We start from the raw sequence: 57,671 nt of genomic DNA, 5'->3' as shown, positions 1-57,671 counted from the left end.
CATTGAATTCGGCGGCGAAATTGCGCACCAGAAAACTGCGGCGCGCCTGCTGCACGATGGTCGGGAAATGGCTGAGCTCGCCCGCCGCATGTCCCTGCATGTGATCCACCGTCGGCGTGACTTCGCCGACGATGTCGCGCCATAGTTCGTCCAGCACCGGTTCGCCTTCGCCGTCGTGCAGGACGGCGGCGCACTGGTCCATGAATTCATAGCCGGTGCTGCCATCGAGCGCCCAGCCGGGCGGCAACATCTCGTCGCCGGCCAGGATTTTTTCCGCGATCAGATAGGGTTCGTGGTCGGGTCGCAGGCTGCGCAGACGCGCCCGCAGGCGCTGGCAGTAGGTGGCCGGGTCGGTCAGGCCGTCAATGTGGTCCAGGCGCAGGCCGTCGATGAGGCCCTCCCCATACAGGCGGAAGATTTCGGCGTGCATGGCCTCGAACACATCCTCGCGTTCGACCCGCATGCCGACCAGTTCGCTGACTTCGAAGAAGCGGCGCCAGTTGATCTCGTCAGCCGCATTGCGCCAGTAGGCCAGGCGGTAATGCTGGCGTTCCAGCAGTTCGTGCATGGTGCTGCGGCCATGCGGCTGCACGGCGGAGAAGGCGGCCAGGGCGGCGTCGATGTCGGCCAGCGCATCGGGGTCGGCGGCCAGGCTGCGCATCAGATGGCAGGCCTCCGCTGTCTGGCGGTACTGCTCGGGGTGACCGGGTTCGACCGCCTGGAAGGCGCTGATGAGCTCCGCCAGACGTGGGCTGCCGGCGGTCTCCAGCACCACCGCGTGATCCTGCATGGCCAGGGGGAAGACGTTGTCGTGGTGCGCCACGTAGAGCTCGCCCCGTTCGGTATCCAAGCGTAGCACCAGTTCGCCGGCTTCCAGTGCCTCGGCATAGGGCTGGCCGAGGAAAGGCAGCAGGACCTTGCCGGCCAGGGCCGGGTCGGCACTGTCCCACTCGATGTCGAACCAGTCGGCGTGGTGGCTGTGACGGCCCCAGCGCAGCACATCCTGCCACCAGGCATTGTGTTGGCCCACGGCCATGTGATTGGGGACGATGTCGACGATGACGCCCATGCCCTTGGCATGCAGGCGCTGGCACAGCTGGCGCAGGCCTTTCTCGCCGCCCAGTTCGGGGTTGATGCGGGTGGCGTCCACCACGTCGTATCCATGGGTGGAGCCGGGACGGGCGACCAGGATGGGTGACAGGTAGTAATGGCTGACGCCCAGGCGATGGTAGTAATCCACCACCTCGGCAGCATGTTCGAAACGGAAATCGCGATGCAGCTGCAGACGGGCGGTGGCGCGCGGGATGTCACTACGCTCACGGCGGTCACTGCGCTCACCATACGGATGGGGTGCGGTCGGGGCGGGCATCAGGTCTCCTTGGGGCCGCAGCCGCGCACGCGGCGCAGGCGTTCCAGCCTGGCCCGGGCGGCATAGGCGGCAAACAGCTGTGGCGTATCGGCCGGCAGGCGGCGGCGCCAGTTGGGGTGGGGGTCGGTCAGGCCGGGCAGATTGGGTTGCTGGCTCAGGCCGAGGATGTCTTCCACCGGCACGACGGCCAGCGGTGAGGGCGTGGCGGCCACCATGTCCAGTGCGGCGTCGACGGCGATGGCGCAGTCTTCCAGGGTGGCGGGATGGTGTTCTTCCGACACCTCCTCGACGAGGGCCTGTGCCACCTCTGGCAAGGGGCCGCTGGCCCGTCCCTGCTCGACCAGGCTGTGCCACAGCTGGCGGCGGTCCTGGCTGCGCTGTTCCTGCGCGGCGGCCACGCCTTCATCCAGATGGCCGAGGCGGTCGCGCCAGGCGATGTCGGCACCGGACCACCATCCGGCCACGGTGGGCAGGTCGTGCGTGGTCGTCACGGCAATGGCCTGATCCGACCAGTCGGCCGGCGGCAGGAAACCGGTTTTGTCACGCTGGAACCAGAGCACGCGGATGCCCGCCACCCCCGCCGTATCCAGTGCCTGGTCGAAGCCGGGCGGCACGGTGCCGAGGTCTTCGCCGATGACCACGGCGCGGTGGCGCCAGGATTCCAGCGCGATCAGGCGCAGCAGGTCCTGCTGCGGATAGCTGACGTAGGCGCCGGCATCGGCGTCCAGTCCTTGTGGCACCAGCCAGAGGCGGTTCAAGCCAAGCACGTGGTCGATGCGCACGCCGCCGCCCTGGGCGAAGCAGGCGCGCAGCATCGCCAGGTAACCCTGGTAGCCGGTGCGGCGCAGGGCCAGCGGCGAGAACGCGCCCAGCCCCCAGTTCTGGCCTTGCGGGGCCAGGCGGTCCGGCGGCGCGCCCACGGTCAGGCCGGCGGCGATCTCGGCCTGATGGCTCCAGGCCTGGCTGCCGCCATTGTCGGCACCGACGGCGAGGTCGGCGATCAGGCCGATGGGCATGCCGGCATCGCGGGCGGCCTGCTGGGCCTGGCCCAGTTGATGCGCCGCCTGCCATTGCAGGAACAGGTGGAAATCGATCTCGCCGGCATGCTGCTCGGCGAAGGCGCGCATCTCGGGGGTCTCCGGATGCAAGCCGGCCTGGCCCCATTGGCGCCAGTCGCAACCGCCGACCACGCCTTGCGCGGCCAGGTGGTGGCTATAGGCCTCATACAGTGCATGCGCATGCAGGGCCGCGCCCCCGGCACTCTGGAAAGCCTTGAAGGCGGCCTGGTGGTGCGCATGCTGTCCCTGCCCCGCCTGTTCGGTACGGAACAAGGCGTACAGGCGGCGCAGCAGCGTCAGGCGATGCGCACCGGCGCGCTGCCAGTCGATCAGGCTGGCCTGCTGCAGGCGCTCATGGGCGGCGATCATCTCCGATCCCCCCTCGGCCAGCACCTGGGCCTGGGCCTCTTCGCCGAGAATGCCGGCAGGGTCGATCAGGAAGGGGTTGAGGAACAGCCGGCTGGAAGGCGAATAGGGGCTGCTGCGACCGGGGTCGGCGGCAAACATGGCGTGCAGTGGCGACATCGCCAGCGCTGCCGCGCCATACTCGGCTGCCATCGGTGCCAGCGCCTTGAGCGCGCCGAAATGCCCGATGCCGCCGTCGCCGTAGATGGTGCGGGCCGGGTTCAGGCTGTCGCTGCGCAGTCCATAGACCTGGGCCGCCAGTGCCCAGCCGCGCTCGCTGCCACGGTCGGCCAGGGCATCGGCAATGGTGTAGCAGCGCGCGGGGGCGATGGCCAGCGTGAGGATATGGCCGGCCACCAGCAGGCGGTGATAACCGGGCACATCGATGGGCGGCAAGGTCGGCGGGCGGTTCAGGTCGGAGGAAATCAGCAGCATCAGGCGCGCGCCGTTTTCCAGCTCCACGCGGCAGGACAGGCCATGCAGGCGCGAATGCATGGGCAGCGCCACCGGCTGGTGCAGCACCCCTGTCAGCAGCGGTGGCAGATAGCCCACCGCCTGCTCGCGGTCCAGCTCGGCCAGGCTGTCGCGACAGTCGCCCGGGCTGGCACAGGGCAAGCCCAGTGCGGCCAGGATGGCGCGCAGCGCGTCTTCCTGCACCACCTGCGGCTGGTCGTAGGCATCGGTCCATTGCACGGCGATGCCGGCCTTGCGTGCCAGGCGATAGAGATCGCTTTCGTGGGTGGCCGGGGCCGTGGCCGGGCGGGGCACGGGGGCTGACATTCGGGATGGCGCGGCTTCGCGCATGAGAGTGCTGCTCATGTCGGTCTCCCGATAGGCTGGGTCGACATCGTGTCCGCGGCCGGTTCACGCAGGGCCAGGATGGCGTGCGGCGGGAATGTGCCCTCGGCCAGGGTTTCCAGCACGGCACCACTGTCGAAGAGCACATCGGCGCCAGCCGGATGGGCCAGTTGTTCCAGCGACTCCTGCAGCGGCTGCTCATCCAGGTTGACCGTGATGTTGAGCACGCTGCCGTTGGACAGACGCCAGCGCGCCTGCACCGCCTTGGGCCCGATGGCACGGGCCTCCAGCGCGCGCGCGCCGCGCAGGTAGGGCGCGATATGCAGCTTGCGGATGTGCAGCAGCTCGGCCACGCGACGCAGGCAGGCCGCCGAACCCGGTGCCGGACCCGGCTCGGGGATGGATGAGACGAAGGTGGCGAAGCTGTTGGGATCGGGAATCTGCTCCAGCAACTGCGGATCGGCGAATTGCGGGAAGCGGGAAAACTCGCGTCGCCGCCCTTCCCGCACGGCCGTGGCCAGGGCCTCGTCCTGATGGCTGGTGAAGTACAGGAAAGGCTGCACGGCGCAGAATTCCTCGCCCATGAACAGCATCGGCACTTGCGGCGCCAGCAGGATCAGGGCCTGTGCGGCATGCAAGGCCAGCGGATGGGCCAGCACGGTGAGCCGTTCACCGAAGGCGCGGTTGCCGATCTGGTCGTGGTTCTGCAGGAAGTTGACGAAAGCCGTGGGCGGGAGCTCGGCGCTGGGTTCGCCGCGGGGCTCACCGGAGTACGGAGAGACCTCGCCCTGGTAGACGAAGCCCTGCTGCAGGCAGCGTGCCAGCTTCTCGGCCGGCTGTTCGGTGTAGGCGCTGTAGTAGCCGCCGTCTTCACCGGTCAACAACACATGCAGGACATGGTGTGCGTCGTCATTCCATTGGGCATCGTAGACATGGCTGGTGCGTGTGCGCACCTCCCCCTGGTCGGGATCGGCGACCTGTTCGCCCTGGCCACCATAGCCCAGCAGATGGGCGGCATTGCCGTCGTGTTCCAGCACCAGGTGGACATGACGTTCGGTACCGATCTCCTGGCGGATGCGATGGCCCAGGCTGACCAGCCAGTCCGGCTCGCAGATGGCGTGCACGGCATCCAGGCGCAGGCCGTCGAAGCGGTATTCCTGCAGCCAGTAGAGGGCATTGAGGGTGAAGAAATCGGCCACTTCCGGGCGGCGGAAATCGATGGTCGCCCCCCACAGGGTGTTGCTGTCATGCCGGAAGAACTCCGGGGCATAGCTGTTGAGATAGTTGCCGGCCGGGCCGAAGTGGTTGTACACCACATCGAGGAACACCATCATCCCCAGACCATGCGCGGTATCGATGAGCGCCTTGAGTTGTTCGGGCGTGCCATAGCTGGCGTCAGGGGCGAAGGGCAGCACGCCGTCATACCCCCAGTTGTGGGCGCCGGGGAATTCGGCCACCGGCATCAGTTCGATGGCGGTGATGCCCAGCTCGGCCAGTTCCGCCAGGCGCTGCTGGATGCCGGCAAAGCCACCCATGGCGCCGGGATGGAGCTCGTAGAGCACCGTTTCTTCCCAGGGCCGGCCTTGCCAGTGCGGGTATTGCCACGGGTAGGCATGGGCATCCACCACCACGCTGGGATCGAAGACGTCCCCGGCCTGGCCGCGCGAGGCCGGATCGGGGACGGTGACTTCGCCCTCCACCTTTGAGTGCAGGACGTAGCGATAGAGGGTGCCGGGTTCGCAGGCGGTGTCCAGCAGGTACCAGCCCGGCGCCGCGGAATCGGGTGACATCGGCAGGCGGCCGCCTCCGGTGATCTCCACCGCAGCCGCATCGGCGCCAGGTGCCCAGATGCGAAAACGCACCTGGCCAGGCGCCGTGACCTGGGCGCCAAAAGGCAGCGGCAGCGAAAAGCGGGCCGTCATGCGCGCTCTCCCCATTCGTTGCGGGCAATCCATTCATTGGCCGCCAGCGGGTAGATGGCCGAGGACAGGTGCAGCGGCCGGTTGGCGAACACCTGCAGGCTGTGGGCCTGTACCTGCACCGTGGCGCTGCCCTGCACCCTGGCCGCTGCGCCCTCGCCTTCCGGCATGCCGGTGGGCTGGGCGCTGTCCAGCAGAAGGCAGTATTCGCCTTCGGTGCGGGGGAAGTGGAACTCGATGGGCTCATGGCCGGCATTGACGAAGATCATCAGCACATCCGAGATGGCTTCGGGAATGTCGCCGGGCGCATCGGTATTGGCGGCGTCCTGGATGCGCGAACTCAGCTGCTTGTGCGCTTCCTGGCGCTTGCCGGCCAGTTGCAGGGTGATGGCGCGGGCCACCGGATTGTTCCAGTCTTCGCTGGAGACCGGGCGCGCCGCCTCGTCGAACCAGGCCACATCCGGCAGGCCATCGGCCACCATCTGCGCGCCATGCAGGAAATAGCTGGCGCGCAGGACCTCGAAGTCACGGCGGATGGCGGTGACGCGGCCCACGAAGGCGGTCAGCGCGGCGCCTTCGGGCGAGCGGGCCTGCTCCCAGTTGATCCAGGAGATCTCATTGTCCTGGCAGTAGGCATTGTTGTTGCCGCCCTGGCTGCGGTTGAATTCGTCACCGGCCAGCAGCATCGGCGTGCCTTGCGCCAGCAGGGTCGAGGCCAGCATGGAGCGTTGCACATTGGCGCGGGTGGCCTGGATGGCGGCATCGTCGGTCTCGCCTTCGGCACCCCAGTTGTAGCTGGCGTTGTCGTTGTGGCCGTCGTTGTTGTTCTCGCCATTGGCCTCGTTGTGCTTGCCGTTGTAGCTGACCAGGTCACGCAGGGTGAAGCCGTCGTGCGAGGCGATGAAGTTGATGCTGGCCCAGGGCTTGCGGCGATGGTGTTCGAACAGCTCGGCCGAACCCAGCATGCGCTGGGCGAAGCCGCCGCGCATGGCCTCGTCGCCCTTCCAGAACTTGCGCATGTCATCGCGGAACTTGTCGTTCCATTCGCCGAAACGGGCCGGATGGTTACCCAGCTGGTAGCCGCCGGGGCCGATGTCCCAGGGTTCGGAAATGAGCTTCAGGCGCGACAGCACCGGGTCCTGCAGCAGCGCATCGAAGAAGCCCGAACCGGGGTCGAAGCCATGCGGCTCGCGCCCCAGGGTGGAACCGAGGTCGAAGCGGAACCCATCGATATGGAAGGACTGCGCCCAGTAGCGCAGCGAATCCAGCACCATCTGCAACACGCGAGGGTGTGACAGGTTCAGCGTGTTGCCACAGCCGGTGTCATTGATGTGATAGCGCTCCTGACCGGGCATCAGGCGGAAGTAGCTGGCATTGTCCAGGCCGCGGAAGGACAGCGTGGGACCCAGTTCGCTGCCGCAGCTGGTGTGGTTGTAGACGACGTCGAGGATGACCTCGATGCCGGCGCTGTGCAGGCGTCGCACGGCCATGCGCAGTTCGTTGGGGTCGCCCATGGACATGTAGGACGGCTCGGGCGCGAAATACGAGAGCGTGCTGTAGCCCCAGTAGTTGCTCAGGCCCCGTTCGACCAGGAAGCTGTCCTGCAGGAAGGCATGCACCGGCATCAGTTCCAGTGTGGTCACGCCCAGCCGCAGCAGGTGGTCGATGAAGGCCGGATCGGACAGCGCGGCGAAGGTGCCGCGTTCGTGCGGCAGCAGGTCTTCGCGCATCTTGGAGATGCCCTTGACGTGAGCCTCGTAAATCACGGTCTTGTTCCACGGCACCTGCGGCAGGCGGTCATGTTCCCAGACGAAGGCGTCTTCGGTGACCATGGCCTTGGGCATGGCGGCGGCGCTGTCGCGACGGTCGAAGGACAGGTCGGCGCGGGCCGAATGCAGGCGGTAGCCGTAGAGCGCATCGGTCCAGCGCACCTGGCCCACCAGGCGCTTGGCATAGGGGTCCAGCAGCAGCTTGTTGGGATTGAAGCGATGGCCCTTGTTGGGTTCGTAGGGACCATGGGCGCGGAAGCCGTAGACCAGCCCCGGGGCGGCACCAGGCAGGTAACCGTGCCACACCTCGTCGGTGCACTCGGGCAGCTGGATGCGCTTGAGTTCGCGCTTGCCGGAGGGGTCGAACAGGCAGAGATCCATGCGGGTGGCGTTGGCCGAGAACACCGCAAAATTGACCCCCAGGCCATCGGAGCTGGCGCCCAGGGGGTAAGGCAGGCCTGGCATCAGGCGATCAGGAAAGGCGACACTCATTTCAGGACTCTCTACGCAGGATCAGGGTGGACAGCGGCGGCAGGTTCAGTTCGATGGAGTTGGGGTGGCCATGCCAGCCCATGTCCTGCACCTCGACCCGGCCCATGTTGCCGCTGTTGCTGCCGCCATAGACGGCGGCATCGGTATTGAGCACTTCGCGCCACACACCGGGCTGGCCCGGTGCGATGGGTGGCACGCCAATGCGGTAGTGGGTGCGCGGCACCGGGGTCAGGTTAACCACGATGAGCACCGGCGGTCCCTCGTCGGCGTAGCGGAAGTAGGCCAGCACGCTGTTGACGCTGTCGTCGCCGACTGCCCAGGAGAAGCCGTCGGCGCGGCAATCGCGCTGGTGCAGTGCCGGTTCGCTGCAATAGAGATGGTTCAGGTCGCTGACCAGCTGGCGCAGCTGGCGGTGGCCGGCCGGGTGGCCGCCATGTTCGTCCAGCAGGTGCCAGTACGGCGATTTGTCGTGGTCGAACTCGTCGGGCTGGCCGAATTCACTGCCCATGAAGAGCAGCTTCTTGCCCGGGTGCGTCCACATGAAGCCATAGTAGGCGCGCACGTTGGCGAAGCGGCGCCATTCGTCGCCCGGCATCTTGTTGAGCAAGGCGCGCTTGCCATGCACCACCTCGTCATGCGAGATCGGCAGGATGAAGTTTTCCGAGAAGCCGTAGAGCAGACCGAAGGTCATGTCGTGGTGGTGATAGCGGCGGAACAGCGGGTCATGCTGCATGTAGCGCAGGGTGTCGTTCATCCAGCCCATGTTCCACTTGTAGTGGAAACCCAGGCCATGATGATCGGCCTCGTCCTTGACTTCGGCGGTCACGCCGGGCCAGGAGGTGGATTCCTCGGCAATCATCAGCGCGCCCGGGCAGCGCTGGGTCACGACGGTGTTGAGCTCGCGCAGGAAGGCCACGGCTTCCAGGTTTTCGCGGCCGCCATGGATGTTGGGCACCCATTCGCCGGACTTGCGGCTGTAGTCGCGGTAGAGCATGGAGGCCACGGCGTCCACGCGCAGGCCGTCGACGTGGAAGTGTTCCAGCCACTCCAGGGCGCTGGCGATCAGGAAGCCGCGCACCTCATTGCGGCCGAGGTTGAAGATCAGGGTATTCCAGTCCTGGTGGAAGCCTTCGCGGGGGTCGGCGTGTTCATACAGCGCGGTGCCGTCGAACTGTGCCAGGCCATGCTGGTCGCTGGGGAAATGCGCCGGCACCCAGTCCAGCAGCACGCCGATGCCGGCCTGGTGGCAACGGTCGACGAAGGCGGCGAAGCGCTCCGGTTTGCCGAAGCGGGCACTGGGCGCGAACATGCTGATCGGCTGGTAGCCCCAGGAGCCACCGAAGGGGTGTTCCATCACCGGCATCAGTTCGATATGGGTGAAGCCCATGCCGACCACGTAGGGGATCAGCTCATCGGCCAGTTCATCCCAGGTGAGGTTGCGATGCGCCTGTTCCGGCACGCGGCGCCAGGAAGCGGGATGCACCTCGTAGATGGACATGGGCGCCGAGCGTGACTGGCGCTGGGCACGCTCGGCCATCCACTGCTGGTCCTGCCAGACATAGGGACGGGCATCGGCCACCACCGAGGCGGTGGCCGGCGGCGGCTCGGTCGCGCGCGCCACCGGATCGGCCTTGAGCGGCAACAGCACGCCATCACGGCCGAGGATTTCGTATTTGTAGACGTCGCCAGGGCCGATACGGGGGATGAACAGCTCCCACACGCCCGGCTCATGGCGCAGGCGCATCACGTGGCGGCGCCCGTCCCACTGGTTGAAGTCGCCCACCACCGAGACGCGCTCGGCATTGGGTGCCCAGACGGCGAAGCGGGTGCCGGGCACGCCATCGATTTCCATCGGACGCGCCCCCAGGCAATCGGCCAGTTGACGATGACGACCTTCCTGCAGCAAGTGCAAGTCCAGCTCGCCCAGCAACAGGCCGAAGGCGTACGGATCTTCGGTGCTCTGCACGCTGCGGTTGCCGTCGGGGATATGCCAGTCCACGTCCAACACATAGGGGACCTGGTGGCGACGCTGCTCCAGGCCGGTGACGACACCGCTGAAGAAGCCGCTGGGCGAACCGTTGAGCGGATATTGCTGCAGCTCGCCCAACAGGGCGCCGCTATGCCGGCAGCGCACGCGGACCGCTTCGGCACCGGGGTGGAAGCAACGAATGGCGCTGACGCCACTGGCCTCGCGCGCATAGCGGGGGCCGAGCAGGCAGAAAGGCTGGTTCAGGCGCCCTGCCAGCAGGGCTTCCAGCAGGCCCTGCTCTTCAAAGGACAGGGACAGCGCGGTTTTTTCGAGGGGAGGAAGGGACTGCTCCGGGCTTGCGCCGGGGGCATGATGGGGGGGCGCCGAGCTGGCGTCGGAAGACGAATCCGCGGAGTCCAGGGATTCCCTATACGCCATGACAGACATGCCGGACATGCACACTCCTGTTGTTGTTATCTGGGTTGATCGAAATATCGATAGTCAGCATCCGGCGCACCGCGTGGCGGCACGCCGGCAAACACCTTCCCTGCCGCGTCCCTGATGGATGCAGGGACGCGGTCGGGCTTGAAAGAAAATTGTCAAAAGACGGCCGCAGCTGCCACGGCTGCAGCGACGCAATCAGGCCGCCGCCACGGCCGAAGGTCCGGCAACCACACCCGCCAGAGCCGCTGCAATGGCCGCCGCCGGACTGACCATGCCAGCCACCCGCTCATGGGCAACTGCGCCGTGGGCGACCTGCGCTGCCGGCCGCTCCACCGGCAAGGGACGCGGGGCAAACAGTGGGCGCACGGCCATGTCCGCCACGTGGGCATAGGCGTCGATGTAGGCACGGGTGGGGCCGGCCCAGTCGCAGTCGATGCTCATGGCATTGCGCTGGATGGACTGCCAGCGCTCGTTGTCGCTGTAGAGCGCAAAGGCGCGGGCGACGGCGTGCTGCATGTCTTCCACACGCTCGCCTTCGAACAGCACGCCGGTGGCGCGTTGCGGATCGAGATCGGCGTCGCATACGGTGTCGACCAGACCGCCGACACGGGAGCCGATGGGAATGGCGCCATAGCGCATGGCATACAGCGGGGTCAAACCAAAGGGCTCGAAACGGGTCGGGTGCAACAGCATGTCGCTGCCGGCATGCAGCGCATGGGCGCGCCGCTCGTCATAGCCGATATGTACGGCGATGCGGCCAGGATACTGGCGGGTGAGGGCCAGGAAGGCGTCTTCATAGTCATGGTCGCCGCAGCCCAGCACCACCACCTGCAGGCGCGGATGGCGCTCCAGGATGCCCGGCAATGCCTCGATGACGACGTCGGCCATCTTCTGGTGCGAGATGCGGCTGCCCAGGCCCATCACCGGGGCGAAGGGATCGACCGGCAGGCCGAACAGCTTTTGCAGGTCGCGCTTGCAGGCAGACTTGCCCTTCATGTTGCCGACGCTGAAATTGCGGGCGATCAGCGGATCGTTGGCGGGGTTCCACAGCTCGGCGTCAATGGCATTGGGGATGGCGCGCAGGTCCAGCTTGCGGAAGGACAGGATGCCGTCCATGCCGCAGCCGAAGCGCGGGGTCATGATCTCTTCGGCATAGTTGCGGCTGACGGTGGAGACGCAATCGGAGAAGCGGATGCCGGCTTTGAGGAAGGACAGCTTGCCCCAGTATTCCACGCCATCGCCGGTCAGCAGGTGCTGGGGAATACCGATCTGCTCGGCCGAGCCCAGCGCGAAATTGCCCTGGAAGGCCAGGTTGTGGATGGTCAGCATGGTGCCGATGTGATCCAGCCCGCGCAGCTTCAGGAGGCAGGGAATCAGCCCGGCGTGCCAGTCATTGGCGTGCACCACGTGCGGTGCCGGCAGGCTGGTCTCACCGGCGCAGATGGCCACGGCCGCATGTGAGAGGTCGGCGAAGCACAGCGCGTTGTCGCCGAACTCCACGCCATCGGCATCGACATAGGGGTTGGCGCCGCGCTGGCGGAAACGCGCGGTATCGAGCAGCAGTGCCGGCACGTCGGTGCCGGGGATGGTGCCGCGCAGGAGCCGGCCGGCGCCGCCGGGCAGTCCATGCTTGAGACCGATCTGTACCGTCTCGCCGAGATTGCGCACCGCCTCCGGATAGGCGGGCATGAGGATGCTGGCGTCGATGCCGACTTTGCGCAGCGCTACCGCCAAAGCGGTGATGACGTCGGCCAGGCCACCGGTCTTGACGAGCGGTACGGCCTCCGAGCTGACTAACAGAACTCGAGCTTGCAAGATGGACCCCTAATGTGTGAAAGCACCTGAGATGGAAAGCACCCTTGGCTCGTCGCATCGCATTGCATCTGCGCCTCGGCCGGGCTTGATCCGGTGGCCGGGCGAAGACATGTCCTTGTTGTTATGTTGGCCTGGACAAACTTTTGAGCGCCGATGATTACGTTATACGGATCAGGATCAGCCCTCACTATCGGACAGCGGCGTGAGATCGCGTAGGATGAATCCTACTGTTGCAGCGCGGCGAAAAAACCGGAGCGGCACGCTGAGCAGAAATCCGTATAGGTGACGAGACCTGCTACCGCACTGCACGAAAACACAAAAGCCGGCCGGGTCACGCAGCGCGGGCCGCAGTACGACGAATTGACGACGAATTGACGATGAAGAGGGCGCAGTTCCAGCGGTTCAGGTGGCGGTGCTGGCGTGGATACCGTGGCTGCCGTGGCGAGTATCGCCGCTGCGCGCGGTGATGAACCCCTACTTTAGCCAAAGGAGCCTGAAAGCCGCCAATTGAACCTCGCTATATGGGGACCAGCCCGATTGCGGCCCTGTATCCCTCATCCGTGGGAAGGGCCGCCCAAGCTCTGCCGTGCAGTCGACCGCTCGCCTGGCGGAATCAGGCCTCGACCCGGAAACCGATCTTCAGACCGACCTGGAAATGGCCGATGCTGCCATTTTCAACATGGCCACGGCATTGGGTGACCTCGAACCAGTCGACGTTCTTGACGGTCTTGACGACGTCGGCCAGGGCATTGCGGATGGCCTCGTCGCTGCTGTTGGGCGAACTGCCCACGACTTCGATGATCTTGTAGGTGTTGGAATTGTCGTGCTTGCGCTCGTTCATTGGGACTCCTTGCATGAGGTATGAGGGGATGGACGATTCAGCAAGGCTAGCCGCTCATGCCGGCAACCGGCATCGGCCAATGCCACCAGTTGGCGTAGGAATCGATGCGCAGGGATAGCGGGACTCGGGTACCAATCGGCAAGCTCGCGCATCGAAGGCCCGAAACTCACCTTGCATTGCTGCGCAGCAAATTCGAAGCGAATGGCAGGTGCTTATCCTTGCCTCACCCCAACATTTCGCGACTTCCTACAAAAATTTAGGTCCTCGAACACCTGTTGCAGCGCAGCTAAAACGGCTAATATGCATTCATCTGGCTTGCCAAAACGTTCACATATCGGCCGCGATGTTTCCTCGCCGCCCCCTGCGAACAGGATTTGGCAGCCCTGCCCGTCGGCCCTGCCGGCCGCGGGTCTGCACAAGATTTTCATCCCTTGGAGAACATCATGTCGCAACTCAACCCTGGCATTCCAGGCAGCCCGCAGCAAGGGGCTCCCGTCAAAGCGATCAGCGCACCGCCGGAAGACCTGCAACACGTCAACGACGATGCCGCCGCCGCCCGCCACCTGACCGCCCTCCGCATTCGCGGGCAACTGGCGGAACTGGACAGCGAACGGCCACAAGCCTGAACTTCCCGGCGTCGTCGGTAAGACGCTGCGGCCAGTGCTCACGGGTATCTGCCCGGCGAGCACTGGCCGATTTTTTTTAGAGCGTGTCGACTGCGGTGCCTTCGCTCTCAGGCACAGGCGCCCTGCTCTCATGGTCATGCCGTGTTCCTCCTGAAGCCATCAACGCAATCCTAGTCTGCGGGCCAGTCGGCTCAGGTTGGCCCGGTCCAGCCCCAGCTCGCGTGCGGCAGCCGCCAGGTTGCCCTGGTGTCGCTCCAGGCTGGCACCGACCAGCTCGCGCTCGTAGTGCTCCACCGCATCGCGCAGTGGCAACGAGCGCAGCTCCGGCGTGGCGCCGGTCGGATTGACTCCCGCGACAGCATTCCCAATTGCCGCGCTTGCATCGGATGCGAGCGCCAGCGGCGTGCGCAGGTCCAGCGCCTCGGCGTCCAGCGTGAGGATGGACGGACGCTGCGGCTGTGCTGCGAGGGCACGCAAGGCGCTGCGGCCGACCAGATGTTCCAGCTCCCGGATGTTGCCCGGCCATGGGTATTGCTGCAGGGCGCGCTGGGCGTCGGCGGACAGCCGCAGGCTGGTCAGACCCAGTCTTGCGCGGTTCTGCTCCAGGAAATACCCGGCCAGCAGCAGCACGTCGCGACCCCGCTCACGTAGCGGCGGCACCCGGATGGGAAAGACCGACAGCCGGTGATAGAAGTCGGCCCGGAAGTGACCGCGCTTGACCTCTTCGGCCAGGTCGCGATTGGTGGCGGCGATCAGGCGTACATCGACCCGATGTTCACGGTCCGATCCCACCCGCTGCAATTGCCCGCTCTGCAGTACCCGCAGCAGTTTGGCCTGCACCGCCAGCGGCAACTCGCCGACTTCATCCAGGAACAGCGTACCGCCATCGGCCATCTCGAACTTGCCGCGACGGTCAGCCACCGCGCCCGAGAAGGCGCCACGGACGTGGCCGAACAGTTCGCTCTCGACCAGGGTGTCGGGCAAGGCGGCGCAGTTCAGGCTGATCATGGGCTTGTGGGCGCGGGGCGAGGCGGCATGCAGGGCGTGCGCCACCAGCTCCTTGCCGGTGCCGGTTTCGCCGCTGACCAACACCGTCATGTCGCTGGGTGCGGCCATGCGTATTTCTTCCATCAGCTGGCGCTGGGCCGGGCTCTGGCCGATCAGTTCACGCTTGCCCCGGCTTTCCTCCAGCCCGAGACGATAGGCTTCGGCGCGCTGGCGCGCCTGTTCTCCGGCTTGCGAGAGGTCACTGATGCGCTCGGCCACGTTGACGGTGGCGGCCGCCAGCGCGGCAAAGGCATGCAGCGAGGCCATGTCGACCCCGTCGAAGCGGCCCGGCCCCAGCGCATCCAGCGTGACCAGGCCCCAGGGACGGCCGTTGACGGTCAGCGCACACCCCATGCAATCGTGCACTTCCAGCTGGCCGGAATGGGCGTCGTTGAGCCCGTCGACCAGACCATCATAGGGGTCGGGCAAGCTGGAATCGGCCGGGAAGCGCGTGGGTGCCACATTGGCCAGCAGCACGCCGAAGCGCGGGTGATCCGCCACCCGGAAGCGCCGCCCGAGGGTGTCGCCAGAAAGACCGTCGATGGCCAGCGGCACCAGCACCTCGCCCTCCAGCCGCAGCAGCGCGGCCGCGTCGCAGGGAAAGAGCGTGCGCAAGGTCTGCAGCAGGCGCCGGTAGCGCTCCCGATCATCGATCTCACGGGAGAGGTCGGCCACCAGCGGCAACAGCGCATCCAGCAAAGCCTTTGAAGTCATATTGACTACCAATAAAGTGAATTAAAGTCATTATGACACAGGTAAAAATCACACGGATATTTCCTAAGTCATTGATTTTATTAGGACAGGATGGTGGCACGGCTTTTGTAATACATCAGGGCAGACCGGTACTCCGGCACCCCCACTCCACCACTGAAAGGCCCAGCATGCTGACCGAAGCCCAACTCGCCATCGTCAAGTCCACCGTCCCCCTGCTCGAATCGGGCGGCGAGGCCCTGACCACGCACTTTTACCAGATGCTCATGCGTGACTATCCGCAAGTGCGTCCCCTGTTCAATCGTACCCACCAGGCCAGCGGCGACCAGCCACGGGCGCTGGCCAACGGCGTGCTGATGTATGCCCGCCACATCGACCGCCTGGAAGAACTGGGCCCCCTGGCAGCACAGATCATCAACAAGCACGTCGCGGTGCAGGTCATGCCCGAGCACTACCCGATGGTGGGCGATTGCCTGCTGCGCGCCATCCGCGAAGTGCTGGGTGCGGATATCGCCACCGATGCCGTCATCGACGCCTGGGGCGCGGCCTATGGGCAGCTGGCCGATATCCTGATCGGCGCCGAGCGCCAGCAGTACGACAGCAAGGCCGAAGCGCCCGGTGGCTGGCGCGGTGGCCGTCATTTCGTGGTCAGCCGCAAGGTGGCCGAGAGCGAGGAAATCACGTCCTTCTACTTCGTGCCGCAGGATGGCGGCAGCCTGCTGGACTTCGAACCGGGCCAGTACATCGGCCTGCGCATGACGGTCGACGGCGAGGAGCAGCGTCGCCAGTATTCGCTGTCGGCGCCGCTGCGCCAGAACGGACAGCCGGCGCAGTACCGCATCAGCGTCAAGCGCGAAGCCAACGGCAAGGTCTCGCGCCATCTGCATGACCAGATCCATGTGGGGTCGGTGGTGGAACTTTTCCCGCCCTCCGGCGAGTTCACCTTGACCGCCAGCACCAGGCCGCTGGTGCTCATCAGCGGCGGCGTCGGCATCACGCCGATGATGAGCATGCTGGTCGCGGCCCTGCCCAGCGGCCGTCCGGTGCACTTCATCCATGCCGCCCGTCATGCGGGAGTGCACGCCTTCCGTAGCGCGCTGGAAGAACTGGCCGCCCGCCATCCCCAGCTGCAGGTGCGCTTCTGCTACGAGAACCAGCGTGCCGGCGATGTGGCGCCGCATGCGCACGGCTTTATCGATGCCGCGCTGTTGCAGCAGTGGCTGCCGGCCGATCGTGATGTGGACGCCTACTTCGTCGGCCCCAAGCCCTTCATGAAGGCCATCAGGCAGGCGCTGGAGGAACTGGGCGTACCGGCGGCGCAGGCGCGTTACGAATTCTTCGGACCCGCAGCCGCCCTGCAGTAATGCCCTCTAGTCCTGCCCCCGCACCTGGCCGACCTGCCCCGGTGCGGGCTCTTCCATCATCCATGAGCAAAACGATATGAACCTGGACAAATACCGCCGCGAACACGCCGACATCATCGGCCACGTACAACAACTCAAGGCCCTGTGCACGCAGGGCATCGCCGAAGAGGCCGCCTCCATCGCCCGCGAAGTGATCGCGATGAGCTCGGTCATCAAGCTGCACCTGTCGGTGGAAGACCGCTACCTCTACCCTGCCATGCAGCAGGCGTCGCCCGCACTGGCCGCCAAGGCCAGGCATTATCAGGAGGAGATGCAGGACATCTCGGCGCAATACGCGCATTTTTCGCGCCAATGGAATGACGCCCAGCGCATCGCGGAACAACCCGAATTGTTCCGTGCCGACGCCAATCGGGTGTTGAAGCTGCTGTTCGACCGCATTGGCCGGGAGAACCGGGACTTCTATCCCATGGTGGAAGCGGCGTAACGTGCGGCGGGCAGCGTTGGAGGCCGGCGTCGCCCAGCGGCCATCCTCGCTGCCTCGCAACAAAATTCGCCGCTCTCGCACCCACATTCAGGCAGCATCGCCCTGATCACGGCTGATTATCAAGACAGGATTGATTTCCGACAATTTTTCGCGACGCAGCAAATGCTAAGCTGGAGGCCCCTCCTCCTCCGAAAGAATTCATGTCCGAGAAACTCAGCGCCGAGCGCCACACCCCCGATGAGCTGACCCAGGAACTGGAAGCCCTGGACCTGGAGATCGTGCGCTTCGCCGTGATCTGCCAGGTGCGGCTGTTCGATCCGGGCGTGCTCAACCAGGTGATGGACAACAACGAGCAGATCTGCGGACAGTCCCATCCAACCGCCTTCCAGAGCCTGCGTGGCCTGCTCTACCTGCACTTTGACATGCACCGGCAGCTGGCCCAGACCTATGGCACGGCCGACGCCGAAGAGATCATCCATCGCGTGCGCGAGCACCTGCGTCCGCGCATCGGCGAGCAACTGGGTTCGCTGTTCAATACCCGCGGCGCTGCGGGTTGAAAGCAGCGCCGGTCAGGCCACCAGGCGTTCCCCGAGGCTGGCGCCGGTGGCGAAATCGCTGAGGTTGTCGATGGTGGTCTGCATGATCTGACCGATGGCTTCCTCCGTGAAGAAGGCCTGGTGACCGGTCACGATCACGTTGGGAAAGGACACCAGGCGCTGGATCACGTCGTCGGTGATGATGGTGGAGGACAGGTCCTGGAAGAACAGGCTGGCCTCCTGCTCATAGACATCGATGGCCAGGCCGCGCAGCTGGCCGCTCTTGAGGGCGGCGATGGCGGCCTCGGTATCCACCAGCGCGCCGCGGCTGGTATTGACCAGGATGCAGCCGGGCTTGGTGGCCGCCAGGGTCTGCGCATTGACCAGATAGCGCGTGGCCTCGGTGAGCGGGCAATGCAGCGAGATCACGTCACTGGCCGCAAACAAGGCCTCGCGCTCCACGTAACGGCCGCCCAGTGCCTTGAAATCCGGGTTGCGATGCACGTCGCTGCCCAGCACGGTGCAGCCGAAGCCAGCCATGATGCGGGCAAACAGCGCACCGATCTTGCCGGTGCCGATCACGCCCACGGTCTTGCCGTGCAGGTCGAAGCCCATCAATCCATCCAGTTCGAAATTGCCCTCGCGCGTGCGCATGCTGGCGCGGGCGATCTTGCGGTTGACCGCCAGCAGCAGACCCACCGCGAACTCGGCCACTGAATAAGGTGAATAATCCGCCACCCGCGCCACCGTGATGCCCAGCCTGCGCGCGGCCTGGATATCGATATGGTTGAAGCCGGTGGAGCGGGTGGTGACAAAGCGTATGCCCTGGGCCGCCAGACGCTCCAGCACGGGTGCGCCGAGATCGTCGTTGACGAAGGCTGCCACCGCCTCGCAGCCGCTGCACAGTTGGGCGGTGCCGCTGTCCAGCCGGTCCTGCAGGAACACCAGCTCGTGGCCCGCGCCGGACTGGGCGTTGGCACGCAGGAGCAGGGTCTGGTCGTAGCGACGGGCGCTGTAGACGGCGGTTTTCATGGAGACCTTTCGAGACGGATGGAGATCGGAAACGGTGGGTGGGCTGTATGGCTGCAGGGCCGCAGAGCCGCACAAACGTGATGCGGCATTGCACCATATTTACGGCCAGCTTGCCTTGACGCAGTGCAGGACAACGCCGGAGAGCCCCTTTTTTGGCCGGATTGGCTTCCCAAGCTTTCATCCAGCTATCGAAAAAACCGATATTTGCTTCCATCCCGGGTCAGGGTGGTCCATGGTCGGGAATTCGGGCATAGAATCGGCGGCGCAATAGCTGTCCCCACAAAAAAGATCCTGACACAACCTGCCGCATGGCGGGACGAGACAGGCGCAAGACCGGAAGCAACACGGTCCGCCCAACAGATAACGAGGCACATATCATGACGACATCCACTTCTTCGCCGTCGAAGTTTTCCACGGTGCTGCGGGTTACCAGCGGCAACTTCATGGAAATGTTCGATTTCTTCCTGTTCGGTTTCTACGCGACGCACATCTCCAAGGCCTTCTTCCCGGGCGACAACGAGTTCGCGTCCCTGATGCTGACCTTCATGACCTTTGGCGCCGGTTTCCTGATGCGTCCGCTGGGTGCCATCATCCTGGGCGCCTACGTGGACCGCGTCGGTCGTCGCCAGGGCCTGATCGTGACCCTGGCCCTGATGGCGCTGGGCACCATGCTGATCGCCTTTGTCCCCTCCTACGCCACCATCGGCGCGCTGGCGCCCGTGCTGGTGCTGATCGGTCGCCTGCTGCAAGGCTTCTCGGCCGGCGTGGAACTGGGCGGTGTGTCGGTCTACCTGGCTGAAATGGCCACGCCCGGCCGCAAGGGCTTTTACGTGAGCTGGCAGTCTGCCAGCCAGCAGGTGGCCATCATCGTGGCGGCCGCCATCGGCTACGCACTCTCGACCACCCTGACCCCGGCCCAGGTCGGTGACTGGGGCTGGCGTATTCCCTTCTTCATCGGCTGCCTGATCGTGCCGGTGTTGTTCGTGATCCGCCGCTCGCTGCAGGAAACCGAAGAATTCATGCGCCGCAAGCATCGTCCGAGCACCGGCCAGATCTTCCGCTCCATGATCGAGAACTGGAAGCTGGTCATCGCCGGCATGATGCTGGTGTCGATGACAACCGTGTCGTTCTACCTGATCACGGTCTACACCCCGACCTTCGGCAAGAATGTCCTGAAGCTGTCCACCGAAGCCAGCCTGATCGTCACCTTGTGCGTGGGCGTGTCCAACTTCATCTGGCTGCCCATCATGGGCGCGCTGTCGGACCGCATCGGCCGTCGCCCCATCCTGGTGGCCTTCACGGTACTGACCATCCTGACCGCCTACCCGGCCGTGAACTGGCTGGTGCATGACGCCACCTTCAGCAAGATGCTGATCGTGGAACTGTGGCTGTCCTTCCTCTACGCCAGCTACAACGGCGCGATGGTGGTGGCACTGACCGAAGTGATGCCGGCCGACGTGCGTACCGCCGGTTTCTCGCTGGCCTACAGCCTGGCCACAGCAGTGTTCGGCGGCTTCACCCCGGCCATCGCCACCGGCCTGATCCAGGCCACCGGCGACAAGGCGGCGCCTGGCATCTGGATGAGCGCAGCCGCAGTGTGTGGCTTGATCGCCACCCTGATCCTCTACCGCAACAAGACGGCGCAGCAGGTGGCTGCGGCCTGACAAGCGTTTTTGCAATAGCTATTGGAATGATGGGCCGCTGAAGCTGAGCGGCCCTTTTTTATGCGTGCAAGCAACGGCGCGCCATAGGTCAGCGCAGGCTGGACAGGGGCAGAAACAGGGTGAGCGGAGCATCCCGCAGATCGATGAACCCGTGATGACGGTAAAAAGCGGCTGCCTGCGGGTCCTTCGCCTCGACCACCATGACCGCGCCCGGAATCTCGGCTGCCACTGCCCGGCGCATGGCATTGACCAGCAGCGCGCCACCGAGGCCGCGCCCCTTGAACTCCCGGTCCACGGCAAGGCGGCCCATGCGGATGGCAGGGATGGCGCCATAGCGCGGCAGCTTGCGTCGTAGATCATCCGGCAGTCCGGTCAGCGGCACGCTGGCACTGGCCAGAGTGTAATAGGCGGCGATGCGCTGGCTGTCATCGAGGGCGACAAAGCAGGCTGCCACGCGACGACGGATGTCCTGCGAGACCTGCTCCCGCAGGTAGCGGTTTAGTGCAGGTACGCCGCAGTCGAAGCGACCACGATCATGAATCCCGGTCTCCAGCGCCGTCACCAGGAACGGCGGGCGCGTCATTCTTCAGTGCGCAGAAGCTTGTCATGACGCGCCATGGCGCGCTTGAGAGCGGGCGATGGCGATGGAGGCGCCAGCAAGGCCTCCGCGAAACGCTGCTGGTCCTGAAGTGAAAGGCGGATCACATCGGCCTGCTCGATGGTCTTCTGCGCAGCCTCCTGCACGGCGCTTACGACGAAATCGGTCAGCGTACGACCTTCGATCTCGGCGGCACGCTTGAGCAATTGCTGCAATTCAGGACTGATCCGGGCTTCGAGCCGGGCGGTTGAGACGGCGGGCATGATGTTTTCCTCCGGAAGGCATTGTACGGCAAATTGCCGGATCGATGGCAACCCGGCCAGTTGATGATGTGTGGATACAGCGGCCGTCTCTTCAGCACTCACTACCCAGGGGCAAATGAAGCGGCCTGGCAGGCTGGCATCAGGCCGTGCGAATCTCTTCCAGCAGGTCCGGATGGCGGTCCAGCAGCCGGAACAGCTTGACGAGTGCCAGCGGCGGCTTGGTCTTGCCGTTTTCGTAGCGGGAAAAGGCATTGACGCCGCCCCCGAAGAGTTCAGCAGCCTGACGCTGATCGAGGTCGAGCTTGCGGCGCACGCGGGCGATGTAGTCCGGATCGACGTAGGCCGCATTGATGCGGCGCTGGAACTGCCCGATCAGGGCGCTGTAGCGATCCCCCTGCTCGCGATTGAGCAGTATCTCGCCACAAGCCGGACAGAAATTCCCCGTCACCGCTTCAATGACCGTGCTTTCACCCTTGTAGACATAGCTCAGGTTGCGGGTGTCGCGCACCAGTTCAGCGCCACCACAGGAGGGGCATTTCATTTCATAGCTCCTTGAAGGAAACGACAAGCACCTCATCGACCACCGTCAACTTGACGTAGGCCCATACCCAATCGGCAATTAAACCAAAAAGGTTAATCGATCATCACGCCCCGACAAACCGCTGCCCCTTGAATCGAAGGAAATACAAAAATTTCTTCAAGTCTTATATAAGAGTTGAAGCATTTCCGCCCGCTTAGGAGTAAACTACCGCTGTTTTTTGCCGCGGCCCTCTGGCAGCAGTACGCCGGGAACGCCGCCCCGGGAGACGAATTTCCGCGCAGCAAGCCGACAAGGAGATGGCACCAGTCCAGGCCGACAGAGCAAGGACGGTCCATCCGGCGCTGCGAGGATCGCACCAAAGCACATCAACACACCAACGCAAGGACATCATCGTGACTACTGGCAACCCGACCATCATCTATACGCTGACCGACGAGGCACCCTATCTGGCGACCCACTCGCTCTTGCCCATCGTCAAGAAGTTCACCGCTCCGGCTGGCATCGACGTCGTCGAAAGCGATATTTCGGTGGCTGCGCGTATCCTGGCTGAATTCCCGGAGTACCTCACCGATGAGCAGAAAGTCCCCGACAACCTGGCCGCACTGGGCGCACTGACCCAGAGCCCGGACGCCAACATCATCAAGCTGCCCAACATCAGCGCCTCCATCCTGCAGCTGCAAGCGGCCATCCGCGAACTGCAGGCACGCGGCTACAAGCTGCCCGACTATCCGGAAAACCCCTCCACCGACGAAGAAAAGGCCCTGCAGAAGCGCTACGCCAAGGTCACCGGCAGCGCCGTGAACCCGGTCCTGCGCGAAGGCAACTCCGATCGCCGCGCACCCAACGCCGTCAAGAACTACGCCCGCAAGCACCCGCACTCGATGGCGAAGTGGTCGATGGCCTCGCGCACCCACGTGGCGCACATGCATGGCGGCGACTTCTACGCCGGTGAAAAGAGCCTGACCCTGGACAAGGCTGTCGACGTCAAGATGGATCTGGTCACCAAGTCCGGTGAAACCATCGTCCTGAAGTCCAAGGTCTCGCTGCAGGCCGGTGAAATCATCGACAGCATGTTCATGAGCAAGAAGGCCCTGTGCGCCTACTACGAAGAACAGATGCAGGATGCCTTCGATACCGACCTGCTGCTGTCGGTGCACGTCAAGGCCACCATGATGAAGGTCTCGCACCCCATCGTCTTCGGCCACGCCGTGCGTACCTACTACAAGGACACTTTCGCCAAGCACGCCGCCCTGTTCGCCGAGATCGGCGTGAACCCGAACAACGGCATGTCGGGTGTCTATGAAAAGATCAACACCCTGCCCGAAGCCAAGAAGGCTGAAGTGCTGGCCGACCTGAAGGCCGATGAAGCCAAGCGCCCGCGCCTGGCCATGGTGGACTCCGCCAAGGGCATCACCAACCTGCACGCCCCCAACGACGTGATCGTCGACGCCTCCATGCCGGCCATGATCCGCGCGGGCGGCAAGATGTGGAACGCCGCCGGCAAGACCGAAGACACCAAGGCCCTGCTGCCGGAATCGACCTTCGCCCGCATCTATCAGGAAATCATCAACTTCTGCAAGACCAACGGCGCCTTCGACCCGACCACCATGGGTACCGTGCCCAACGTCGGCCTGATGGCCCAGAAGGCCGAGGAATACGGTTCGCACGACAAGACCTTCGAAATCGCGCAAGCCGGTGTGGCCCGCATCGTCACCCTGGACGGCCAGGTCCTGCTGGAGCAGAACGTGGAAGAAGGCGACATCTGGCGCATGTGCCAGGTCAAGGACGCAGCGGTCCGCGACTGGGTCAAGCTGGCCGTGACCCGCGCCCGCCTGTCCGGCATGCCGGCCGTGTTCTGGCTGGACCCGTACCGTCCGCACGAAGCCGAACTGATCAAGAAGGTCAACACCTACCTGAAGGATCACGACCTGACCGGTGCCAACATCCAGATCATGTCGCAAGTGCGCGCCATGCGTTACACCCTGGAACGCGTCATCCGTGGCCAGGACACCATCTCGGTGACCGGCAACATCCTGCGCGACTACCTGACCGACCTGTTCCCGATCATGGAACTGGGTACCTCGGCCAAGATGCTGTCGATCGTTCCGCTGATGGCCGGCGGCGGCATGTTCGAAACCGGCGCTGGCGGCTCGGCGCCCAAGCACGTGCAACAGCTGGTCGGTGAAAACCACCTGCGCTGGGATTCGCTGGGTGAATTCCTGGCCCTGGCCGTGTCCATCGAAGACGTGGGCATCAAGACCGGCAACAACCGCGCCAAGATCCTGGCCAAGACCCTGGATGCCGCTACCGGCAAGCTGCTGGACAACAACAAGTCGCCCTCGCCCAAGACCGGTGAACTGGACAACCGCGGCAGCCACTTCTACCTGGCCCTGTACTGGGCCCAGGAACTGGCCGCGCAGAAGGACGACGCCGATCTGGCCAAGCAGTTCGCACCGCTGGCCAAGGCACTGACCGACAACGAGCAGAAGATCGTGGAAGAGCTCAATGCGGTGCAGGGCAAGGAAGTGGACATCGGTGGCTACTACCTGCCGGACCGCGAAAAGACCTTCGCCGTGATGCGTCCGAGCGCCACGCTGAACCAGGCGTTGGAATCGCTGTAAGGCGCCTTCATCTGCCGGAGGGTAGCTGGAGCACCCTCCCGCAGTGAAAACGGAAAGGCCGCGAATGCAAGTTCGCGGCCTTTTTGCTTTTTGCGGGCTGAGCCTGCATGGCAGGAGCATGCGGGAAAGCTACTGGTGAACCAACTACCGTTCGGACTGAGTAGCCGCACATCAGTGCGGCGTATCGAAGGCGCGCATGCCGGTGAGTCTTCGATACGCGGCAGAGCCGCTACTCAGTCCGAACGGCCATCTTGAATAGCGGCAAACCAACCGACTACCGTTCAGACTGAGTAGCCGCACATCAGTGCGGCGTATCGAAGGCGCGCATGCCAGTGAGTCTTCGATACGCGGCAGAGCCGCTACTCAGTCCGAACGGCTGCCGGGGCATCGCCAGGGGCGAGGTGCGGCGCCGGCTTAATCTCCCCCGAGCAGGAAATTGCGCCGCACATCCAGCTCCGCGCCCTCACCAGCCGTCTCATCCTTCAAGGCCACGCCCGACAGGCTGCGCTGGTGCGCCTGGGCCATCAGGTAGTGCAGCTTGTAGGCCGCTTCCGGATAGGGCAAGCCTTCCGGACGTACGTTGGAAATGCAGTTGCGGCTGGCATCGGTCAGTCCGCGTGCCGGCATCCAGGTCAGGTACAGGCCCATGCTATCGGGTGAGCTCAGGCCCGGGCGCTCGCCGATCAGGATCACCACCAGCTTCACGCCCAGCAATTCCCCGATCTCGTCAGCCACCGCCACCCGGCCCTGTTGCACGATCACCGGCGGCGCCATGGTCCAGCCTTCCGGTGCGATGCGTCGCATCACCTCGCCCAGGAAAGGCGCGGCATTGCGCACGATGGCGCGGGCCGAGAGGCCGTCGGCGATGACGAAGCCGACGTCGTAGCTGCGCGGCGCCTGGCTGCCGAAACGCGCCAGCAACTGCTGGCGCGATGCCTCCGAGAGCTTGCGTCCGAAGTCAGGGCGCTGCAGATAGACCAGGCGGTCCGTTGCTGCGCTCTGGACCTGCAGTACCTCTTCGGCAGCGCAGATACCCTGCGCCTGCAACTGTGCCGTCAAGGCAGCCACATCCAGCGGCAGATGCACGGCATCCCGCGCCTGCGCATGCGCCAGCTGGAAGGCCAGTTGCGGCACGGTCGGCAGGCTGACGCCGCTGCGCCCCAGGGCGATGCGTGCAGCGGTGAAACGGCGTAGCGCTTCCCACGGATTGGCCGTGACCGATTCCGCACCGGGGCTGACGTTTTCTGCACCTGAAGGAGAAATGGGCTGGTCGTCCATGCTCATTGCAGCCGCAGCAAGGTATCGCGAAAGCCCGGCGCCATGTCGGCATGCAGGCGGAAGGCAGCTTCGTCGCTGCCCTGGTTGAAGATCTGCATCCGGTGCAGCCAGGCCTCGAACTCGGGCGCGGGGCGCGAACCCAGCACCCGGCGCGCATACAGCGCATCGTGGAAGGACGTGGTCTGGTAGTTCAGCATGATGTCGTCCGAGCCGGGGATGCCCATCACGAAGGTACAGCCGGCCACGCCCAGCAGGGTCAGTAGCACGTCCATGTCGTTCTGGTCGGCCTCGGCGTGGTTGGTGTAGCAGACGTCGCAGCCCATGGGCAGGCCCAGCAGCTTGGCGCAGAAGTGGTCTTCCAGGCCAGCGCGGATGATCTGCTTGCCGTCGTAGAGATATTCGGGACCGATGAAGCCGACCACGGTGTTCACCAGCAGCGGCTTGAACGCCCGCGCCACCGCATAGGCGCGGGCCTCGCAGGTCTGCTGGTCGATGCCGTGATGGGCATTGGCGGAGAGCGCACTGCCCTGCCCGGTCTCGAAATACATGACGTTGTCGCCCACGGTACCGCGCTTGAGCGACAGAGCGGCTTCGCGCGCCTCGCCCAGCAGGGAGAGATCGATGCCGAAGCTGCGGTTGGCGGCCTCGGTGCCGGCAATCGACTGGAATACCAGGTCCACCGGCGCACCGCGCTCAATGGCGGCAATCGTGTTGGTGACGTGGGTCAATACGCAGGATTGGGTGGGGATGTCATAGCGCGCAATGACGTCGGCCATCATGCCGACCAGCTTGACCACCTGCGGCACGTTGTCGGTGGCGGGGTTGATGCCGATGACGGCGTCGCCGTTACCGTACATCAGGCCATCGAGCATGCTGGCGGCGATGCCGCTGGCGTCGTCGGTCGGGTGATTGGGCTGCAGGCGGGTCGAGAGCCGGCCCGGCAGGCCGATGGTATTGCGAAAGGCCGTCACCACGCGGCACTTCTTGGCCACCAGGATCAGGTCCTGGTTGCGCATGATCTTGCTGACGGCCGCAGCCATCTCCGGGGTGATGCCGGGCGCCACCGCTGCCAGCACGGCGCTGTCGGTGTCGTCGGCCAGCAGCCAGTTGCGCAGGTCGCCCACGGTGAGATGGGCGATGGGTGCGAAGGCGGCGCGGTCGTGGCTGTCGAGGATGAGACGGGTGATCTCGTCCTCTTCATAGGGGATGAGAAGCTCTTCCTGGAAGAGCTTCAGCGGAAGATCGGCCAGCGCCATCTGTGCAATCGCCCGCTCTTCGGCGCTGCCCGCCGCCACCCCGGCCAGCAGGTCGCCCGAGCGCGCCGGGCTGGCCTTGGCCATCAGGTCCTTGAGATCGCGAAACACGTAGCTGGCGCTACCTGCGCTGTGCCGGAAACGGTGTTCGGCCATGATGCTGCTCCTCCTTGTTCGCCTGAGCCGGTGCTGCCGTGGGTGGCGGCACCGGCCCGGTCTGGCACCCTGCCGCTCAGCTGGTGAGCAGTTGCGGTGCGGTCTTGCCGTATTTGATGCTGGTTTCGGCCGGCACCCAGTTGCCGGTCGATTCCTGCCGGCCCTGCAGCAGGAAGCGCGGCTTGTCGGTGCTGATCTGGTCGGCCGCCAGCTTGGACAGCTCGCCGATCTTGCCGTTCTTCATGCGGTTGACGATGAGCCCGAAACGGGTCTCCGGGAAGTCCCGCAGCATATCGTAGTCGCCATCGCTATCGCCTGCCACGAACAGCGGGCCATAGCCCTTCTGCGCCACCAGCACCTGCTTGATGGCGACCGTCTTGCCCGGCCCCCAGGTCAGCGGCCAGTCCTTGAGGTAGGCATTGCGGAAGGCCTGGCCGTTGCGCTCCAGACGCAGGCCGATGACGTTGTCACGCGTGACGTGGTAGCCGTACTTGGGATGGGTCGCGAACACCGCCACCACATCCTCCAGCGAGGCGGTGCAGACGTAGACGTCGATGCCGTTGCGGCGCAGGCTGTCCATCAGGGTGGCGATCTCGGTGCACAGGCGGATGCCGTGGAAGTGCGACACGCTCACCACGCCCGCCTTGCCCGGACGGTCGGCCGGGCTGGTGTACTTGACCTTGGTCAGCGCGGCGCCCAGTGCCGCATCGTTGGAGGCCTCGGCCAGGGCGCTCACCTCGGCCACGCTCATGTTGGCGAAGAAATAGATCACCCACGGATAGCCCACGTTCACACCATGGGTGTCGTTGACCGCTTCGTAGAGGTAATACAGCTTGGCGCGAAAGTCCTGGAACTCGGTGGTGGCCGTCACTTCCTCCAGCGACTTGCTGCCCGCCATGCCCTTGTAGTTGGCATGCAGGAAGGCATAGTCGGCGTCCAGGTCGGCGCAGATGGAGTCGAGGTCGACGATCTGGCCGGCGGCGTTCTTGAAGTCCTTGCTGAACGGACCCGGTGGCACGTTCTGGCGCGTGATGGCGGCGAACTCGGCCGGGCTCAGCTTGAAGGACAGCGTATTGATCTGGTACATCAGCAGCGCTTCCTCGCAGTCATTCATGATGCTGGTGTTGTCCCAGTCAAAGACCGCGTAGGGGCGCTTGCCGGACTGGTAGCCCGGCGCCAGCTTGCCGTGTTCGGCGATCATCTGCGCCACCATGTCGTGATTGCGCATGGCCCACTTGGCGCGGTCCAGCGCCACCTCGGCGCGGCTGGCTGCATGGGCCGGGCTGGCCAGAGTCGCCAGCGTGCCGCCGGCGGCAGCGGCCAGCAGGCCACCCAGGAAACCACGGCGCTGCAGCGCGGGCGGGTGGGAGTCGGTCGTCGGTGTGTGCTTGTTGTTCATGATGGCCTTGAGGAAATAAAAGTTTTATATCGTTTGGAAAATCATGCCGCTCAGGATTTCGCCATCGCCGCCGCACCCTCCGCCCGGTGTCGCGCCGTGGCCAGGAACCAGGCATAGCCCAGGGCCAGCAGGCCGACGAAGATGCCGAAGATCAGCGGGTTGTAATAGATCATGGTGGCCATGCACACCAGCGCGCCGAACAGCGCGAAGGCCGGGAAGTACGGGTACAGCGGTGCCCGGAACGGGCGCTCCAGGCCGGCCTCGTCGCGGCGCAGGCGGAACAGCGAGAGCATCGACAGGATGTACATCAGGATCGCGCCGAACACCGACATGGTGACGATGTTGGCGGTGAGGGTCTGGCCGCCGATCTTGATGAGTTCATCGCTGTAGATGGCGGCAATGCCCACCACGCCGCCGGCCAGGATGGCCCGGTGCGGGGTCTTGAAACGGGGATGGACGCGGGCGAAATAGGCCGGCAGGTAACCCTCCCGGGCCAGGGCGAAGATCTGCCGCGAATAACCCAGGATGATGCCGTGGAAGGACGCCACCAGCCCGAACAGGCCCAGCCACACCAGCATGTGCAGCCAGTTGCTGTTCTCGCCCACGATCAGCTTCATCGCCTGCGGCAACGGGTCGTTGATGTTGGCCAGCTTGGTCCAGTCACCCACGCCACCGGCGAAGAGCATCACGCCGATGGCCAGCACCACCAGCGTCAGGATGCCGGTGATGTAGGCGATGGGGATGGAGCGACGCGGGTCCTTGGCTTCTTCGGCGGCCATGGCCACGCCCTCGATGGCCAGGAAGAACCAGATCGCGAACGGGATCGCCGCAAACATGCCTGGCACCGCCGCCAGGCTGAAGCCATCGCTGCCCGACCAGCCGCCCTTGGTGAAGTTGGCCATCGAGAAGCCCGGCGCCACCACGCCCATGAAGACCAGCAGTTCGAAGATCGCCAGCAGCGTCACGCACAGCTCGAAGGTGGCGGCGATCTGCACCCCCACGATATTGAGCGTCATGAAGACCAGATAGGCGCCCAACGCGGCCAGCTTGGGATCGAGCGCAGGAAACTGCACGTTCAGATAGGCCCCGATGGCCAGCGCAATGGCCGGCGGCGCGAAGACGAACTCGATCAGCGTGGCCGCCCCGGCCAGGTAACCGCCCACCGGCCCGAAGGCGCGCTTGCTGTAGGCAAACGGGCCGCCGGCATGGGGGATGGAGGTGGTCAGTTCGGTAAAGCTGAAGATGAAGGTGGCGTACATGGCCGCGATGAACAGCGCCGTTACCGTAAAGCCCAGCGTGCCGGCGCTGGCCCAGCCGTAGCTCCAGCCGAAATACTCACCGGAGATCACCAGCCCGACCGCAATGGCCCAGAGCTGCAGGGTGGACAGGACGGGCTTGAGCGTATGCCCCTGCCCTGAAGAGCTTGCATTCATCGGATTCTCCTGTTGGCGCGAGAGGTGGGCCGCACTGTGGCGGCCGTCAGGGTGGCAAAAGAGCCATCTTTGCGGGCATGCGGCTTGCTTGATTTTGATCAAGACGCTGCCCTAGCGACGCAATATAGCAACGGCCAAATCGGCGGCGTTATCGAAATTCGGCAAAACTGCGTCGCCTGCGGGCGGCTATCGATGCCACTCATCTATGGAGTCGTCCCATGTCCTCTCTTGCACTGTCCCAGCCTGACACAGTGGCAACGCACAGCCGGCGGGCATTGCGCACCGCCGTTGCGCGTGACGTGGACGAACATGCCCATAACCTCACCGACTGGGAGCAGCGCTACGACCAGTTGGCCTGCGGCAGCTTCGAGGGTGTGCTGCAGGAATGGCAGAGCGAAGGTCTGCAGATCTTTCGCGAGGCCGGCAGCCGTGCCGTGCGCCAGTCCTGCCAGGTATGGCCGGATGCCTACTGGTTCGGCATCGAGGTGCGCACCATGGGCATGCGCATCAATGGCCGCCTGGTGCCACAGGACGTGGTGATGACCCGACCCGGCGCCTGCGAATTCGAACTGGTCACGCCGGATCAACATGACATCTTCGGTGTCGTGGTCCAGCGCGACGCCCTGCAGGCCAGCGCCGGCCGGCTCGGCTGCCAGCCCGACTGGCGCCGGCTGGGTCAGGCCGAAATGCTGAAGGTGGACGCCGGCGGCCTGGACGATTGCCGCCACCAGATCGGCGCCCTGCTCGCGCTGGCCGGCCAGGCCAGCGGCCAGGCAGCCCATGCCGCCCTGCAACTGCGCCAGGAAGCGGTACTGGTCTCGCTGCTGGCACTGCTGGACGAAGGGGATATCGAAGCCGAGGCCGGCGCCAGCCTGCTGCGCCGCCGTCGCATCGTCAACGATGCCCGCGATCTGGCCCTGGCCCATCAGGAAAGCCCGGTCACCGTGCCCATGCTGTGCGAGGCATTGCATGTGAGCCGGCGTACGCTGCAATACTGTTTCGAGGATGTGCTGGGCGTGAGCCCGATGAGCTACCTGCGCCTGCTGCGCCTGAACGGCGTGCGCCGCGCGCTGGCCCAGGGCGATGGCCGACAGCCCATCGGCGACATTGCGGCGGCCTGGGGTTTCAGCAATTTCAGCCAGTTCTCGTGCGACTACAAGAAACTGTTCGGCCAGTCGCCCTCGGCCATGCTGCAGGCCCGTACCTCGCACTGAGCGGGCCGGGCATTTGCCGGCTATAGTGGCAGGCCGACGCACGCACAGGCTCGCCACCTTTGAGACCATGGCCCGACCACCCTCTTCCCTGATGTCCCTCGCCTGCGCCCTGGCGTTGCTGCTGACCTCCCTCCTGGGCCACTGTGCCGCTGCCTCCGCTGCATCCACTGCCAGCGGCGACGCGATGCGCCAGCCTTTGCTGCTGGAAGGCCCCGCTCGCCTGCCCTACACCTTCGGCCTGCATGCCAATGCCGATCTGGGCCGGTTGCCAAGTCACGTGCGGCAGGCCGTGGTGATCCTGCACGGCGTCAAGCGCAACGCCGACGATTACTTCGCCATCGGTCAGCACCTGCTGACGATGGCCGGTCTGGCAGCGTCCGACAACTTGCTGCTGGCCCCCAACTTCATGGCCCACAAGGATCGTGGCGTGCTGCCGGGCATGCCGGTATGGGGCGGCGGCGCCTGGATGCAGGGCAAACCGTCGGCGCGGGGCGTGACGGGGATCACCAGTTTCCAGGTGCTGGACGACCTGCTGCGCTGGCTGGGTGACCCGCGGCGCTTTCCGGACCTGCGCGAGATCGTGCTGATCGGCCATTCGGCCGGAGCGCAGCTGCTGCAGCGCTACGCGGTGTTGAATGCGGTCACGGAAGAGCTGCAACAGGCGGGCATCCATGTGCGCTATGTCATCTCCAGCCCCTCCTCCTACCTCTACCTGAGCCCGGAACGCCCGCTCGGCGACGGCTTTGCCATCCCGACCATGCAGATGCAGGCCTGTCCGCGCTACGACGACTACCGCTACGGGCTGCAGCATGCGCCCGCCTACCTGCCGCCACCGCAGCTGGACGGACGCCAGCTATTTGCCCGCTATGCCGCCCGGGACGTGCGCTACATGGTGGGTGCTCGCGACACCGATCCGCAGCACCGCTACCTCGACCATGCCTGCGGCGCAGCGATGCAAGGCCAGACCCGGGTGGCGCGACAACTGGCCTACGTGGGCAGCGAACACGACCTGTCGCAGCGCTGGCAGATTCCGGTCGATCATCCGCAACGGCAGATCCCCGGCGCCGCCCATGGTGCGGCGCGGCTGTTCGGGGCGCCGGAGGCGGTGCAGTGGATCTTCCCCACACCGTCTGGCGCGGCACGACGTGAAAGCGCTGGCAGTCGTCTGCCATAGACGGCACAATGCCGGCTGCCTCCATTTGATGACGAGATCCCGCCATGACGGCCAGCCCCGACGAAATTTTCTCCCTGGAAAAATTCGAGTACCTGTGCTACTCGCGGCAGCATGAGCCAGCCGCCCGCGAACTGGTGCGCCTGCTGCTGCTGATCGATCGCCAGTACGGGCAACTGGCCGACAAGTTTTCGCTGCAGGTATCGGCCGCCGTCACCGCCACCGAGCTGGAGCAGCACATGCTGACCCGCGTCACCAGCGCCATCTCGGCACTGTTCTCGGACCCCGCCTTTCACATCAGCCCGGACGGTTTCGGCCAGCTGATCAATTTCCAGCGCTGGCTGGCGGCGCTGTTCGGCGCCAGCCATTTCATCAATGCCGACCACATCCTGGCCTCGCTCAAGCTGGGCGGTCCGCAGGCCGAGGTGTTCGAAATCAAGCCGCTGGACCTGGTGAAATTCTGCATCCTCTATTCGCCCGAATCGGAACTGCCGCTGGACGTGGAAATGCTGTGGGCGCAGAACAAGCCGCTGGCGGCCGCCCTGTTCCTGGCCTTGATGTCGCCGCGCTTTCTCGGCACGCCGGCAGCGCACTCCAAGCGCGAGGCCTTGCTGGGCTGGCTGCCGGACCGGCTGCAGCAGCTGGACTCGCTGGACGGGCTGCCGGTGGCGGTGCTGCATGACGTCTACATGCACTGCAGCTATGCCGACCTGCCGCAGCGCCATCGCATCAAGGGCGCCATCAACCAGTTGATCGTCAAGAAGTTGCGCGCCGAGGGTCTGGCCGACCTGGATCACGATGGCGCTGGCCGGGTCGACGGCAAGCCGGTCATGCTGGTGCTGCTGGAATGGTTTTCCGGTGGTCACTCCATCTATCGCACCCACTCCAAGACGCTGGAGGCGGCGCGACGCCACTTCCACGTCGTGGCCATGGGCTACGAGGCCAATACCGACGATCTGGGGCGGGCGGTCTTCGATGAATTCGTCATCCTGGAGCAACCGTCGGACCTGATGGGCTGCATGCGCCAGATCGCCGCGCAGGCCCGCACCCGACAGCCACAGGTGTTCTACATGCCCAGCGTGGGCATGTTCCCGATCACCATGTTTGCCGCCAACCTGCGCGTGGCACCGCTGCAGGTGGCGGCGCTCGGCCACCCGGCCACCACGCATTCGCCGCGCATCGACTACATCAGCGTGGAAGACGACTTCGTCGGCGACCCGGCCTGCTTCAGCGAAAAGCTGCTGCGCCTGCCGGCCGACGGCCAGCCCTATCGGCCCTCGGCCATTCCCTTCGCGGTACCGCGCCTGGAGCGACGCGACCTGCCCCACGTCAACATCGCCATCGCCGCCACCACGATGAAGCTCAATCCGCGCTTCCTGATGGCCTGCCAGAAGATCGTGGAACTGGCGGCCCGTCCGCCCGGTGGCGGCGCCGGCAAGCAGGTGCATCTGCACTTCCTGGTCGGTCAGGCGCAGGGGCTGCTGTATCCGCAACTGCAGCGCCTGGTGCTGCGCTACGTGCCGGGCGCCCAGGTCTACCCGCACCAGCCTTACCAGCAATACCTGTCCATCTTCAACCAGTGCGACATGTTCCTGTCGCCCCTGCCCTTCGGCAATACCAACGGCATCATCGACGCCTTCACGGTCGGCCTGCCGGGGGTCTGCAAGACCGGGCCGGAAGTCTTCGAGCACATCGACGAGGGCCTGTTCCGCCGGGTCGGTCTACCCGACTGGACCATTGCCACCACTCTGGATGACTACATCCTGGCGGCGGTGCGCATGGCGACCGATTACCCGGCGCGCCAGGCGCTGTATGCGCATCTGGCCGATCCCCAGGCCTTGCAACGCCTGTTCGAAGGGCGGCCGGAATCGCTGGGAGATGCACTGGTGGAGCTGGTGGCACAGCGTTGCGACCGGATCAACGCGCAAGAAAAATGACACAGCCGGGGGCAGTGTCTGCCGCCCCCGGCTGTGTCATGGCATGGCAAGACAGCGCCACGCAACTTCCCTGCACTCCCCTCAACTCCCCTTGCGGTCCTTGAAGGCCGGCACGAACATCTCGTTCCACACCGCCGGCTTGGTCTTGATGGTGCCGGCTTTGCTCATGAAGAGCACGTATTGCATGATGTCCACCGGCGTGGTCGAGAACTCGGTACCGGGGTCGGCCAGCATCTGTTCCACTTCTTCCTGCGGCAGCTTGAGCTTGGAGACGCGCAGGAAGGTTTCAGCCGCGCCCTTGCGGTTCTTGACGATATAGGCGTTCGCTTCTTCCTGCGCCGCCATGAAGGCTTGCGTCAGCTTGGGGTTCTTGTCGGTGAAGGACTTCAGGGCGAAGACCACGTCGATGGTGATGTGGCCCAGCACGTCGGTGGAGTTCAGCACGCGGGTGATGCCGGGCGCCTTGGCTTCCTGGTAGGAGAACGGCGGCGAGGTGAAGTGGGCGGTGATCTCGGTCTTGCCGGAGACCAGAGAGGCCATCGCCTCCGGGTGTGACAGGCTCACTGTCAGCGGGTCCAGCTTGGCGTAGTTCTCGGCACCGAAGGTCTTGGCCGCGGCCATCTGCAACAGCACGGCCGACAGCGAGGTCTTGATGCCGGGGATGGCGATCTTGTCCTTGGGCGTGAAGTCCTTGAGCGACTTGACGTTGGGGTTGTTGGTGTTGAGCCAGAGCGGCGAGGTCGACAGTGCGCCCAGGCCCACCACTTCCGAACGCGGGATGCCGTGGGCCTTGGACCACAGGGTCACGAAGCCCGGGGCGCCGGTGCCGGCAATGTCCAGGTTACCGGCCAGCATGGCGTCGTTGATGACATTGCCGCCGTCCAGCAGCACCCACTTGGTCTTCACATCGCCCAGGCCCATGGCCTTGGCATGCTTTTCCAGCAGGCCCTGGTCGCGGATCACCATCAGCGGCAGGTACAGCAGGCCGTAGCCGTGGGAAATGCGCACTTCCGGCGCTTCGGCGCGGGCGGCACCGGCGGCGGTGGACAGTGCCAGAGTGGCGGCGATCATCATGCTGCTAAAGGTACGACGTTTCATGTGTTGTCTCCTGTGGGTTCTCAGTTTATCGGTCTTGTCGTGGTCAGTCGTGTTGCGCTCGGTCTCAGTGCTGCATGCCCCAGCGGCGAATGGTGCGCTTCTCGATCTGGGCGAAGATCAGGTTCTCCACCACCAGGCCGATGATGATCACGAAGAACAGGCCGGAGAACACATTGGCGGTTTCCAGCTGGTTGCGGTTTTCGAAGATGTACCAGCCCAGGCCGCCGGCGCCGGAAGAAACACCGAACACCAGCTCGGCTGCGATCAGCGTGCGCCAGGCAAAGGCCCAGCCCACTTTCAGGCCCGTGAGGATGCTGGGAAAGGCAGCCGGGATCAGGATGGACTTCACCAGCGAGAAGCGGCGCAGGCCATAGTTCTGGCCCACCATGCGCAGGGTGTTGGACACCGCGCGGAAACCGCCATGGGTATTCAGGGCCACCGCCCACAACACCGAGTGCACCAGCACGAAGATGATGCTGCCGGTGCCCAGGCCGAACCAGATCAGCGCCAGCGGCAAGAGCGCGATGGCCGGCAGCGGGTTGAACATGGAGGTCAGGGTTTCCAGCAGGTCGTTGCCGATGCGCGAGCTGATGGCCACCGTGGTCAACAGACCGGCCAGCAGGATGCCCAGGCCGTAGCCCACCAGCAGGGTCTGCATGGATACCGCGGCACGCTCCAGCAGCACGCCGCTGCCGATGCCGGCGAGGAAGGCCTGCACCGTCTCGCTGAAGCTGGGGAACAGCAACGCATTGTCCAGCCAGCGGCCATAGACTTCCCAGATCATCGCCAGCACCAGCAGGATCACGGTCTTGCGCAGCCAGCCCATGCGATACAGCGATTCGAAGGCCGACAGCGGGCGCTGCACCTCGGCGGTGGCATTGGGGTTGGGTTCCACCACGATCTCGGGGCGGACGTAGGGCAGATTGGTTTGCATGATTGTTGTCTCCTGGCGCGGCTCAGTGATGCGCGAACAGCATGTCGTTGATGCGGGTTTCCAGCTCGGCCTGGGCGGCGGTTCCCAGCTGGCTGGGGTCGATGCTATTGAGTTCGGCGCGGACCTGGCCCGGGTGCGGGGTCAGCAGGAGGATGCGGGTACCGACGCGGATGGCTTCCTCGATGGAGTGGGTCACGAAGAGCACCGTGAACTGGGTGTCGTCCCACAGGCGCAGCAGCTCGTCCTGCATCTTGCGGCGGGTCAGCGCGTCCAGCGCGGCGAAGGGTTCGTCCATCAGCAGCACATCGGGCTCCATGGCCATGCCGCGGGCAATCGAGACGCGCTGCTTCATGCCCCCGGAGAGCATGTGCGGATAGCTGTCGATGAACTTGGCCAGGCCCACCTTGCTGATGTAGTACTCGGCGCGCTCGGCGGCGGCGCGGCCCTGCAGGCGACCACTGGCGTGCAACGCGAATTCGACGTTCTGGCGCACCGTCTTCCAGGGCAGCAGCTGGTCGAATTCCTGGAACACCATCATGCGGTCCGGCCCCGGCTCATGCACCTCGCGACCCTTGAGGCGGATCGCGCCGGAGGTCGGTTGCAGGTAGCCGCCGATAGCCTTCAACAGGGTGGACTTGCCGCAACCGGAGGGACCCAGCAGGATGTAGCGATCGCCCGGATGGACGTTGAAGCTCACGCTCTGGGTGGCCGTCACCAGCGAATCGGTGGTCTTGTATTGCAGGGTGACGCGGTCGATCTCCAGCAGCGGACGCGATGGATCGATGGCAGATGCGCCATGGGCATTGTCGCTCATGCAAGTCTCCAAATGATTTATAGGATTTATGTTGGAACGGATGCTAGGCCGCGAAGCTGTAACGAATCTGACTAAAAGCTGACGGCTGTTTTTCCCTATGCGTTCGGGCATACAATGGCGCCCTGCAACACGCCCAAGCAGCGCCCACAGCTGCGGCAACGCCATCACACTGGAGATCCCCATGCGCATCCTGCTGGTCGAAGACACCGCCGACGTGGCCGAGGCCATCGTCTCCCACCTCACCCGCATCGGCCATACCGTGGAATGGGAGAGCCAGGGCCTGGCCGCCAGCCGCCGCCTGGGCGAGGCCTTCGACCTCTTGATCCTGGACGTGATGCTGCCGCAACTGGACGGCTTCGCCCTGCTGGAACAATTGCGCACGCGTGGCCAGCACACCCCGGTGCTGATGCTGACCGCCTGCGGCGAGATCGAGGAACGGGTGCGCGCCCTGGACCTGGGCGCGGATGACTACCTGGTCAAGCCCTTCGATTTCCGCGAACTGGAAGCCCGCATCCGCGTCCTGCTGCGCCGTAGCGGCGGCGAATCCACCAACCTGCTGCACTGCGCCAACCTGTGCATCGACCGCAAGAGCCGCAGCGCCACGCTGGACGGCCAGCCCATCGACCTGACCCGGCGCGAGGTGACCCTGCTGGAAATCATCGCCGCCCGTCCGGGCCGCATCTTCAACAAAGATGAGTTGATGGACCGGCTCTTCACCGTCGATGACACCCCCAACGCCAACACGGTGGAGCAATACGTGGCGCGTCTGCGCAAGAAGCTGGCCGGTGCCGCCTTCGAGATCCGCACCCTGCGCGGCCTGGGCTACCAGCTGGTGCTGCAGGCCCCGGCCGAGGCACTACCCTGATGCAGGGCCGCACTCAGGATGTGGTGGCCGGGCGCTCGCTCTATACCCGGCTGGTGGTGCGGGTGGGCGCGGTGCTGCTGGCCAGCGCCGCGGTGCTGTTGATCGCGATCTGGATTTCCACCCAGCTGGCCGCCAAGGAAGCCTATGACCGCATCCTCGCCGGCAGCGCCCTGCAGATCGCCGAAAACACCTGGTACGACCATGGCGAGGTCAGTGTCGATGTGCCGCTGGCGGCGCTGTCGATGCTGGGTACCGGCGACCACGCCATCTATGCCGTCTTCGATCCGCGTGGCCGGGTGATTGCCGGCGATGCCGAATTCCGCCCCGAGATTCCCTGGACCGAGCTGGAACAGGGCCCGCTGCTGCGCGATGGCCAATACCTGGGCACGCCGGTGCGCATGGCCATCATCGGCCGCCGCATGCCGGTCGACAGCCCGCATCCCTGGGCCGTCATCGTGCTGGCGCAGACCAACAATGCCCGCATGTCCTTCGCCCACAGCCTGGGCAGCAAGGCGCTGGTGGTGATCGTGGTGATGAGTGTGTTCACGCTGGTGGCCGCCATGTTCACGCTGTACCAGGCACTGGCGCCGTTGAAGCGCATCGAGGCGGCCATCCGCGAACGCGACCTGAATGACCTCTCGCCCCTGGCCCTGACAGTGCCGGCAGAAACCCATGCGCTGGTCTCCGCCATCAATGCCTTCATGCAGCGCCTGGCGGTACACCGCGCCACCATGCGCCGCGTGATCGGCGACGCCGCGCACCAGTTGCGCACGCCTGTGACGGCACTGGTGGCGCAGATGGAACTGCTGGCCAGCGAGAGCAACGAAGAAAAACGCCAGCGCCACCTGGGCCTGCTGCGTGAACGCACGCGCAGCCTGGGCGCGCTGGTGAACCAGCTGATCAACCATGCCATGGTGCAGCATCGCAACGACAGCCGCCTGCAGGAGCCCATCGACCTGGCCGCGCTGGTGCGCTCACAGATGACCGAGGTGCTCTCCAACCGGGCGCGCACACCGCACGACCTGGCGCTGGATGTGCCGCCCCTGCCCTGCCTGATCCTGGGTGACGCCATCGCGTTGGGCGAGGCCGTCAAGAACATCCTCGACAATGCCCTGCAATACGGCGCGCCGGGCCTGCTGCATGTGCGGGTGGATAGCGATGGTCAATACCACCAGTTGCGCTTCATCGACGACGGGCCGGGCATTCCGGCCGGCGATTGGGAGCGCCTGCGCAAGCCCTTTGCGCCGCGTGCGGGGGATCGCATGGGTGCCAGCCTGGGCCTGTCCATCGTCGAGGAAGTGATGCGCGCGCACGGCGGCGAGATGCAGTTCGCCTATCTGCCGGACGGCCATTTTGCGGTCCTGCTGCAGTTCCCCGCCTGGCAAGCGCCGGCCTAGGGCCTGGCTATTTCCATTCGATGATGGCGTTGCGGCGGTCCAGCCAGTGCACCTTCACGCCCGCCGGCGCCACCTTGCGCCCGGCGCAGGCACTGGCGGCCAGCGCGAACGGCGCATCGTAGTAACGGCCACTGGCCGAGGAACGCAGCGGTGTCTGGGCGGCGTGACTGGCGATCCAGTCGGCCGCATTGGTGCGCAGGAAGATCATGCAGGCGCCACCGCTGGTAGGCGCCACCTGGCAGGTGCAGCTGTTGCCGGAGGTGGTGATGGGCTCGGCCGGCGCGGCATTGCCGTTGAAGGTGTCCGGCACCGGCACGGGGACCGGAACCGGCACGCCCTGCTGGCGGCTGCCGTAGTGGCCACCGAGGTCACGCGTGGTGACCTGGGCCAGGGCGGGCAGGGCCGCTGCGCACAGCAGGCAGGCCAGGATGCGTGGAAATGTCATGATCAAGGCTCTCCCTGGATGGATATCGCAATGGATCAGCCCCGGGCGCGCAGGCGCCACAGGGTGGTGGTTTCCTTGCTGCGGGCGGCGAACAGCGGATCGTCGCGGTCGATGGCCTTGCCGTGGCGCGGCTTGATGTCGTGCCGTGCGATCACCTCCAGGCCCGCCTGCGCTATGGCTTCAGCCAGCATGCCCGGTGCGCGCAGGCCGAGATGCTCGGCGAAATCGGAGAGGATCAGCCAGCCCTCGCCCTGGGCAGTCAGGTGCGCCGCCAGTCCATTGAGGAAACCCAGCAGCATGCGGCTGTCGGGATCATAGACGGCATGTTCGATGGCGGAGCTGGGTCGCGCCGGCAGCCACGGCGGATTGCACACCACCAGTGGCGCCCGTCCGGGCGGGAACAGGTCGGTCTGCTGTAGCTCCACCTGCTGGCGCAGGCCCAGGCCACGCAGGTTCTCATCGGCACAGGCCAGGGCGCGCGGGTCCATGTCGGTAGCGACGATCTTGTGCACGCCCCGCTTTGCCAGCACCGCCGAGAGCACACCGCTACCCACGCCGATGTCGAAGGCCAGTTCGGTGGATGGCAGTGGCGCCTGCGCCACCAGGTCCACATACTCGCCCCGCACCGGCGAAAACACGCCGTAGTAGGGATGGATGCGCCCACCCAGTGCGGCAATCTCGACACCCTTCTTGCGCCACTCATGAGCACCGATCAGACCCTGCAGTTCGCGCAGCGAGACGGCGAAGGATTCGCTGGCCAGCGCCGCATCGTAGGCCTCGCTGCAGGCCGCCTGCACCTCCGGTGCACGCCGCAGCGGCACCACGAAGCCGGGCTCCACGGGAATGAGCAGCATGCCGAGGATACGCGCGCGTTGCGCCTGCATCTGGCGATGCTGGTGGAAGGCCTGGGCCGGGCCCTCGCCGCTGGCCGGCTTGCTGCGGCTCTTGGCCAGTGCGCGCTCGCGTGCCTTGTCCACGCGCCGGCCCAGCGCCTGCAGCAGTTGCCGTGCATTCTGGAAGTCGCCGCGCCAGAGCAGGCCGGTCCCTTCGCAGGCCAGCCTGTAGGCGGTATCGGCAGCGATCTGGTCGTCCGCCTCCTGGACCCGCCGGGGCGGCGGATTACCGGCTTCGGAGTGCCAGCGCAACTGATGTTGGAGAGCGCCGGACTGCCAGGTGAGCTGCGGCGGGAAATCGTCTTGTGAAGTCATGAATCAGGATAGGCAATGGCGGCGCCGGACGCGCCGCGCGCAAAAACAGCCGCCAGTGTAGCAAAGCATGACGCCGTGGCCTCGCCGGGACCGGAACTTCCCTCCGCCACCGACAACCAAACAGGACAACTTGACGTCGGGCAAACCCCGGCGGCTTTTTTCGCCGGCCCCGCTGCAATGCGCCTATGATGGAGCCGGTCAATCACCGAAGGAGAATCCATGAGCGAGCAAATGCAAACCCCGGGTTTCGATCACCAGCGCCTGCTGGACATGGTCGGCCAGTTCGAGGCGGAGCTGCAGAAACTGCCCGCCGGCAGCACCGAAGCCGACCAGCTGCGCGAAGACATCGCCCGCCTGCGGCAACATCTGAGCGCCCCGCAACCCCATGCCGGCCAGGTCGGCGACACCTGGCAATCCCTGCGTCGCGCCGCCGACAGCCTGGAAAACCAGGTCCTCAAGGACAGCCCCTACATCACCGAGATGGGCCGCATCATCGGACTGCTCTGAGGCCTGCTCCACCGGCGGCCGCCAGTAAAAAAAACCGCCAGTCGTGATGCATGCAATGCACACGACTGGCGGTTTTCTTTTCAGCGCCGTGGATCCGGGATCCGGAATCCGGGATCCGGCTCAATGGGCTGGCAGCGGAATCCACTCGGTCTCACCCGGGATATCCGGGAACACCTGCTTGTCGCGGCCATTCCAGGCCAGCTTGGCGGCTTCGATCTTGTCCCGCGAGGTGGCGACGAAATTCCACCAGACGAAGCGCGGGCCATCCAGCGGCGCGCCACCCAGGATCATGAAGACCGCCTCGCCGACCGCCTTGAGGGCGACCGTGGCACCCGGTTGCAGAATGGCCAGGGTACCGGCCGGCATGCTTTCGCCATCCAGCGTCACATCGCCACGGACCACATAGACGGCGCGCTCCTGCACCTCGGCGCCGATCTCCAGCTCGGCACCCTCGGTGGTGCTGCCCGCCACGTACAGGGTCGGGCTGGCGGTCTTTACCGGCGAGCTCACGCCGAAGGCCGAACCGGCCAGCACGTGCAGGCTGGCACCCCCTACCTGGGTCTGCGGCATGTCTTCCGATGCGTAGTGATGGAAGCTCGGTGCGTCCTCTTCCTGGTCGGCCGGCAGGGCCACCCACATCTGCAGACCGTGCACCGGCACCTTCTGCTCGCGGATGTCGTCGGGAATGCGCTCGGAGTGGACGATGCCGCGACCGGAAGCCATCCAGTTGACCGCGCCCGGGGTGATGCGCTGGACCACGCCCAGGCTGTCGCGGTGCATCATCGCACCGGAGAACAGGTAGGTGACGGTGGCCAGCCCGATATGCGGGTGGGGACGGACATCGCCTTCGGTGGTGCCGGCGTCGAATTCCACCGGACCCATGTGATCGAAGAAGACGAAGGGGCCGACGGTACGGGCGGCAGCAGCGGGCAGCAGACGGCGCACGGGGAAACCGATGTCGCGGGTCAGGCCCTGGATCTTGTGAAGGATGTTGCTCATGGTGCTCTCCTGTTGTGGTGCGGGCGTCCCGGACGCCCGTTTTTTCATTCAGATGACTGGCGATGAAGTGCAGTCTGTTTCAGCGCAGATGTGCTCAAAAACGGCCGGCGCGGAAATCATCGATGGCGGCTTCGACCTGCTCGCGGGTATTCATCACGAACGGCCCCCATTGGGCGATCGGCTCGTTCAGAGGCTTGCCGGCGATCAGCAGGAAGCGGCTCCCCTGCTCGGCCCGCACCGTCACCCCGGCGGCGCCCACCGGATTGGTCAGCACGGCCATGCGACCGGCGTCGGCCGCACGGGTCTCGGCGCCCTCGTCGCCCACGGCCAGCTTGCCCTGGTAGACGTAGAGGAAAGCATTGTGGGTGGCCGGGATCGGCAGTTCCAGGCTCACGCCGGCTTCCAGGTCCAGATCCAGGTACAGCGGCTCGGTGGTCTCGCGGCGGATGGCGCCATCGGTACCGAAGGCAGTACCGGCCAGCACGCGCACCTTCACCCCCGGTTGCGGGAAGGTCTCGGGAATACCGGCCGAGGGGATGTCCTGGTAGCCAGGATCGGTCATCTTGTCCTTGCCCGCCAGGTTGACCCACAGCTGAAAACCGCTCATGAGGCCGTTTTCCTGCTCCGGCAACTCGGAATGCACCAGGCCGCGACCGGCAGTCATCCATTGCATGCCACCCGGTTCCAGCAGCCCTTCGTTACCGGCATTGTCGCGGTGGCGCATGCGGCCAGCCAGCATATAGGTCACGGTCTCGAAGCCGCGATGCGGATGGTCGGGGAAACCGGCCAGGTAGTCGCTGGGTTCGTCGGAGTGGAAGGCATCCAGCATCAGGAACGGGTCCAGGCGGCGTTGCAGGTCATGGGTCAGCACGCGGGTGAGGCTGACGCCGGCGCCATCCTGGGTGGGGATGCCGTTGACCAGGCGTTCGATCTGGCGGGTGTAGGGGGTAGTCATGGTCGATCTCCTTGAATCTGAATCAGCCCGCACCTCTTGGGCGTGGGCCGGGACTGCATTGATGGGGCGGTGACAGGTGAGGAGCAGCGGATCAATGAATCAGTGTGCTTCTTCCGGCTGGGCCTGGGTATCGATGGAGGACACCAGCAGCAAGGCGCCGATCAGGGCCACGTTCTTCAGGAAGTGAATCATCTGACCCTGGGCAGCGGCACCTTCCATGGTCCAGAAATGGTGGGCCGACAGGGTGGCGCCGACGGTGAAGAGTGCAATCACCAGCGACACCGGACGCACGCCGCGACCACTCATGAGCAGCAGACCGCCGCCGACTTCGACCAGGATGGTGACCAGCACGGCCAGGGTCGGGACCGGCAGGCCCAGGCTGGTGAAGTAGCCGACGGTACCGGCGAAACCGACGATCTTGAAGATCCCGGAGATGACGAACAGCGACGCCAGCAGGACGCGGCCGATACGGAAGGTGGTGTAGTTGGTAATCATGGTAAGCCTCTCTGATATTGGGTATGGGTGAACTACGGTTGTTTGAGTTGTGATGCCGTGTTGCCTTGCTGCATTTTTCTACATGACTTCAATGTGTTCGTCTTGCTACTGCCGACTACGCCCGGCTTTGTGCTGTTCGCTCTCGGCGTTTCGCTGCAGCCAGTGACGACAGAATAGGCAAGTTCGCTTCTCGAAAAAACTGATTATCTTTTTATAATCATCATCAATTTTTTAGATATAGTTGGCGTTTTGCTCTCTTTTGCTCTGCTTTCTGGGGAATGCCATGAACATCGAACGCCTCTCGCTGGACCAGTTACGGGTATTTGTCCAGGTTGCCGACAGTGGCAGTTTCCTGGCAGCCGCGCGCAAGCTGGCGCGGGCGCAATCGGCGGTGAGCTATGCCATCGCCACGCTGGAAGATCAGCTGGGGGTGCTGCTGTTCGACCGCAGCGGCTATCGGCCGCAGCTGACCCGGCCGGGAATGGCGCTGCTGGCCGACGCGCGCCAGGTGCTGGACCATGTGGATTCGTTGCAGGTGCGGGCCAATTCCTATGCCCGTGGGCAGGAGCTGGAAATGTCGCTGGCGGTGGACGTGTTCTTCCCCACCGACTGCCTGGTGGACCTGCTGCGACGCTTTCGCGATACGTTCCCGGCCGTGACGGTGAGGCTGGAGGTGGAAGCGCTGGGAGCGGTGGCCGAGCGGGTCATCGATGGCCGCTCCATGCTGGGCATCCTGGGGACGCTGCCGACCACGCCGCCCAACCTGCTGCGCATTACCTTGCCCAGCGTGCAGCTGGTGGCGGTGGTGGCGCCTGGCCATCCGCTGGCCCAGGTCAAGGGACGGGTGACGGAAAAGATGCTGCAGCAGCAGACCCAGCTGGTGCTGAGCGACCGCAGCGAGCTCACCGCGCGGCAGGACTTCTCGGTGCACTCGCGCCTGACCTGGCGCATGAGCGACCTGGGGACCAAGCACGCCTTGCTGCGTGCCGGCATGGGCTGGGGCAACATGCCCCTGCATGTGGTCAAGGATGACCTGGCAGCGGGACGGCTGATCAGCATCAGCACCGTCCACCACTCGCCCCAGGGCGAGGAGCTGCCGATCCAGTGCGTCTACAAGCCCGACCACCCGGCCGGGCCGGCGCTGTCATGGTGGCTGGATTCGCTGGCCGGGCTGAAGTCGCTGGAGCCGCTGGCCGAGGTGCAGCCAGTGCCATAGGGTCTTTTCAGCGCTGTGGCGACGACTATTTGGCGAAGCGCTTGCACTGCGCTGGGTTGATGCCAAACTGCTTGCGAAACGCCGCCGCGAAGTGGCTCAGGTTGGAATAGCCCAGGTCCACCGCCACCGTGGTCACCGACTGCCCCTCCTTCTCGATGCGGCGTCGTGCTTCCAGCATCCGCTCCTGCAGATACAGGCCATAGACGCTATTGCCGAAGAGGCTACGAAAGCCGCGCTTGAGCTTGAGCAGACCCAGCTCGCTCTGTTGCGCCAGGCTGGCCAATGCCGGCGCGCAGGACAGGTCGGCCAGCAGGATATCGCGAGCGCGCAGCAGCTTGCGCCGGTCCGCGTGTGACAGGCCGGCGGCACCCGGCGGGCTCTGCTCGCAACCCTCCATCAGCAGCGCCATCAGGCTCATGCCCTGTCCTTGCATCCACAGATGTCCGTGCCGCATCGGCGCCTCCGGCAGGAAGCCCTGCGCATGCAGCGCCTGCGTGATCAGATAGCGGGCGCTGCCAGAAAGCTGGTGGCAGGAACGCAGGAAGTTTTGCTGCGCAGCGACCCGCTCATTGAGCTCCCCACCCTCGGCATTGAGCGCCACGAACACCGTCGGCTCGACAAAGAAACTGACCCCGGAAAATACACCGCTGTGGCGGAAGCTGCCGCGACAGCCACGCGGGTAGAGCAGAAATGACGCGCCGTCGCCGACGCTCTGCTCGCCCCAGCGCGACAGGCCTTCGATCTCGAAGTCACCACGCCCCTGCATGGAATACGAAAACTGCACCCAGTCCTGGTCGTAGAGCATGCTCAGTTCCAGCGGACGGTGAAAACACCCGCGCCACAGCGCCATTTCGATACCCGCACCGATGGCCAGGGTGCGGCTCTGGTAATGATCGTCCGGCCCCAGGCCGAGTGCAGCCGGATCGCCACGCAGTTCGGAGGCGAGTTTGAGGTCTTGCGGCGGTTGAGAGAGGAAAGTCTTCTTCATGACAAGAGAAGCTGAACCGCAACGGGTAGTCTCGATACCGATACGGGCAGCATTTTAAATGGGAATCATTATTATCCGGAGGAAGAAAAGCCAGAGACCCTCCCTTCCTCCCATGCGAAACAATCAGACCAACTTGACCGGGGTGCCGGAAACCATGCTCTGGACCCTGCACAACCGTGCCAGCGAGGCGCTGCGCAAAGATGCCTGGATCAGCGACGAGCACGCCATCGCCCTGTACGGCGCCATCGACTATGAGTACCGCCGCTCCTTCGGCGCGCCCGACAGTTCGCATGCGGTGCGTTCGCTGGCGTTCGACCAGGCCGTGCGGGACTGGATGGCGGCCTATCCCGGTGGTCCGGTGATCGAACTGGGCTGCGGGCTGGAAACGCAGTTCCAGCGCATCGACGATGGTCGCGTGCAGTGGTATTGCGTGGACCTGCCGCAGGCGCTGGCGGTGCGGGAACGCTTCCTGGCGCCCTCGGCGCGCTGCCGCCACATCGCCTGCAGCGCGCTGGATTTCTCGTGGATGGACCAGATCGCAGGCACCGGGCCATGCTTCGTGAGCATGCAGGGCCTGCTGATGTACTTCGAACCCGATCAGGTAGCCGCCCTGCTGCAGACCCTCCTGGCGCGCTTCCCAGGCTCCACCCTGATGTTCGACGTGATTCCGCGCTGGTTTTCCCGCAAGACGCTGCGCGGTCTCCACAAGACACCCTACTATCGCCTGCCGCCCATGCCATGGGGCATCGACCGGCACCAGATCGCGCCGCAACTGGAGCGCTGGAACCTGCCGCTGGCCAGCCTGACACTACTGCCCTACCGCCGCCTGCGTGGCTTTCCCTTCGCGCTGATGCCCTGGCTCTCGCACCTGCCCTGGCTGGGCCATCGCCTGCCCGGTTTCGTGCTGCTGCAGGGGCGGCCGACGGCGTCCTGAAGGTTTCCCCCGGGTACCCAACCTTCACTTTTCACTCACTGGAAAACATCAATGAAGACCCGCAAGACGGTCCTGGCCGCGGCATGCGCGGCCCTGGCTGGTTCGGCCATGGCGCAGGCCAACCCGACCACTCCCGCCACAGCACTGCACCCTGTCACCGTCACCGCCAACAAGGTGGAAGAAACCTTGCTCGCCGTTCCCCAGAGCGTCACCGTCGTCACCGGTGACGACCTGCAGGAGCGTGGCATCCGCAACGTCGCCGACCTGGTGCGCGAGGTACCCAACCTGTCCTCGCGCTTCGTGTATTCGAACGACCTCAATTTCCGCGGCATCAATTCCTCCACCTTCACCAATGCCAACCCGATGGTGATGATCATCGACGGCATCCCGCAGAGCAACCGCATCGCCTATGACGCCTTGCTGGACAATGTCGAACGGGTCGAGATACTGCGCGGACCGCAAGGCAGCCTGTATGGCAAGGATGCCATCGGCGGCGTCATCAACGTCGTCTCCAAGACCCCCACCAATACCTGGACCGGCCAGGGCGGGATCGAAGCCGGCAGCCTGGGCAGCCGGGAACTGGGCCTGTCGGCCAGTGGCCCGCTCATCAAGGATGCGCTGTTCCTGACCCTGGGGGTGAAAGCGGCCCAGACCGATGGCTGGATCAGCAACCGCTACCCCGGCATGGACGCCCACGCCAATCGCGCCGACGAACAGCGCCTGCGCCTGGGCCTGCTCTACCGTCTGTCGGCTGCGACCCAGCTGCGACTGAACCTGAGTGGCGACGACCAGAACAACCGTGGCGCCGATGGCGGGCTGGTGCCGTTCGGCAGCGACTACCGCTCGCTCACCCGCGACGCCGCCCGCCAGGCCAGCTTCGACCAGCCGACCTACACCCGCACCCGCACCAACGCCCAGAGCCTGGCACTGCAGCACCAGTTCGATACGCTCAGGCTGGATGCCGTGCTGACCCGCAAGTCCATCGCCATGGACGGCGACTACGATGTCGATTGGGGGAGTGGCAATCCCCTCTACGACGGCCTGAACCAGTTCCTGCATCTCGGCATCGACAGCACCACCCAGGAACTGCGGCTGTCAGCCGGCAATCCGGGGCAGTTGCGCTGGCTGGGCGGTCTCTACTTCGAACAGGAAAAATCGCGCAATACGCGCTATGGCATGCAATACCCGGGCGCCCTCATGGGCATGCCCGGCGTGAACCTAGACATGGATGCCCCTTCGGCCACCCGTAGCGGCACCCAGGCCGCATTCGGGCAGATCATGGCGCCCCTCACGCCAGACCTGGAACTGACGCTGGGCGGGCGCTACCAGCACATCCGCAAGCACTTCGACGTGGCCATGACCATGCAGCCGGTCGGCACCCACGGCGCGCCACCGGCCATCGCCATCCATGACGCCAGCCATACCTGGACTGCCTTCCTGCCCAAGGCCGCGCTGTCCTACCGCCTCAATGCGCAGTGGACCAGCTTCGCCTCGGTCGCCCGGGGCTACCTGCCCGGGGGCTACAACTACTGGCCCTCCAGCGCGCGCGAGCAGGACAACCGCTTCGGCCCGCAGCGCTCCACCAACTACGAACTCGGCATGCGCACCGACAGCGGCCGCCTGAGCCTGGCCGCCACGCTGTTCCACATGGACATCAAGGACATCCACGTCTACAGCTTCGACCGCAGCAGCGGCATGATCCAGACCTCCAACGGCGGCCAGGGCAAGTCCCAGGGCGTGGAGCTGGAGGCCGGCCTGCAATTGAGTTCGCTCTGGCAGGCCAACGCCAGCCTGGGGCTGGTACGCGCCACCTATGACGACTATGCAGGACGGGCCGACAACGGCGCCGTGGTCAAACCCGGCAACCGCATCGAGAAGACCCCGGCCCACACCCTCACCGTCGGTCTGCAATACGGCGCGGGAACCGGCTTCTACGCCCGTGGCGATGTGCGTGGTCAGGGCCGGCGCTACTTCAACCCGGAAAACACCACCCGCGATGGCGCCTTTGTCACGGTGGACCTCAAGGGCGGTTACCAGACCGGTCCCTGGGACCTGTATGCCTATGTCCGCAACCTGACCGACGCCGAGTATCGCACCTCCGTCAACCCCCAGGGCTCGGGCAGCCTGGTCACCTTCGGTGAACCACGCCGCCTGGGCGTGGGCGCGCGCTACCGCTTCTGATCCCCGCCCCGGGCCGCAGGCGTAGCGGCCCGGGCCGGCGCTCCCGCATCGTCTTCCCCATCACGAGGTTTCCCCATGTCAGACCAACCAGGACTGCGTATTCGCGGTCTGAGCAAGACCTACCCCAACGGCGTCAAGGCGCTCGCTGGCGTCGATCTGGATGTCGCGCCCGGCCTGTACGGCCTGCTCGGCCCCAACGGCGCCGGCAAAAGCAGCCTGATGCGCACGCTGGCGACCCTGCAGCGGCCCGACAGCGGCAGCATCGCCCTGGACGGAGTCGATGTGCTGGCCCATCCGGACCGGCTGCGCCAGCGCCTGGGTTACCTGCCACAGACCATCGGCGCCTATCCGGGTGTGAGCGGACGCAGCCTGCTGGAGCGCTTCGCCTGGCTCAAGGGCCGCACCGATGGCCGGCAGCGCAAGGCCGAGGTGGCCATGCTACTGGAGCGCGTGAACCTGAGCGAGGCAGCGCAGCGGCCGGTGGAAAGCTACTCCGGTGGCATGCTGCGCCGTTTCGGTATCGCCATGGCGCTGATCGGTTCGCCGCGCCTGCTGATCGTGGACGAACCCACCGCCGGCCTGGACCCGGCCGAGCGCAATCGCTTCCACCGGGTACTGGCCGACGTCGCTGCCGAGGCCGTGGTACTGCTCTCGACCCACATCGTGGAAGACATCGAAAACCTGTGCGACCGTCTGGCCATCCTGGCCGGCGGGCGCATCGTGGCCGAAGGCGCGCCGACCGCGCTCTGCGCGCCGTTGCAGGGACGCCTGTGGGCGCGGCGGATCGGGCGCGGCCAGGCGGTGCCTGCGGCCTTGCTACTGACGGCCGTGCCCGGCGGCACGCTGGCGGTGGTACAGGCCGACACGGCACCGGGGCCGGATTACCTGCCGCAGGTCCCGACCCTGGAACACGCCTACTACGCCGCCCTGCAAGCGGCTGGCCTGCACGGTCAGGAGCACTGAATGCGCTACTTCCTGCGTGAAGCCTGGACCGAGTTCGTCACCGGTCTCCGTTCGGGCGTGCTGCCGCTGATCCACCTGGCCCTGACCGGCTACATCCTGATGATCATGACCAGTGCCGACAGCCTGCGCAGCATGGCCGCCGTGGATGTGCCACGCAATGCTCCCTCGCTGGTGTACCTGATGACCTCGGGGATGGCCTTCTTCCTGTTCTTTGCCTGGGCCTGGGTGTTCGCCCAGGCGGTGGTGCGGGACCGTCATGCACAATTGCAGGAAATCATCCTGAGCGCGCCGCGTCCCCTGCGCCAGATGCTGCTGGCGCGCTATGTCGGTGCGCTGGGGGTGGCGCTGGTCGTGGGCTCGTCGCAGGTGATCGGCTTCCTGCTGGCGCCGTTGATGGAGGCCATCGGCACCATCCCGGCGGGCTCGACAGGGCCGGCACCGTGGGCGGCGCTGGCCTGGGCCTGGCTGATCTTCACGCTGCCGCTGGCGCTGGGTTCGGGCGCGCTGTATTTCGCCGCCACCTTGCGCTGGCGGGGCGTGGGCGCGGCCTTTGCCGTGTCGGCGCTGTTGATGGCGTGCTGGATGCTGGCCATGACGGTGCTCAAGGACGCCCATATCGATCCCTTCGTCACGGCTTTGTTCGACCCATCCGGCTTTGCCGAGGCGCAGCGTCAGGTGGTGGATCACTGGACGCCGGAACAGAAGCGCAGCGCCCTGATCGCGCTCACCCCCGGTTTCCTGCTGGGGCGGCTGATCTGGTGCGGCCTGCCGCTGGTGCTGCTGGCGGTGAGCCTGTGGCGCTGCCGCCGTGAATCCTTGCTGCACGCCACGCCGCGCCGGCCGGCCATCCTCAGGCCCGCGCTGTCCGCCGCTCAAACAAGGCCGGTGTCCATATGCCAACCCGATGGCAAGCCTGGCGATGCCTGGCTGCGCGCCGCCTGGGACGAATGCCGTTGGCAAGCCGGGCTGCTGCTCAGGCGGCGCAGCCTGTGGCTGGCGCTGGCGCTGCTGGTGCTGCTGGCATCGGCGGCTGGCTTCGTCCACGGGGTGCAGCATGGCTACGGACCGATGCAGGCGCGTGCCGAATTCATCTCGCCGGTGCTGGTGCGGCATTTCTACCTGATCATCGTCTTCCTGTGCGCCGCCATGGTGGGTCTGGCAGCGCGGCGCGACCAGCAACCCGGCTTGCAGGAGATGTTTGACGCGGCACCGGCGCCCGCCGCAGTCAGGGTGATCGGCCGGGCGGTGGCCGCCGCCCTGGCGGCGACCCTGTGCGTGCTGATCCCGGCCCTGGCGGCACTGCTGGTCGGCGCCCTCACCGGCGCGCGCAGCGATCTGCTGCTGCCCCTGTCGCACCAGCTGCTGGTGCTGCTGCCGGCCATCCTGGAACTGGCGGCCACCTGCCTCTTGCTGCATACGCTGATCCGCCCGGCCGGGGTGGCCCATGCGGCCTCGATGCTGGCGGCCTTCGTCATGGTGGTCAATTTCGAAGTCGGCCTGGTCAACTATCCGCCCTATCAGATCGGACGCGGCGTGGACATCACCCTGTCGGGCTTGACCGGCCTGGCAGCCTGGCGCGACAAGCTGCTGCTGGGCGATCTCTTCAAGCTGGCGCTGGTGCTGGCCCTGGTCGCACTGGCCACCGGCCTTACCCGGCGCGGGCTGGATCGTGGCTGGCGCAGCTCGGTCGCGCAACTGCGCTGCGGGCTGGCAGCCTGGCCGGGCGTCATCGCCATGGTCGCCATGCTGATCATGGCAATCACTGCCCACGCCCTGTGGCAAGGTTTTGTGGAACAGGGAGGCTACCAGACACTGCCGCAACGACTAGCCAGTGACGCCCGCTGGGAGCGGCGCTGGCAGCAAGAGGCCGCCACCGGTTTCAGCGTCGCCGGGGGCGAAGTGGCGCTGCTGGTCAGGCCGCAGCACCGTGACCTGCAAGGCCGCTGGCGCATCGACGGGCTGCAGCTCGCCGGTGAACACCTGCACGCGCAGCTACCCACCGGGTTCGCGCTGATATCGGCCAGACGCGATGGCCACGATATCGCCGCCACCGTGACCGACGACCATCTGGTGCTGGCCCTGCCCGAATGTCGCCAGCGCGCCTGCACGGTGGAACTGCAATGGCAGGTCTCGGCGCAGGGCTGGACGGTGGCCGACGAAGGCATACAGGCACGCCCCGCCTGGCTGGTCGGCGATGCGTTCTGGATACGTGCCCGTGATGTGCTGCCACGTCTGGGCCTGGACGGCGAACGCGTGCTGCGCGATCCGGCCGAGCGCGTTCGGCAAGGCCTGGCGGCGACGTTGGCTCTGCCAGGCTATACCGCCAGCCTGGCCAGCGGTGCGGCCGCGCCCGGCGGGCAATGGAAGTGGGAGGTCCGGCTGCAGTCCGCGGACACCACCAGCCTCCCGATCAGCCAGGCAAGCCGGCAGGGCGTGCTCGATTTCGCCGCCTTCCATGCGCCACAGGCCCGCCAGAGCCATCTGGCCGACGCCCCGCTGCTCACGCACGACCGCTGGCGCGGCGTCGACGCCACGATGGTGGCGCAGGACCTGAAGCAAATGTCACGCTGCGTCGGCCGTCGTCTCGGTCAGGCCCCGGCAATCGATGGCGTGGTGCAGTGGCCGCGTGGCCTGCCGCCCGGTGACGCCGATGCAGCCGTCGCCGGCAATTTGCTGTTGCTGGCCGAGCAAGCGCATTGGGATGTCGCCCCACAAGGCAATGGCCGCCTGATCCGGCGCGCCGAGATCGCCGCCGCCCTGGCGCGACGCCTCGTCATCGACCAGGCCGACCTGCGCGAGGGTGTCGGCAGCCGTTGGCTGGACCAGGGCGTTGCGGGCGCCATCGGCCTGCTGTGCGTGGCCGAGCAAGATGGCCTGCCAGCCTTGCAGATGCTGCTGGCCCGTGGCGCGCAGCGCATCACCGAAGCCCTGGCCGGTGCACCGGAGCCGGTCACCGACCTGGCCAGCGCCCGGCGCCGGGGCTGGGCCGAAGAGTACGTGCCACTGGCGGCGCTGGCGACAGTGGCACGCTGGACGGCGCAGGACCAGCAGGCCCTGCTGCAAGAGGTACGGCGGCAACGCGACGTCACCGCCGCGCTGGTCACCCTGCAGGGCGCGCCGTTGGCGCGACTGTGGATGGGCGCACCCAATACGGTGGACCTGCGTGTCGGCCCGGGCGGGGTGGAAGGTCAGCGCTGGCGCTGGCAAGCCGGCGACTGGCGATTGCAGGCCGACGCGCCGCAGCCGCTACGACTGCAGCGCAGTGGCGACACCCTGCATTGGGACAGCGATACCGACGCCACGCCGACACCTACGCCGGCCCTGTTCCTGGACGACTGGAGCGCCTATGAGCGCGAGCCCAGGGACAACTGGGGAGCGACCAGGCGATAGTCCCGCTGCTAGGCCCGCTGCAGCGCCTGATCCAGGCGGGCGAAACGCTCGCGGTACTGCCCGGGACTGACCCCGAGCTGGCGCAGGAATACCCGCCGCAGGTTCTGCTCTTCCCCGTAGCCGGCCTGGCTGGCAATGCGCTTGAGCGGCAGGCGGGTCTCCTCCAGCGCACGGCGCGCCGCTTCCAGCCGCATCAGTTCGACGGTACGGGCCGGCGTGCGTCCGGTTTCGGCCACATACAGCCGGGCAAAGGTGCGCGGGCTCATATTGGCCCGGCGCGCCAGGTTTTCCACCCGCAGGTCGGCTTCCAGATGCGCGGCGATCCAGGCATGCAGCTCGGCAAAGCGCCCTGCCCCGGTGGCTTGCGAGGCCAGCGGGGCGCTGAACTGCGACTGCCCACCCGGACGCTTGACGAACACCACCAGCTGGCGCGCCGTGGCGATGGCGCAGGCATGGCCCAGGTCCTGCTCCACCAGTGCCAGTGCCAGGTCGATGCCGGCGGTGACGCCCGCGGACGTCCAGATACGGCCCTGGCGGATATAGATCGGGTCGCCATCGACCTCCAGCGCCGGATAGCGGCGCTGCAGCTGTTCGGCCGAGTCCCAGTGCGTGGTCACCCGCAGGCCATCCAGCACGCCGGCCTCCGCCAGGTGGAAGGCGCCGGTACAGACCGAGCAGACGCGCTGTGCACGCGGCGCCATCCTGCGTATCCATGCCACCAGTGCCAGGTCCAGACGGAAGGGTTCGCCCAGGCTGCCGCCGGGCGAGATCAGCGTATGCAACTCTTGCCCGTCCAGCAGTCCATCCAGCGCCGCCAGCGACTGCGTCATCACCGGCAGTCCGGCACTGGTGACGATGGCGCCGCCCTGCGCCGAAGCCACATGCAGCCGATACACCTCCCGCCCCTGCAGACGATTGGTGGTCGCCAGCACCTGCAGCGGCCCGGACAGGTCGAGCAGGTTCATGCCTTCATAGGCCAGGATGACAACCTGGCGCGGTGCGTGCTTGGATTCCATGCAAACCCTGTAGTCGCTTAGTAAAGATCAGAAGTGAAGGTCCGTGCGATCTTAGCGCAGCCCGGCCACCAGCGTCGCCCGCCCGGCACGCTGGGCCAGCATCCAGCGCCCGGTGACCAGCGCCGAGACCAGCAGCACCGGCAGGATGGCGGCATTGAGGGTTTCCCACCCAAAGCGCGCCAGCAACGGCCCGGCACCGAGAGTGGCCAGGGCGGTGGCGGCGTAGCGCATCAGCTCGGCCAGGCCCTGGGTCTTGGCCCGTTCGGACGGGGTGTAGGACTGCGCCAGCAAGGTGGTGCCGCCCACGAACATGAAGTTCCAGCCCACGCCCAGCAGCAGCAAGGCCACATAGAAGGCTGGCAAGGTGGTCGAGAGCATGGCGATGAGCGCACAACCCAGGTTCATGGCCAGCCCGGCCAGCAGCACGCTGCCCAGCCCGAAGCGCTGGATCAGGCGCCCGGCGAAGAAGGACGGCGCATACATGCCCACCAGATGCCACTGGATGATGGCGGCACCATCGTCGATGCCATGGTGACAGGCCACCGCCGCCAGCGGTGCGGCAGTCATGATGAACATCATCACCATCGACCCGGCCACGTTGTTGGCCACCGAGGCCATGAACACCGGAGTGCGGGCAATGGCCGACAAGGGCCGTGCCGGCGCCAGTTCCGTGCCCGTGGTCGCTGCGGCAGCAAGGTGATCGGCCTGGTCGCGATAGAACAGGATCAGCACCAGCACCGACAGCAGACCCATGGCCGCCACCACCAGATAGGCGCCGGCAAAGAGCGCGGTGGGGAACCAGTCCTTGCTCCAGGCCGCCAGCGCCGGGCCGACCAGTGCCGCGATCACGCCACCGGCCAGCACGGTGGAGATGGCGCGGCTCTTGACCGCTTCACTGACGGCATCGGCCGCCGCCAGCCGGTAATACTGGGCAAAGGCCTGGAACACCCCGACCAGGGCGGTACCGGCGCAGAAGGTCCAGAACTGGGCATGGAACACCGACCACACCGAGATCAGCCCGCCCACGCAGCAGCTGCCCGCCCCCAGCACGAAGGACCAGCGCCGCCCCAGGCGCTGGATCAGGAAAGCCGCAAACCAGGTCACCACCGCCCCGGCCACCGTGATGAGGGCAAACGGCAGGGTGGCCAGCGCCTTGTCCGGTGCCAGTTGCCAGCCGGTCAGCGCGGTCAGGGTCAGGTCGATCGAGATGGCGCAGGTGAAGAGCCCCTGACACAGGGCCAGGACGGCGGCGTTGCGGCTGCCGGCAGAGGCGGCGGAGGGGAAGCGCATGGGATTTGCTCCGGAGGGTGATTGATGGAAAAATTGTCGGATCGAGGGTGCTTTGGCGTCAATGACACAAAACCTTCAATTCCTGCCAACCCATTCTTGAAAGACCCCGCGACATGCTGATCCAGGCCCACGAATCCGCCCTGCTGGTCGTCGACCCGCAGGAAAAGCTGCTGCCGGCCATCCATGACGGCCAGGCCGTGCTGGCCGAGATGGTCCGCATGGCCAGCATCGCCGGCCTGTTGGGGGTGCCGGTGATCGGCACCGAGCAGATGCCCGACAAGCTCGGTCCCAACCACCCCGACATCCGCCGCCTGTGTGACAAGACCCTCTCCAAGCGCCACTTCGACGCCTGCGCCGAGGGCCTGCCGGCGGCCATTCCCCCCTCGGTGCGGCAGATCGTCGTGGCCGGCTGCGAGGCCCATATCTGCGTGCTGCAGACCGCGCTCTCGCTGCTGCAACGGGGCTATCGCGTGCTGCCGCTGCTGGGCGCCTGCGGCTCGCGCCGCGCCCTGGACCGCGATGCCGCCTTCGAGCGCCTGCGCCAGGCCGGTGCGGTTCCGGTAACCCTGGAAATGGTGGCCTATGAATGGCTGCGGGAGAGCGCGCACCCGCAGTTCCGCACGGTCCTGAAGCTGATCAAGTGAGACTGGCGACGTATTCCCGTGGTCCAGGTCAAGCCTGCCAGCGCTCGGGAAGCACGGCCTGACTTAACTGGAATGCACGTTGGGCATTGAAGTGATGAAAGTTTCTGTTATCAGGCGAGCGGATGCATTCAGCAGACGAGAACTGTGGTAAAAGTAACGGAAAAAATAGCTGCGTGGCCGCATCACGATGTTGCGTATCACCTATCATCACGCCAAACCCTGGCCAGCCGACGCCGCCACAACATAGAGGATCTCCACACGCTTATGTCCAGCCTACCTGCCCCCACGTCCGCCCACGCACCGCCACCGCTCACGCTGCATACCCTGCGCGCCAGTTGCTCGGCCTGCAGCATGCACCAGCTATGCCTGCCGATGGGCCTGGACCAGGGCGACATGCAGCGACTGGAACAGGTCATCAACCGCCGCCGCAAGGTCAAGCGCGACGAGTCCCTGTACCGCCTCAACGACAAGTTCGACATGCTCTACGCCATCCGGCTGGGGCATTTCAAGACCTTCCAGAGCAATACCAATGGCGGCCAGCAGATCACCGGCTTCCAGATGGCCGGCGAACTGCTGGGCATGGATGCCATCGGCGCCGGCCACCACCTGTGCGAGGCGGTGGCGCTGGAAGACAGCGAAGTCTGTGAAATCCCCTTCTCGCGGCTGGAAGACCTGTTCCGCGACATGCCGACCCTGCTGCGCCAGTTCCATCGCATGATGAGCCTGGAGATTTCCCGCGAGCAGCGCGTCATGCTGACCCTGGGCAGCATGACGGCCCAGCAGAAGATGGCGGCCTTCCTGTTGAACCTGTCCTCGCGCTACGCCAGCCGTGGCTATTCGACCACCCGCTTCCAGCTGCGCATGACCCGCGAGGAAATCGGCAATTACCTGGGCCTGGCGGTGGAAAGCGTGAGCCGCCTGCTGACCAACTTCAAGAAGACCGGCGTCATCGAGGTCAACCACCGCGACGTCGAACTGAGCGACCTGGCCACCCTGCGTGCCATCGCCCTGGGCAACGACCCCTGCGCCTGAGCTGCCGCCAGCCACCTGCGAGAGGTTAGAATGGCCGGATGACAACACCCCGGCTCCCCCCCTCTTCCCCATCGCCCCTGAAAAGCTTCCTGC

46 protein-coding genes (1 of these 46 running past the window's edge) are annotated in these 57,671 nt (G+C 65.6%); 19 read left to right on the top strand and 27 right to left on the bottom strand.

Annotated elements, in window-relative coordinates:
* The 7 genes from treY to HBH1_RS08560 form a co-directional block, all read right to left on the bottom strand.
* Positions 1-1,369, bottom strand: the beginning of a protein-coding gene (gene treY, locus HBH1_RS08590; protein ID WP_102662394.1) for a malto-oligosyltrehalose synthase. The gene continues 1,613 nt to the left of window position 1, outside the view; 1,369 of the gene's 2,982 nt are visible here — the first part of the coding sequence; it begins with the start codon at positions 1,367-1,369; the stop codon falls past the left edge of the window.
* On the bottom strand, positions 1,369-3,651 hold the full coding sequence (malQ, locus tag HBH1_RS08585; RefSeq protein WP_102662393.1) for a 4-alpha-glucanotransferase: 2,283 nt from the start codon (positions 3,649-3,651) through the stop codon (positions 1,369-1,371). Before malQ ends, treY begins: the two co-directional genes overlap by 1 nt.
* Complete coding sequence (gene treZ / locus HBH1_RS08580; RefSeq protein WP_102662392.1) at positions 3,648-5,552, bottom strand: malto-oligosyltrehalose trehalohydrolase; 1,905 nt, start codon at positions 5,550-5,552, stop codon at positions 3,648-3,650. The genes malQ and treZ overlap by 4 nt, the downstream gene beginning before the upstream one ends.
* Positions 5,549-7,810 (bottom strand): glycogen debranching protein GlgX, encoded by a 2,262-nt coding sequence (gene glgX, locus HBH1_RS08575; RefSeq protein WP_102662391.1) that lies wholly within the window; start codon positions 7,808-7,810, stop codon positions 5,549-5,551. Before glgX ends, treZ begins: the two co-directional genes overlap by 4 nt.
* Position 7,811: 1 nt before the next feature.
* Positions 7,812-10,235 (bottom strand): 1,4-alpha-glucan branching protein GlgB, encoded by a 2,424-nt coding sequence (glgB, locus tag HBH1_RS08570; RefSeq protein ID WP_199181550.1) that lies wholly within the window; start codon positions 10,233-10,235, stop codon positions 7,812-7,814.
* Positions 10,236-10,418: 183 nt separating this feature from the next.
* Positions 10,419-12,038 carry a glycogen synthase GlgA gene (gene glgA / locus HBH1_RS08565; RefSeq protein ID WP_102662390.1) on the bottom strand — a complete coding sequence of 540 codons (1,620 nt, stop codon included), beginning with the start codon at positions 12,036-12,038 and terminating at the stop codon, positions 10,419-10,421.
* 613 nt (positions 12,039-12,651) lie between these two features.
* Complete coding sequence (locus tag HBH1_RS08560) at positions 12,652-12,879, bottom strand: dodecin (RefSeq protein WP_006463842.1); 228 nt, start codon at positions 12,877-12,879, stop codon at positions 12,652-12,654.
* A 443-nt stretch (positions 12,880-13,322) separates the two neighbouring features.
* Here HBH1_RS08560 and HBH1_RS08555 point away from each other — a divergent pair, with 443 nt between their 5' ends.
* The gene (locus HBH1_RS08555) at positions 13,323-13,505 is read left to right on the top strand and encodes a hypothetical protein (protein ID WP_039875641.1); all 183 of its coding nucleotides are present in this window, start codon (positions 13,323-13,325) and stop codon (positions 13,503-13,505) included.
* Positions 13,506-13,664: 159 nt separating this feature from the next.
* On the opposite strand, the gene norR is transcribed toward HBH1_RS08555, so the two are convergent.
* Positions 13,665-15,266 carry a nitric oxide reductase transcriptional regulator NorR gene (gene norR, locus HBH1_RS08550; protein ID WP_102662389.1) on the bottom strand — a complete coding sequence of 534 codons (1,602 nt, stop codon included), beginning with the start codon at positions 15,264-15,266 and terminating at the stop codon, positions 13,665-13,667.
* 167 nt (positions 15,267-15,433) lie between these two features.
* Here norR and hmpA point away from each other — a divergent pair, with 167 nt between their 5' ends.
* The 3 genes from hmpA to HBH1_RS08535 all read left to right on the top strand — a co-directional run bounded on the left by hmpA (position 15,434) and on the right by HBH1_RS08535 (position 17,668).
* Positions 15,434-16,627, top strand: a complete 1,194-nt coding sequence (hmpA, locus tag HBH1_RS08545) for an NO-inducible flavohemoprotein (RefSeq protein WP_102662388.1) — start codon at positions 15,434-15,436, stop codon at positions 16,625-16,627.
* A 76-nt stretch (positions 16,628-16,703) separates the two neighbouring features.
* Complete coding sequence (locus HBH1_RS08540; protein ID WP_102662387.1) at positions 16,704-17,111, top strand: hemerythrin domain-containing protein; 408 nt, start codon at positions 16,704-16,706, stop codon at positions 17,109-17,111.
* Between the two features lie 200 nt (positions 17,112-17,311).
* On the top strand, positions 17,312-17,668 hold the full coding sequence (locus tag HBH1_RS08535) for a hypothetical protein (RefSeq protein WP_006463847.1): 357 nt from the start codon (positions 17,312-17,314) through the stop codon (positions 17,666-17,668).
* Between the two features lie 12 nt (positions 17,669-17,680).
* On the opposite strand, the gene HBH1_RS08530 is transcribed toward HBH1_RS08535, so the two are convergent.
* Positions 17,681-18,679: a 2-hydroxyacid dehydrogenase gene (locus HBH1_RS08530; RefSeq protein WP_102662386.1), complete on the bottom strand. Its 999-nt coding sequence runs from the start codon at positions 18,677-18,679 to the stop codon at positions 17,681-17,683.
* Between the two features lie 377 nt (positions 18,680-19,056).
* Between HBH1_RS08530 and HBH1_RS08525 the strand changes: the two genes are divergently transcribed.
* On the top strand, positions 19,057-20,343 hold the full coding sequence (locus HBH1_RS08525) for an MFS transporter (RefSeq protein WP_102662385.1): 1,287 nt from the start codon (positions 19,057-19,059) through the stop codon (positions 20,341-20,343).
* Positions 20,344-20,431: 88 nt separating this feature from the next.
* Here HBH1_RS08525 and HBH1_RS08520 read toward each other — a convergent pair whose 3' ends face one another.
* The 3 genes from HBH1_RS08520 to HBH1_RS08510 all read right to left on the bottom strand — a co-directional run bounded on the left by HBH1_RS08520 (position 20,432) and on the right by HBH1_RS08510 (position 21,745).
* On the bottom strand, positions 20,432-20,926 hold the full coding sequence (locus HBH1_RS08520) for a GNAT family N-acetyltransferase (RefSeq protein ID WP_102662384.1): 495 nt from the start codon (positions 20,924-20,926) through the stop codon (positions 20,432-20,434).
* Positions 20,923-21,204 carry a type II toxin-antitoxin system TacA family antitoxin gene (locus HBH1_RS08515; RefSeq protein ID WP_102662383.1) on the bottom strand — a complete coding sequence of 94 codons (282 nt, stop codon included), beginning with the start codon at positions 21,202-21,204 and terminating at the stop codon, positions 20,923-20,925. The genes HBH1_RS08520 and HBH1_RS08515 overlap by 4 nt, the downstream gene beginning before the upstream one ends.
* A gap of 139 nt (positions 21,205-21,343) precedes the next feature.
* Positions 21,344-21,745, bottom strand: a complete 402-nt coding sequence (locus HBH1_RS08510) for a type II toxin-antitoxin system MqsA family antitoxin (RefSeq protein ID WP_102662382.1) — start codon at positions 21,743-21,745, stop codon at positions 21,344-21,346.
* A gap of 392 nt (positions 21,746-22,137) precedes the next feature.
* On the opposite strand from HBH1_RS08510, the gene HBH1_RS08500 reads away from it, so the two are divergent.
* The gene (locus HBH1_RS08500) at positions 22,138-24,366 is read left to right on the top strand and encodes an NADP-dependent isocitrate dehydrogenase (protein ID WP_102662381.1); all 2,229 of its coding nucleotides are present in this window, start codon (positions 22,138-22,140) and stop codon (positions 24,364-24,366) included.
* 414 nt (positions 24,367-24,780) lie between these two features.
* Here HBH1_RS08500 and eutC read toward each other — a convergent pair whose 3' ends face one another.
* The 4 genes from eutC to eat form a co-directional block, all read right to left on the bottom strand.
* On the bottom strand, positions 24,781-25,650 hold the full coding sequence (eutC, locus tag HBH1_RS08495) for an ethanolamine ammonia-lyase subunit EutC (protein ID WP_102662380.1): 870 nt from the start codon (positions 25,648-25,650) through the stop codon (positions 24,781-24,783).
* Positions 25,647-27,053 carry an ethanolamine ammonia-lyase subunit EutB gene (locus HBH1_RS08490; RefSeq protein ID WP_102662379.1) on the bottom strand — a complete coding sequence of 469 codons (1,407 nt, stop codon included), beginning with the start codon at positions 27,051-27,053 and terminating at the stop codon, positions 25,647-25,649. The genes eutC and HBH1_RS08490 overlap by 4 nt, the downstream gene beginning before the upstream one ends.
* A gap of 76 nt (positions 27,054-27,129) precedes the next feature.
* On the bottom strand, positions 27,130-28,452 hold the full coding sequence (locus HBH1_RS08485; protein ID WP_102662378.1) for an HAD family hydrolase: 1,323 nt from the start codon (positions 28,450-28,452) through the stop codon (positions 27,130-27,132).
* Between the two features lie 50 nt (positions 28,453-28,502).
* Entirely contained in the window at positions 28,503-29,885 is a 1,383-nt protein-coding gene (gene eat, locus HBH1_RS08480; protein WP_077238078.1) for an ethanolamine permease, read from the bottom strand.
* Between the two features lie 218 nt (positions 29,886-30,103).
* On the opposite strand from eat, the gene HBH1_RS08475 reads away from it, so the two are divergent.
* The 3 genes from HBH1_RS08475 (at position 30,104) to HBH1_RS08465 (ending at position 34,207) form a co-directional block, all read left to right on the top strand.
* Positions 30,104-31,099, top strand: a complete 996-nt coding sequence (locus tag HBH1_RS08475; protein WP_102662377.1) for a helix-turn-helix domain-containing protein — start codon at positions 30,104-30,106, stop codon at positions 31,097-31,099.
* 67 nt (positions 31,100-31,166) lie between these two features.
* Positions 31,167-32,273, top strand: a complete 1,107-nt coding sequence (locus HBH1_RS08470) for a hypothetical protein (RefSeq protein ID WP_233207566.1) — start codon at positions 31,167-31,169, stop codon at positions 32,271-32,273.
* A 44-nt stretch (positions 32,274-32,317) separates the two neighbouring features.
* Complete coding sequence (locus tag HBH1_RS08465) at positions 32,318-34,207, top strand: peptide transporter (RefSeq protein WP_102662375.1); 1,890 nt, start codon at positions 32,318-32,320, stop codon at positions 34,205-34,207.
* Positions 34,208-34,288: 81 nt separating this feature from the next.
* Here HBH1_RS08465 and HBH1_RS08460 read toward each other — a convergent pair whose 3' ends face one another.
* The 3 genes from HBH1_RS08460 to HBH1_RS08450 form a co-directional block, all read right to left on the bottom strand.
* Positions 34,289-35,305 carry an ABC transporter substrate-binding protein gene (locus HBH1_RS08460; RefSeq protein WP_077238082.1) on the bottom strand — a complete coding sequence of 339 codons (1,017 nt, stop codon included), beginning with the start codon at positions 35,303-35,305 and terminating at the stop codon, positions 34,289-34,291.
* 64 nt (positions 35,306-35,369) lie between these two features.
* Positions 35,370-36,239, bottom strand: a complete 870-nt coding sequence (locus tag HBH1_RS08455; protein WP_102662374.1) for an ABC transporter permease — start codon at positions 36,237-36,239, stop codon at positions 35,370-35,372.
* Positions 36,240-36,261: 22 nt separating this feature from the next.
* Entirely contained in the window at positions 36,262-37,053 is a 792-nt protein-coding gene (locus HBH1_RS08450) for an ABC transporter ATP-binding protein (protein ID WP_006463863.1), read from the bottom strand.
* Between the two features lie 181 nt (positions 37,054-37,234).
* On the opposite strand from HBH1_RS08450, the gene HBH1_RS08445 reads away from it, so the two are divergent.
* Positions 37,235-37,918: a response regulator transcription factor gene (locus tag HBH1_RS08445; protein WP_077238083.1), complete on the top strand. Its 684-nt coding sequence runs from the start codon at positions 37,235-37,237 to the stop codon at positions 37,916-37,918.
* The gene (locus tag HBH1_RS08440) at positions 37,918-39,315 is read left to right on the top strand and encodes a sensor histidine kinase (protein WP_102662373.1); all 1,398 of its coding nucleotides are present in this window, start codon (positions 37,918-37,920) and stop codon (positions 39,313-39,315) included. The genes HBH1_RS08445 and HBH1_RS08440 overlap by 1 nt, the downstream gene beginning before the upstream one ends.
* Before the next feature lie 7 nt (positions 39,316-39,322).
* On the opposite strand, the gene HBH1_RS08435 is transcribed toward HBH1_RS08440, so the two are convergent.
* Both HBH1_RS08435 and HBH1_RS08430 read right to left on the bottom strand, forming a co-directional pair.
* Complete coding sequence (locus HBH1_RS08435) at positions 39,323-39,760, bottom strand: hypothetical protein (RefSeq protein ID WP_102662592.1); 438 nt, start codon at positions 39,758-39,760, stop codon at positions 39,323-39,325.
* Between the two features lie 35 nt (positions 39,761-39,795).
* Entirely contained in the window at positions 39,796-40,968 is a 1,173-nt protein-coding gene (locus tag HBH1_RS08430; RefSeq protein ID WP_102662372.1) for a 50S ribosomal protein L11 methyltransferase, read from the bottom strand.
* Positions 40,969-41,187: 219 nt separating this feature from the next.
* Between HBH1_RS08430 and HBH1_RS08425 the strand changes: the two genes are divergently transcribed.
* A complete protein-coding gene (locus HBH1_RS08425; RefSeq protein ID WP_006463868.1) occupies positions 41,188-41,475 on the top strand; it encodes a hypothetical protein in 288 nt (95 codons plus the stop codon).
* Positions 41,476-41,595: 120 nt separating this feature from the next.
* On the opposite strand, the gene HBH1_RS08420 is transcribed toward HBH1_RS08425, so the two are convergent.
* From HBH1_RS08420 to HBH1_RS08410, 3 genes are all read right to left on the bottom strand, one after another.
* The gene (locus HBH1_RS08420) at positions 41,596-42,474 is read right to left on the bottom strand and encodes a pirin family protein (protein ID WP_006463869.1); all 879 of its coding nucleotides are present in this window, start codon (positions 42,472-42,474) and stop codon (positions 41,596-41,598) included.
* 94 nt (positions 42,475-42,568) lie between these two features.
* The gene (locus HBH1_RS08415; protein WP_102662371.1) at positions 42,569-43,429 is read right to left on the bottom strand and encodes a pirin family protein; all 861 of its coding nucleotides are present in this window, start codon (positions 43,427-43,429) and stop codon (positions 42,569-42,571) included.
* Positions 43,430-43,528: 99 nt separating this feature from the next.
* Complete coding sequence (locus tag HBH1_RS08410) at positions 43,529-43,924, bottom strand: DoxX family protein (RefSeq protein WP_006463871.1); 396 nt, start codon at positions 43,922-43,924, stop codon at positions 43,529-43,531.
* Between the two features lie 283 nt (positions 43,925-44,207).
* Between HBH1_RS08410 and HBH1_RS08405 the strand changes: the two genes are divergently transcribed.
* Complete coding sequence (locus HBH1_RS08405; RefSeq protein WP_102662370.1) at positions 44,208-45,140, top strand: LysR family transcriptional regulator; 933 nt, start codon at positions 44,208-44,210, stop codon at positions 45,138-45,140.
* Between the two features lie 25 nt (positions 45,141-45,165).
* Here the strand turns inward: HBH1_RS08405 and HBH1_RS08400 are convergent, their stop codons facing one another.
* Positions 45,166-46,128, bottom strand: a complete 963-nt coding sequence (locus tag HBH1_RS08400) for a helix-turn-helix transcriptional regulator (RefSeq protein WP_102662369.1) — start codon at positions 46,126-46,128, stop codon at positions 45,166-45,168.
* Between the two features lie 154 nt (positions 46,129-46,282).
* On the opposite strand from HBH1_RS08400, the gene HBH1_RS08395 reads away from it, so the two are divergent.
* The 4 genes from HBH1_RS08395 (at position 46,283) to HBH1_RS08380 (ending at position 53,596) form a co-directional block, all read left to right on the top strand.
* Entirely contained in the window at positions 46,283-47,062 is a 780-nt protein-coding gene (locus HBH1_RS08395; RefSeq protein ID WP_102662591.1) for a class I SAM-dependent methyltransferase, read from the top strand.
* 51 nt (positions 47,063-47,113) lie between these two features.
* On the top strand, positions 47,114-49,243 hold the full coding sequence (locus HBH1_RS08390; RefSeq protein WP_102662368.1) for a TonB-dependent receptor: 2,130 nt from the start codon (positions 47,114-47,116) through the stop codon (positions 49,241-49,243).
* 75 nt (positions 49,244-49,318) lie between these two features.
* Positions 49,319-50,206, top strand: coding sequence for an ABC transporter ATP-binding protein (locus HBH1_RS08385; RefSeq protein WP_102662367.1), 888 nt, complete (start codon positions 49,319-49,321; stop codon positions 50,204-50,206).
* On the top strand, positions 50,207-53,596 hold the full coding sequence (locus HBH1_RS08380; protein ID WP_102662366.1) for an ABC transporter permease: 3,390 nt from the start codon (positions 50,207-50,209) through the stop codon (positions 53,594-53,596).
* Positions 53,597-53,604: 8 nt separating this feature from the next.
* On the opposite strand, the gene HBH1_RS08375 is transcribed toward HBH1_RS08380, so the two are convergent.
* Positions 53,605-54,612 carry a GlxA family transcriptional regulator gene (locus HBH1_RS08375; RefSeq protein ID WP_102662365.1) on the bottom strand — a complete coding sequence of 336 codons (1,008 nt, stop codon included), beginning with the start codon at positions 54,610-54,612 and terminating at the stop codon, positions 53,605-53,607.
* Between the two features lie 51 nt (positions 54,613-54,663).
* Positions 54,664-55,902, bottom strand: coding sequence for an MFS transporter (locus HBH1_RS08370; protein WP_102662364.1), 1,239 nt, complete (start codon positions 55,900-55,902; stop codon positions 54,664-54,666).
* A gap of 113 nt (positions 55,903-56,015) precedes the next feature.
* On the opposite strand from HBH1_RS08370, the gene HBH1_RS08365 reads away from it, so the two are divergent.
* On the top strand, positions 56,016-56,546 hold the full coding sequence (locus HBH1_RS08365; RefSeq protein WP_006463875.1) for an isochorismatase family protein: 531 nt from the start codon (positions 56,016-56,018) through the stop codon (positions 56,544-56,546).
* Positions 56,547-56,810: 264 nt separating this feature from the next.
* A complete protein-coding gene (gene fnr / locus HBH1_RS08360) occupies positions 56,811-57,578 on the top strand; it encodes a fumarate/nitrate reduction transcriptional regulator Fnr (protein WP_102662363.1) in 768 nt (255 codons plus the stop codon).
* The last annotated feature ends 93 nt before the right edge of the window (positions 57,579-57,671 follow it).

The sequence above is a fragment of the Herbaspirillum sp. BH-1 genome (genome assembly GCF_002870055.1).
In the GTDB taxonomy this organism is placed as follows: Bacteria; Pseudomonadota; Gammaproteobacteria; order Burkholderiales; family Burkholderiaceae_D; genus Herbaspirillum; species Herbaspirillum frisingense.
This window is presented reverse-complemented; position numbering and strand designations above follow the sequence as displayed.

Coding starts and splice junctions, on each gene's coding strand:
- HBH1_RS08380 (WP_102662366.1), top strand. CDS start 50,207: ATGCGCTACTTCCTGCGTGAAGCCTGGACCGAGTTCGTCACCGGTCTC.
- HBH1_RS08485 (WP_102662378.1), bottom strand. CDS start 28,452: ATGAACAACAAGCACACACCGACGACCGACTCCCACCCGCCCGCGCTG.
- HBH1_RS08390 (WP_102662368.1), top strand. CDS start 47,114: ATGAAGACCCGCAAGACGGTCCTGGCCGCGGCATGCGCGGCCCTGGCT.
- norR (WP_102662389.1), bottom strand. CDS start 15,266: ATGACTTCAAAGGCTTTGCTGGATGCGCTGTTGCCGCTGGTGGCCGAC.
- HBH1_RS08375 (WP_102662365.1), bottom strand. CDS start 54,612: ATGGAATCCAAGCACGCACCGCGCCAGGTTGTCATCCTGGCCTATGAA.
- HBH1_RS08455 (WP_102662374.1), bottom strand. CDS start 36,239: ATGCAAACCAATCTGCCCTACGTCCGCCCCGAGATCGTGGTGGAACCC.
- HBH1_RS08415 (WP_102662371.1), bottom strand. CDS start 43,429: ATGACTACCCCCTACACCCGCCAGATCGAACGCCTGGTCAACGGCATC.
- eutC (WP_102662380.1), bottom strand. CDS start 25,650: ATGAGCATGGACGACCAGCCCATTTCTCCTTCAGGTGCAGAAAACGTC.
- HBH1_RS08425 (WP_006463868.1), top strand. CDS start 41,188: ATGAGCGAGCAAATGCAAACCCCGGGTTTCGATCACCAGCGCCTGCTG.
- HBH1_RS08440 (WP_102662373.1), top strand. CDS start 37,918: ATGCAGGGCCGCACTCAGGATGTGGTGGCCGGGCGCTCGCTCTATACC.
- HBH1_RS08490 (WP_102662379.1), bottom strand. CDS start 27,053: ATGGCCGAACACCGTTTCCGGCACAGCGCAGGTAGCGCCAGCTACGTG.
- treZ (WP_102662392.1), bottom strand. CDS start 5,552: ATGACGGCCCGCTTTTCGCTGCCGCTGCCTTTTGGCGCCCAGGTCACG.
- HBH1_RS08450 (WP_006463863.1), bottom strand. CDS start 37,053: ATGAGCGACAATGCCCATGGCGCATCTGCCATCGATCCATCGCGTCCG.
- HBH1_RS08395 (WP_102662591.1), top strand. CDS start 46,283: ATGCTCTGGACCCTGCACAACCGTGCCAGCGAGGCGCTGCGCAAAGAT.
- HBH1_RS08400 (WP_102662369.1), bottom strand. CDS start 46,128: ATGAAGAAGACTTTCCTCTCTCAACCGCCGCAAGACCTCAAACTCGCC.
- HBH1_RS08530 (WP_102662386.1), bottom strand. CDS start 18,679: ATGAAAACCGCCGTCTACAGCGCCCGTCGCTACGACCAGACCCTGCTC.
- HBH1_RS08475 (WP_102662377.1), top strand. CDS start 30,104: ATGTCCTCTCTTGCACTGTCCCAGCCTGACACAGTGGCAACGCACAGC.
- fnr (WP_102662363.1), top strand. CDS start 56,811: ATGTCCAGCCTACCTGCCCCCACGTCCGCCCACGCACCGCCACCGCTC.
- HBH1_RS08470 (WP_233207566.1), top strand. CDS start 31,167: ATGGCCCGACCACCCTCTTCCCTGATGTCCCTCGCCTGCGCCCTGGCG.
- HBH1_RS08510 (WP_102662382.1), bottom strand. CDS start 21,745: ATGAAATGCCCCTCCTGTGGTGGCGCTGAACTGGTGCGCGACACCCGC.
- glgX (WP_102662391.1), bottom strand. CDS start 7,810: ATGAGTGTCGCCTTTCCTGATCGCCTGATGCCAGGCCTGCCTTACCCC.
- HBH1_RS08520 (WP_102662384.1), bottom strand. CDS start 20,926: ATGACGCGCCCGCCGTTCCTGGTGACGGCGCTGGAGACCGGGATTCAT.
- HBH1_RS08560 (WP_006463842.1), bottom strand. CDS start 12,879: ATGAACGAGCGCAAGCACGACAATTCCAACACCTACAAGATCATCGAA.
- HBH1_RS08385 (WP_102662367.1), top strand. CDS start 49,319: ATGTCAGACCAACCAGGACTGCGTATTCGCGGTCTGAGCAAGACCTAC.
- HBH1_RS08525 (WP_102662385.1), top strand. CDS start 19,057: ATGACGACATCCACTTCTTCGCCGTCGAAGTTTTCCACGGTGCTGCGG.
- HBH1_RS08445 (WP_077238083.1), top strand. CDS start 37,235: ATGCGCATCCTGCTGGTCGAAGACACCGCCGACGTGGCCGAGGCCATC.
- malQ (WP_102662393.1), bottom strand. CDS start 3,651: ATGAGCAGCACTCTCATGCGCGAAGCCGCGCCATCCCGAATGTCAGCC.
- HBH1_RS08535 (WP_006463847.1), top strand. CDS start 17,312: ATGTCCGAGAAACTCAGCGCCGAGCGCCACACCCCCGATGAGCTGACC.
- HBH1_RS08540 (WP_102662387.1), top strand. CDS start 16,704: ATGAACCTGGACAAATACCGCCGCGAACACGCCGACATCATCGGCCAC.
- hmpA (WP_102662388.1), top strand. CDS start 15,434: ATGCTGACCGAAGCCCAACTCGCCATCGTCAAGTCCACCGTCCCCCTG.
- HBH1_RS08555 (WP_039875641.1), top strand. CDS start 13,323: ATGTCGCAACTCAACCCTGGCATTCCAGGCAGCCCGCAGCAAGGGGCT.
- HBH1_RS08365 (WP_006463875.1), top strand. CDS start 56,016: ATGCTGATCCAGGCCCACGAATCCGCCCTGCTGGTCGTCGACCCGCAG.
- HBH1_RS08430 (WP_102662372.1), bottom strand. CDS start 40,968: ATGACTTCACAAGACGATTTCCCGCCGCAGCTCACCTGGCAGTCCGGC.
- HBH1_RS08370 (WP_102662364.1), bottom strand. CDS start 55,902: ATGCGCTTCCCCTCCGCCGCCTCTGCCGGCAGCCGCAACGCCGCCGTC.
- HBH1_RS08420 (WP_006463869.1), bottom strand. CDS start 42,474: ATGAGCAACATCCTTCACAAGATCCAGGGCCTGACCCGCGACATCGGT.
- HBH1_RS08465 (WP_102662375.1), top strand. CDS start 32,318: ATGACGGCCAGCCCCGACGAAATTTTCTCCCTGGAAAAATTCGAGTAC.
- eat (WP_077238078.1), bottom strand. CDS start 29,885: ATGAATGCAAGCTCTTCAGGGCAGGGGCATACGCTCAAGCCCGTCCTG.
- glgB (WP_199181550.1), bottom strand. CDS start 10,235: ATGTCCGGCATGTCTGTCATGGCGTATAGGGAATCCCTGGACTCCGCG.
- HBH1_RS08410 (WP_006463871.1), bottom strand. CDS start 43,924: ATGATTACCAACTACACCACCTTCCGTATCGGCCGCGTCCTGCTGGCG.
- HBH1_RS08405 (WP_102662370.1), top strand. CDS start 44,208: ATGAACATCGAACGCCTCTCGCTGGACCAGTTACGGGTATTTGTCCAG.
- HBH1_RS08460 (WP_077238082.1), bottom strand. CDS start 35,305: ATGAAACGTCGTACCTTTAGCAGCATGATGATCGCCGCCACTCTGGCA.
- HBH1_RS08435 (WP_102662592.1), bottom strand. CDS start 39,760: ATGACATTTCCACGCATCCTGGCCTGCCTGCTGTGCGCAGCGGCCCTG.
- HBH1_RS08515 (WP_102662383.1), bottom strand. CDS start 21,204: ATGCCCGCCGTCTCAACCGCCCGGCTCGAAGCCCGGATCAGTCCTGAA.